46 protein-coding genes and 2 pseudogenes (1 of these 48 running past the window's edge) are annotated in these 57671 nt (G+C 71.4%); 17 read left to right on the top strand and 31 right to left on the bottom strand.

Translation table 11 applies throughout. The features are described from left to right. Positions 1-1096 carry the 5' portion of a 2-octaprenyl-6-methoxyphenyl hydroxylase gene (gene ubiH, locus N799_RS07140; RefSeq protein WP_052101329.1) on the bottom strand. It extends 146 nt beyond the left edge of the window, so 1096 of the gene's 1242 nt are visible here — the first part of the coding sequence; the start codon lies at positions 1094-1096; its stop codon lies off the left edge, out of view. 43 nt (positions 1097-1139) lie between these two features. On the opposite strand from ubiH, the gene N799_RS07135 reads away from it, so the two are divergent. The 9 genes from N799_RS07135 to N799_RS07095 all read left to right on the top strand — a co-directional run bounded on the left by N799_RS07135 (position 1140) and on the right by N799_RS07095 (position 10199). Then, positions 1140-1715, top strand: coding sequence for a DUF6580 family putative transport protein (locus N799_RS07135; RefSeq protein WP_052101328.1), 576 nt, complete (start codon positions 1140-1142; stop codon positions 1713-1715). A gap of 1 nt (position 1716) precedes the next feature. Beyond that, positions 1717-2271: a cob(I)yrinic acid a,c-diamide adenosyltransferase gene (locus N799_RS07130; protein ID WP_036210021.1), complete on the top strand. Its 555-nt coding sequence runs from the start codon at positions 1717-1719 to the stop codon at positions 2269-2271. Positions 2272-2305: 34 nt separating this feature from the next. Then, complete coding sequence (locus tag N799_RS07125) at positions 2306-3253, top strand: histone deacetylase family protein (protein ID WP_036210018.1); 948 nt, start codon at positions 2306-2308, stop codon at positions 3251-3253. 137 nt (positions 3254-3390) lie between these two features. After that, positions 3391-5736: an LPS assembly protein LptD gene (lptD, locus tag N799_RS07120; RefSeq protein ID WP_238978834.1), complete on the top strand. Its 2346-nt coding sequence runs from the start codon at positions 3391-3393 to the stop codon at positions 5734-5736. Beyond that, positions 5733-7079, top strand: a complete 1347-nt coding sequence (locus tag N799_RS07115) for a peptidylprolyl isomerase (protein ID WP_036210015.1) — start codon at positions 5733-5735, stop codon at positions 7077-7079. The genes lptD and N799_RS07115 overlap by 4 nt, the downstream gene beginning before the upstream one ends. Then, positions 7080-8084, top strand: a complete 1005-nt coding sequence (pdxA, locus tag N799_RS07110) for a 4-hydroxythreonine-4-phosphate dehydrogenase PdxA (protein WP_036210013.1) — start codon at positions 7080-7082, stop codon at positions 8082-8084. Next, positions 8081-8881 (top strand): 16S rRNA (adenine(1518)-N(6)/adenine(1519)-N(6))-dimethyltransferase RsmA, encoded by an 801-nt coding sequence (gene rsmA / locus N799_RS07105; RefSeq protein WP_036210010.1) that lies wholly within the window; start codon positions 8081-8083, stop codon positions 8879-8881. The genes pdxA and rsmA overlap by 4 nt, the downstream gene beginning before the upstream one ends. A 63-nt stretch (positions 8882-8944) precedes the next feature. After that, positions 8945-9328, top strand: coding sequence for a Co2+/Mg2+ efflux protein ApaG (apaG, locus tag N799_RS07100; RefSeq protein WP_036210007.1), 384 nt, complete (start codon positions 8945-8947; stop codon positions 9326-9328). Positions 9329-9338: 10 nt separating this feature from the next. Then, on the top strand, positions 9339-10199 hold the full coding sequence (locus tag N799_RS07095) for a symmetrical bis(5'-nucleosyl)-tetraphosphatase (protein WP_081974773.1): 861 nt from the start codon (positions 9339-9341) through the stop codon (positions 10197-10199). A gap of 1 nt (position 10200) precedes the next feature. On the opposite strand, the gene N799_RS07090 is transcribed toward N799_RS07095, so the two are convergent. From N799_RS07090 to nudE, 14 genes and pseudogenes are all read right to left on the bottom strand, one after another. After that, the gene (locus N799_RS07090; RefSeq protein ID WP_036210004.1) at positions 10201-10716 is read right to left on the bottom strand and encodes a dihydrofolate reductase; all 516 of its coding nucleotides are present in this window, start codon (positions 10714-10716) and stop codon (positions 10201-10203) included. After that, positions 10716-11510 (bottom strand): thymidylate synthase, encoded by a 795-nt coding sequence (locus N799_RS07085; protein WP_036210001.1) that lies wholly within the window; start codon positions 11508-11510, stop codon positions 10716-10718. Before N799_RS07085 ends, N799_RS07090 begins: the two co-directional genes overlap by 1 nt. Positions 11511-11515: 5 nt before the next feature. Then, positions 11516-12388 carry a prolipoprotein diacylglyceryl transferase gene (gene lgt / locus N799_RS07080; protein ID WP_036209997.1) on the bottom strand — a complete coding sequence of 291 codons (873 nt, stop codon included), beginning with the start codon at positions 12386-12388 and terminating at the stop codon, positions 11516-11518. Between the two features lie 72 nt (positions 12389-12460). Continuing rightward, positions 12461-12949, bottom strand: coding sequence for a TPM domain-containing protein (locus N799_RS07075; RefSeq protein ID WP_036209994.1), 489 nt, complete (start codon positions 12947-12949; stop codon positions 12461-12463). A 10-nt stretch (positions 12950-12959) separates the two neighbouring features. Beyond that, positions 12960-13886 (bottom strand): TPM domain-containing protein, encoded by a 927-nt coding sequence (locus N799_RS07070; RefSeq protein ID WP_081974793.1) that lies wholly within the window; start codon positions 13884-13886, stop codon positions 12960-12962. A 61-nt stretch (positions 13887-13947) separates the two neighbouring features. Continuing rightward, complete coding sequence (locus N799_RS07065) at positions 13948-14586, bottom strand: LemA family protein (protein WP_036209991.1); 639 nt, start codon at positions 14584-14586, stop codon at positions 13948-13950. Between the two features lie 118 nt (positions 14587-14704). Further along, complete coding sequence (locus tag N799_RS07060; RefSeq protein ID WP_036209988.1) at positions 14705-15436, bottom strand: TerC family protein; 732 nt, start codon at positions 15434-15436, stop codon at positions 14705-14707. Between the two features lie 25 nt (positions 15437-15461). Further along, positions 15462-15842: a diacylglycerol kinase gene (locus N799_RS07055; protein WP_036209986.1), complete on the bottom strand. Its 381-nt coding sequence runs from the start codon at positions 15840-15842 to the stop codon at positions 15462-15464. A gap of 196 nt (positions 15843-16038) precedes the next feature. Beyond that, a complete protein-coding gene (locus N799_RS07050) occupies positions 16039-17028 on the bottom strand; it encodes an isoaspartyl peptidase/L-asparaginase family protein (RefSeq protein ID WP_081974771.1) in 990 nt (329 codons plus the stop codon). Positions 17029-17092: 64 nt separating this feature from the next. Continuing rightward, positions 17093-18382, bottom strand: a complete 1290-nt coding sequence (locus tag N799_RS07045) for a sensor histidine kinase (RefSeq protein ID WP_036209983.1) — start codon at positions 18380-18382, stop codon at positions 17093-17095. A gap of 16 nt (positions 18383-18398) precedes the next feature. After that, entirely contained in the window at positions 18399-19109 is a 711-nt protein-coding gene (locus N799_RS07040; RefSeq protein ID WP_036209980.1) for a response regulator transcription factor, read from the bottom strand. Positions 19110-19191: 82 nt separating this feature from the next. Further along, a pseudogene (gene mazG, locus N799_RS07035) lies at positions 19192-20034 on the bottom strand (nucleoside triphosphate pyrophosphohydrolase); the annotation flags it as partial. Then, positions 20031-20831: a 3'(2'),5'-bisphosphate nucleotidase CysQ gene (gene cysQ / locus N799_RS07030; RefSeq protein WP_036209977.1), complete on the bottom strand. Its 801-nt coding sequence runs from the start codon at positions 20829-20831 to the stop codon at positions 20031-20033. The gene cysQ and the pseudogene mazG, both read right to left, overlap by 4 nt. Beyond that, positions 20828-21373 (bottom strand): ADP compounds hydrolase NudE, encoded by a 546-nt coding sequence (gene nudE / locus N799_RS07025; RefSeq protein ID WP_081974791.1) that lies wholly within the window; start codon positions 21371-21373, stop codon positions 20828-20830. Before nudE ends, cysQ begins: the two co-directional genes overlap by 4 nt. A 92-nt stretch (positions 21374-21465) precedes the next feature. Between nudE and bioA the strand changes: the two genes are divergently transcribed. Together bioA and N799_RS07015 are read left to right on the top strand one after the other, a co-directional pair. Then, positions 21466-22869, top strand: coding sequence for an adenosylmethionine--8-amino-7-oxononanoate transaminase (gene bioA, locus N799_RS07020; RefSeq protein WP_425476978.1), 1404 nt, complete (start codon positions 21466-21468; stop codon positions 22867-22869). Next, complete coding sequence (locus N799_RS07015; protein WP_036209968.1) at positions 22860-23597, top strand: 16S rRNA (uracil(1498)-N(3))-methyltransferase; 738 nt, start codon at positions 22860-22862, stop codon at positions 23595-23597. The genes bioA and N799_RS07015 overlap by 10 nt, the downstream gene beginning before the upstream one ends. Before the next feature lie 53 nt (positions 23598-23650). On the opposite strand, the gene N799_RS07010 is transcribed toward N799_RS07015, so the two are convergent. From N799_RS07010 to pilG, 7 genes and pseudogenes are all read right to left on the bottom strand, one after another. After that, positions 23651-24151, bottom strand: coding sequence for a chemotaxis protein CheW (locus N799_RS07010; protein ID WP_052101327.1), 501 nt, complete (start codon positions 24149-24151; stop codon positions 23651-23653). Positions 24152-24175: 24 nt separating this feature from the next. Beyond that, positions 24176-25798, bottom strand: a complete 1623-nt coding sequence (locus N799_RS14355) for a chemotaxis protein CheB (RefSeq protein WP_052101326.1) — start codon at positions 25796-25798, stop codon at positions 24176-24178. Then, a complete protein-coding gene (locus N799_RS15945) occupies positions 25788-32396 on the bottom strand; it encodes an Hpt domain-containing protein (protein ID WP_238978831.1) in 6609 nt (2202 codons plus the stop codon). Before N799_RS15945 ends, N799_RS14355 begins: the two co-directional genes overlap by 11 nt. Positions 32397-32481: 85 nt before the next feature. Beyond that, a complete protein-coding gene (locus N799_RS06990) occupies positions 32482-34503 on the bottom strand; it encodes a methyl-accepting chemotaxis protein (RefSeq protein WP_036209965.1) in 2022 nt (673 codons plus the stop codon). A gap of 79 nt (positions 34504-34582) precedes the next feature. Then, positions 34583-35122, bottom strand: a pseudogene (locus N799_RS06985) (chemotaxis protein CheW); the annotation flags it as partial. Positions 35123-35154: 32 nt separating this feature from the next. Continuing rightward, positions 35155-35520 (bottom strand): response regulator, encoded by a 366-nt coding sequence (locus tag N799_RS06980; RefSeq protein WP_036209962.1) that lies wholly within the window; start codon positions 35518-35520, stop codon positions 35155-35157. A gap of 18 nt (positions 35521-35538) precedes the next feature. Beyond that, complete coding sequence (pilG, locus tag N799_RS06975) at positions 35539-35937, bottom strand: twitching motility response regulator PilG (RefSeq protein WP_036209959.1); 399 nt, start codon at positions 35935-35937, stop codon at positions 35539-35541. Between the two features lie 192 nt (positions 35938-36129). Between pilG and gshB the strand changes: the two genes are divergently transcribed. Then, a complete protein-coding gene (gshB, locus tag N799_RS06970; RefSeq protein ID WP_036209956.1) occupies positions 36130-37083 on the top strand; it encodes a glutathione synthase in 954 nt (317 codons plus the stop codon). Continuing rightward, on the top strand, positions 37080-37961 hold the full coding sequence (locus N799_RS06965; protein WP_036209953.1) for an energy transducer TonB: 882 nt from the start codon (positions 37080-37082) through the stop codon (positions 37959-37961). The genes gshB and N799_RS06965 overlap by 4 nt, the downstream gene beginning before the upstream one ends. A gap of 12 nt (positions 37962-37973) precedes the next feature. Here N799_RS06965 and lepB read toward each other — a convergent pair whose 3' ends face one another. The 5 genes from lepB to mrcB are packed head-to-tail and all read right to left on the bottom strand — an operon-like array spanning position 37974 to position 44365. After that, positions 37974-38603: a signal peptidase I gene (gene lepB / locus N799_RS06960; protein WP_036209949.1), complete on the bottom strand. Its 630-nt coding sequence runs from the start codon at positions 38601-38603 to the stop codon at positions 37974-37976. Positions 38604-38636: 33 nt separating this feature from the next. After that, entirely contained in the window at positions 38637-39332 is a 696-nt protein-coding gene (tsaB, locus tag N799_RS06955; protein ID WP_036209947.1) for a tRNA (adenosine(37)-N6)-threonylcarbamoyltransferase complex dimerization subunit type 1 TsaB, read from the bottom strand. Further along, entirely contained in the window at positions 39332-41425 is a 2094-nt protein-coding gene (gene yoaA / locus N799_RS06950) for a DNA repair helicase YoaA (protein WP_036209943.1), read from the bottom strand. Before yoaA ends, tsaB begins: the two co-directional genes overlap by 1 nt. A 1-nt stretch (position 41426) precedes the next feature. After that, complete coding sequence (locus tag N799_RS14350) at positions 41427-41972, bottom strand: tetratricopeptide repeat protein (protein WP_052101324.1); 546 nt, start codon at positions 41970-41972, stop codon at positions 41427-41429. Next, entirely contained in the window at positions 41969-44365 is a 2397-nt protein-coding gene (mrcB, locus tag N799_RS06940) for a penicillin-binding protein 1B (RefSeq protein ID WP_036209939.1), read from the bottom strand. Before mrcB ends, N799_RS14350 begins: the two co-directional genes overlap by 4 nt. 137 nt (positions 44366-44502) lie before the next feature. On the opposite strand from mrcB, the gene N799_RS06935 reads away from it, so the two are divergent. Beyond that, positions 44503-46605: a glycosyltransferase gene (locus tag N799_RS06935; RefSeq protein ID WP_036209936.1), complete on the top strand. Its 2103-nt coding sequence runs from the start codon at positions 44503-44505 to the stop codon at positions 46603-46605. 1 nt (position 46606) lies between these two features. Here N799_RS06935 and N799_RS06930 read toward each other — a convergent pair whose 3' ends face one another. Further along, positions 46607-48784: a RelA/SpoT family protein gene (locus N799_RS06930; protein WP_036209933.1), complete on the bottom strand. Its 2178-nt coding sequence runs from the start codon at positions 48782-48784 to the stop codon at positions 46607-46609. Between the two features lie 75 nt (positions 48785-48859). Between N799_RS06930 and N799_RS06925 the strand changes: the two genes are divergently transcribed. After that, positions 48860-49375: a hypothetical protein gene (locus tag N799_RS06925; RefSeq protein WP_036209930.1), complete on the top strand. Its 516-nt coding sequence runs from the start codon at positions 48860-48862 to the stop codon at positions 49373-49375. 36 nt (positions 49376-49411) lie between these two features. On the opposite strand, the gene hrpA is transcribed toward N799_RS06925, so the two are convergent. Continuing rightward, entirely contained in the window at positions 49412-53389 is a 3978-nt protein-coding gene (gene hrpA, locus N799_RS06920; RefSeq protein ID WP_052101323.1) for an ATP-dependent RNA helicase HrpA, read from the bottom strand. A gap of 99 nt (positions 53390-53488) precedes the next feature. On the opposite strand from hrpA, the gene N799_RS06915 reads away from it, so the two are divergent. After that, on the top strand, positions 53489-54070 hold the full coding sequence (locus N799_RS06915) for a Dps family protein (protein WP_036209927.1): 582 nt from the start codon (positions 53489-53491) through the stop codon (positions 54068-54070). Between the two features lie 131 nt (positions 54071-54201). Continuing rightward, positions 54202-56016 (top strand): DNA helicase RecQ, encoded by a 1815-nt coding sequence (gene recQ, locus N799_RS06910; RefSeq protein ID WP_036209923.1) that lies wholly within the window; start codon positions 54202-54204, stop codon positions 56014-56016. Between the two features lie 75 nt (positions 56017-56091). Here recQ and N799_RS06905 read toward each other — a convergent pair whose 3' ends face one another. Beyond that, a complete protein-coding gene (locus N799_RS06905) occupies positions 56092-56751 on the bottom strand; it encodes a L,D-transpeptidase (RefSeq protein WP_036209920.1) in 660 nt (219 codons plus the stop codon). Between the two features lie 151 nt (positions 56752-56902). After that, positions 56903-57160, bottom strand: coding sequence for a hypothetical protein (locus N799_RS06900; RefSeq protein WP_036209918.1), 258 nt, complete (start codon positions 57158-57160; stop codon positions 56903-56905). Positions 57161-57671: the final 511 nt, after the last annotated feature.

Below are 57671 nucleotides of genomic sequence, written 5' to 3'. Positions count from 1 at the left end.
GGTTCGCGGTGAGGCGCGCCAGCCCGTCGGAGAACGCCAGCGTGCGCTCGCGGTCCTCGGCGCGGCACTCGACGTAGCGCGCCAGCAGCGCCGGCTCGCCGCAGTCGGCGGCGTCGGCCACCAGTTCCGCCAGCGTCAGCGCGTCGCGCAGGCCGAGGTTGAACCCCTGCGCGCCGATCGGATGGATGGTCTGCGCGGCGTTGCCGACCAGCACCGCGCGCGGCGCGACCTGCGCGCGCGCCACCAGCCGCGCCGCCGGATAGACGCTGCGCGCGCCGCAGGACACGAAGCGACCGATACGCCAGCCGAATGCCTGCTGCACACGCATCAGGAAGGCCGCATCGTCCAGCGCGGTGACGGCCGCGGCGTCGGCCGTGTCGACCCCGTGGATCAGTCCGTAGTGGCCGTCGGCGCGCGGCAGCAACGCGGTCGGGCCATCGTCGCCGAGGCGCTCGTAGGCGGTGCCGTCGGGCGGGCGCTGCGTGCGCAGGCGGGCGACGAACAGGCTCTGGCGGTAGTCGTGGCGGTCGGCCTCGATCCCCAGCGCCGTGCGCACCGCGCTGCCGGTGCCGTCGGCACCGACCAGCAACCGCGTGCGAAGCAGCCGCTCGCCGGCGTCGTCGGCCACGCGTACCGTGCGCAGGCCATCGGCCACCTCGCCCAGCCCGATGAAGCGCATCGGCCGGTAGCGGTGCAGCCGCGGCAGTTCCGCAAGCCGCGCCTCCAGCGCCTCGCCGAAGTCGCGAGCCACCACCACGCGGCCGAACACCTCGCGTCCGTAATCCTCGGCCCGCAGCAGACTGCGGCCGAAATCGCCGCGCCGGCTGATGTGGATCCGCTCGATCGCACCACCGGGCGAACGCATCCGGCGCATCACGCCGAGCGCGGCCAGCGCGTGCACGGTCGCCTCGGCGAAGCTCAGGTTGCGCTCGTCGAACACCGCCGGCAGCGAACCCGGCACGGTCGCCTCCAGCAGGGCGACATCCAGTCCGCTGTGCTCCAGGGCGAGCGCCAGGCTGGCGCCGACGAGTCCGCCGCCGACAATCAGCACGTCATGGGTCGGCGGGGTGTCCGTTCGGGGGGAAAGGTCGGCCATTGCGCTATGCTAACGGCTCCTGTCGGCCCGCTCCCAGACACTGATGAACCGTCCCGCTGCCTCCTCGGTTTTCGCCCCCGGCCCGCTGCTGCTGGCCGCCCTGATCGTGCTCGCCGCGCTGACCCGCGTGCTGCCGCATCCGCCGAACTTCTCGCCGGTGGCCGCGATCGCGCTGTTCGGCGGTGCGTACTTCGCCAACCGTAGCTGGGCGCTGATCGTTCCGCTGGCCGGGCTGTTCATCTCCGACCTGGTGCTGGCCTCGATGCACGGCGGCCTCTACGCGACCTGGTTCTCCGGCGCCCACATCTGGGTGGTGTACGGCCTCATCGCGCTGACCACGCTGATGGGCTTCGGCCTGCGTGGCCGGGTCGGCGGCGGCCGCGTGCTGGGCTACTCGCTCGCCGGCGCGGTGTTGTTCTTCGTCGTCTCGAACTTCGCCGCGTGGCTCGGCAACCCGATGTACCCGCAGACCCTCGCCGGCCTGATGGCGTCCTATGTCGCCGGCATCCCGTTCTTCCAGTGGTCGGTCGCCGGCACGCTGTTCTATTCGGCGATCCTGTTCGGCGGCTTCAGCCTGCTGCGCGCCCGCCTACCGGCGCTGCGCCTGCAGACCGTCTGACATGGGCAACCGGCTGTCGAAGATCTACACCCGCACCGGTGACGGCGGCACCACCGGGCTGGGCGACGGCAGCCGGGTCGGCAAGGACTCGGTCCGCGTCACCTCCTACGGCACCGTCGACGAGGCCAACTCGACGATCGGCCTGGTCCTCGCCAGCGACGTTCCGGACGACGTGCGCGACCTGCTGACCGCGGTCCAGCACCAGCTGTTCGACCTCGGTGGCGAGCTGTGCATTCCCGGCCACGCCGCCATCACCGACGACGACGTGACCCGGCTGGAGCAGCAGCTGGACCGGTTCAACGCCGACCTGCCAGTGCTGCGCGAATTCATCCTGCCCGGCGGCGGCGAGGCGGCGGCGCGCTGCCACATCGCCCGCACGGTGGTGCGCCGGGCCGAGCGCGAGACGGTCGCGCTGTCGCGGGTGGAGACGGTGCGGCCGGAGGCGGTGCGCTACCTCAACCGCCTGTCCGACCTGCTGTTCGTGCTGGCCCGGGTGCTCGCCCGCGCCAGCGGCCATGGCGAAGTGCTGTGGAACCACGAGCGCCGCAAGGGCTGAACCTGCCGGCGCCCCGATCCGCGGGGCACGCGGCGTGACTGGGCTCGCGCTCTACAGCCATCCCGCCTGCCGCGAACACCTCGCCGGCACAAGCCACGTCGAACATCCCGGCCGCCTCGACGCGGTCATCGACGCGGTGTCCACCGCCTTTCCCGCGCACCCCTGGAATCCCGCGCCGCGCGCCACCCGCGCGCAACTGCTGCGCGTGCATGACGACGCCCTGCTGGCGCGCGTGCTCGACACCACGCCGGATCCGGGCAGCGGGCCGCTGGCACTGGATGCCGACACCTTCCTCGACCACGGTTCGGCCGAGGCCGCGTTGCGCGCGGCCGGCGCCGGCATTGCCGCGGTTGATGCGCTCCTCGCCGGCGAGGCCCGGCGCGCGTTCTGCGCGGTTCGCCCGCCCGGCCACCACGCGACCGGGTCGACCGCAATGGGCTTCTGCCTGTTCAACAACATCGCGATCGCCGCCGCGCACGCCTGCGACCGCCACCGCCTGCAACGGGTCGCGATCGTCGATTTCGACGTGCACCACGGCAACGGCACCGGGGCGATCTTCCACGGAGACCCGCGGGTGATGTACCTGTCCACGCACCAGCAGGGCCTGTATCCGGGCACCGGCGCGAGCGACGAGCGCGGCGTCGGCAACATCGCCAACCGGCCACTGCCCGCCGGGACCGGCAGCGACGGCTTCCGTGCCGCCTGGCGCGAACACCTGCTGCCGGTACTCGATACGTTCCGTCCGCAACTGCTGCTGGTCTCGGCCGGCTTCGACGCCGACGCCCGCGACCCCCTCGCCAACCTTCGCCTCGTGCCGGACGACTTCGGCTGGCTGACCGCAAAGCTGGTCGCCATTGCCGATCGCCACGGCGGAGGTCGGGCGCTGTCCATGCTCGAGGGCGGCTACGACCTCGACGCTTTGCGCGACGGCAGCGTCGCCCATGTCCGTGCGCTTGCGGCCACGGACACCACCGACGCATAGGCACGACCGCCACCGACACGCCGCCTTCATCGCGTGCACGCAAACATGAATGTTCCGGTCAGGGCCTTGGTCCGTGCGTTGCCGCCCCCACGGCGATACGGCAAGCTAGCGACCGTTTCCGCCTTGTGGATGGCCGCGTGCACCCCAGCTTCCGCCTGCTCCCGTTGTCGCTGTGCATCGCGATGGCCCTTCCGGCCTACGCCGCCGAGGACTCCGAGGACTGGGGGCTGTGCCCGATCGAGGACGCCGTACCGGCCTTCGCCGATGTCCCGCTGTCGGAGCCGGTGCCGGAGGAGGACCGCACCACCCTGCCCACCGACATTTCCGGCGACGCGCTCAACGCGATGCAGGAAGACAGCGCGGTGTTCCAGGGCAACGTCGAACTCAGCCGCGGCGACCAGTTCCTCGGCACCGACAAGCTGACCTACCACAGCGAGGAAGGCACCTACGTCGCCGAAGGCAGCGTGCGCTACCAGGACTCGGGCATGCGCATCGTCGCCGAGCGCGCGCACGGCGACCAGGAAGCCGACCGCCACGTCATCGAGGACCTGCGCTACCAGCTGACCCGGCGGCGCGGCAACGGCGGCGCCGAGCGCATCGAGCTGCAAGGCGACCAGGGCGCGCTGGTGGGTTCGACCTACTCGACCTGCCCGCCCTCGCAACGCTCGTGGGAACTGCGCGCGCAGCGCATCGACATCGACACCGCCGAAGGCATGGGCGTTGCCCACAACGCGACGGTGCGCATCGGCAAGGTGCCGGTGCTGTACGTGCCGTGGCTGATGTTCCCGATCGACGACCGGCGCCGCACCGGCCTGCTGTGGCCGTCGATCCGGATGTCCAGCCGCAACGGATTCGACTGGCGCCAGCCGGTCTACCTCAACCTCGCGCCGAACTACGACGCCACGCTGACCCCGCGCATCATGACCCAGCGCGGCGTGCAACTGGGCGGGGAGTTCCGCTGGCTGTACTCCGGCGGCCGCGGCGAGTTCTGGGGCGAATGGATGCCCGAGGACAAGCTGCCCGAGGACGAGCCCGACCGCTACCTGGCCGGCCCCGAGCAGGGCCTGCCGACCGACAACCGCGGGCAGTTCCGCTTCAAGGGCGTGCACAACCTCGGCAGCCACTGGCACGCGATGGCCAACGTGGGCTGGGTCAGCGACACGCACTACCTGGAAGACTTCAGCAACAGCCAGTTCGGCGTGTCGGCGTGGAACCTGCGCAGCGAGGTCGGCCTGTTCGGCCGCGGCATGCATTGGGACGCCGGCCTGATGGCCGACCACAACCAGCTGGCCGACTACACCCTGACCGAACGCAACCTCCAGTACGACCGGATGCCGCGCGCGTTCCTCAACTACGCGCAGCCGTTCGGCGATTGGCTGGAGCTGGGCGTCAACGCCGAGGCGGTGCAGTTCCGCCACGACATCCGCGACGAGGGCAGCCGGCTCGACCTCAAGCCCTACCTGGCGATGCCGCTGGAAGGCAACGGCTGGTTCGCCACGCCGAAGTTCGCCTGGCGCCACACCAGCTACCAGCTCGACGACGCGCTGGCGGCGAGCAACGGCGGCGACGCCTCGCCCAGCCGCAGCCTGCCGATCGCCTCGCTCGACGCCGGCCTGTTCTTCGACCGCGAGTTCGTGTTCCGCGACGAGGCCTGGCTGCAGACGCTGGAACCGCGGATCTACTACCTCAACATCCCGTACGAGGACCAGTCCGGCCTGCCTGTCTTCGACACCCGGCCGATGACCTTCAGCTGGGGCCAGCTGTTCCGCGACAACCGCTACACCGGCCCCGACCGCCAGGTCGACGCCAACCAGCTGACCACCGCGCTGACCACCCGCCTGATCAGCCGCGAGGACGGCCGTGAGCGCCTGACCGCCAGCCTCGGCCAGATCCACTACTTCGAGGACAGCCGGGTGGTGGCGCCGAACGAGACGCCGGTCGAACGCGGCGAGTCCGCGTGGGTGGCCGAGCTGGGCGTGTCGCCGAGCGACCGCTGGAGCATCAACGCCGCCTACCAGTGGGACCCGAAATACCGCCGCCAGGACCTCGCCAGCATCCGCACCCGCTACCTGATCGGCGACACCGGCGTGGTCAACCTCGGCTACCGCTACCGCCGCGGCCTGACCGAGCAGGTCGACCTGTCGTTCCTGTACCCGATCAACCAGAACTGGAGCGCGGTGGGGCGCTACTACTACTCGATCGAGGACCGCAAGCTGATCGAGTCGATCGCCGGCGTGCAGTGGGAAAGCTGCTGCATGGCCGTGCGCCTGATCGCGCGGCGCTACATCCGCGAGCGCAACGGCGACCTCGACGATTCGCTGCGGCTGGAATTCGAGCTGAAGGGGCTCGGCTCGGCCGGCCAGAAATCCGAGGAAATCCTGAGCCGTGCTATTCTCGGATACGATCGCGACGATCTGTATCTCGTGCCGCCCTCCACCGTGGACGCCGGCAATTTCGACAACTCCCTCGATCCGATCCCATGAAGAAATTTTTCGCGTGTGTCCTCGCCGCCACGCTGCTGTCGGCGACCGTGCAGGCGCAGCAGGTGCAGCCGATCGACGGCATCGCGGTGGTGGTCGACGAAGGCGTCATCCTCCAGAGCGAGCTTGACCGCGCGGTCGCCAACATCCGTGCGCAGTACGCCGGTCGCGCCGACCAGTTGCCGCCGCCGGACGTGCTCGAGCGCCAGGTCGCCGAACGGCTGGTGCTGCTGAAGCTGCAGGTCGCCCGCGCCGAGGCCACCGGCGTGCGCGTGAGCGACCAGGAGGTCGACCAGGCCATCGCCGCGATCGCCGCGCAGAACCGCGTCAGCGTCGAACAGCTCCGCGCCCAGCTCGCCGCCGACGGCAGTTCGTTCGAGCAGTTCCGCGACTCGATCCGCGACGAGCTGCTGGTGCAGCGCCTGCGCCAGCGCTTCGCCCAGACCCAGGTGTCGGTCAGCGACGCCGAGGTGGACGCCGCGCTCGAGTCGCAGCAGGCCACCGGCGAGCAGTACCACCTCGCGCACATCCTGGTCGCGCTGCCCGAGGGCGCCACCCCCGAGCAGATCGCCACCGGCGAGCAGAAGATCCTCGGCATCAGGGGCCTGCTCGAGCGCGGCGAGATGGACTTCGCGGCCGCGGCGGTGCGCTATTCCGACAGCCCCAACGCGCTGGAAGGCGGCGACCTCGGCTGGCGCGGCGCGAGCGAGATCCCGGCCGCGTTCGCCGCGCTGGTCCGGCAGATGTCGCCGGGCCAGGTGACCGACCCGATCCGCGGTCCGAGCGGCTTCCAGCTGCTGCAGCTGGTCGATACCCGCGCGGCCGGCCAGGGCGGACCGTCGATGGTGACCCAACTGCGCGCGAGCCACATCCTGGTCCGCGTCGACGACACCATCAGCGCCGAGCAGGCGAAGGCCGAAGCCGACACCCTGCACGCCCGCATCGTTGGCGGCGCCGATTTTGCCGAGCTCGCCCGCGAGCACTCCGACGACCCGAGTTCGCAGGCGTCCGGTGGCGACCTGGGCTGGTTCACCCGCGACCAGTTCGGCCCCGACTTCGGCGCGCAGGTCGCGGCACTGGCCGACGGTGGCGTATCGGCGCCGTTCCGCACCCAGGCCGGCTGGCACATCGTCAAGCGCACCGGCACCCGCGAGGCCGACGTCGGCGACGAGAACGAGCGCGCCCAGGCCCGCGAGACCATCGGTCGGCGAAAGCTGGAAGAAGAGTGGAACCGGTTCCTGCGCGAGATGCGCGGCGAGGCGTTCGTCGACTTCCGCACCGGCGCCGCCGCGGAGGCCCAGGCCGCCGACGCCGCGCCCGCCGAAACCCCGGCTTCCGGCGACTGAGTGCGCCCGCCCCGGCTCGCGCTGGTCCCGGGTGAGCCGGCCGGCGTCGGGCCGGAGCTCTGCATCCGGCTCGCCCATCGCCCGCGCGGGCACTCGCTGACCGCATTCGGCGACCGCGCCACCCTGCAGGCGGCAGCTGCCGCGCTCGGCCTGCCGATCACCCTCACCGCACCCGACGCCCCCGGCGACCGCCCCGGCGAATTGCCGCTGGTCGAGATCCCCAACGTCGCGCCGGCCCGCTTCGGGCACGCCGACCCGCTCAACGCGCGCGCCGTCATCGACGCCCTGCTCGCGGCGGGCACGGCCTGCCTCGACGGACGTTTCGACGGCGTGGTGACCGGCCCGGTCCACAAGGCCTCGATCAACGCCGGCGGCATCCCCTACAGCGGTACCACCGAACTGCTGGCCACCCAGGCCGGCAGCGACGTGGTGATGATGCTGGCCAATCCGACGGTCCGGGTCGCGCTGGCCACCACCCACCTGCCGCTGCGGCAGGTGCCCGACGCGATCACCCGCGGGTCGCTGGAAGCGGTGCTGCGGGTCCTGCACCGGGCGCTGCAGCGCGACTTCGGCATCGACGCACCCGCCATCACCGTGCTCGGACTGAACCCGCATGCCGGCGAGGATGGCGTGCTCGGCGACGAGGAAATCCACGTCATCCGCCCAGTCCTGGCCGCGCTGCGCGACGAGGGCATGCGACTGACGGGCCCGCTGCCGGCCGACACCGCTTTCCTCCCCGGGAAGCTGCGCGACACCGACGCCGTGCTGGCGATGTACCACGACCAGGGCCTGCCGGTGCTCAAGTTCAGCGGTTTCGAGCAGGCGGTCAACCTCACCCTCGGCCTGCCCTACCCGCGGGTCGCGGTCGACCACGGCACCGCGCTCGACCTCGCCGGCACGGGGCGGGCCGACCCGTCCAGCCTGTTCGCCGCGGCCGACACCTGCGCGCGCATGGCCGCGACGCGTTTCGCCGCACGGGCCGCCGCCACCGGAACCGAACCATGAGCACCACCCGTTTCAGCGAACCGCCGAAGAAGCACCTCGGCCAGAACTTCCTGCATGAGCGCACGGTCATCGACCGCATCGTCCAGGCGGTGAACCCGAAGCCGGGCGACCAGCTGGTCGAGATCGGCCCGGGCCAGGGCGCCATCACCTTCCCGCTGCTCGACCGCCACGGCCGGATGACCGTCATCGAGTTCGACCGCGACCTGATCGCGCCGCTGACCGAGGCCGCGCGCGCGCACGGCGAGCTGAGCGTGATCCATCGCGACGTGCTCAAGGTCGACTTCGGCGAACTCGCCCACGACGCTCCGGAAGGCCGCATCCGGCTGGTCGGCAACCTGCCGTACAACCTGTCCTCGCCGATCCTGTTCCATGCGCTCGAGCACGCCCCGGCGATCAGCGACATGACCTTCATGCTGCAGAAGGAAGTGGTCGAACGCATGGCCGCCGGCCCCGGCAGCAAGGTCTACGGACGGCTCAGCGTGATGCTGCAGGCCTACTGCACGGTGACGCCGCTGTTCACCGTGCCGCCGGGCGCGTTCCGGCCGCCGCCTAAAGTCGACTCGGCGGTGGTGCGGCTTGTGCCGCGCGCGGCGGACACGGTCGGCATCGACGACCCGGCGACGTTCGCGCGGGTCGTCCGCGACGCCTTCGGCCAGCGCCGCAAGACCCTGCGCAACGCGCTGTCGCAGGTCTGCGACGCGGCTGCGATCGAGGCCGCCGGCATCCGCCCCGACGCGCGCGCGGAGCAGGTCCCGGTTGCCGACTTCGTGCGGCTGGCAAACTCGCTGCCGCGCTGACGCGACACCGCCGGCGTGCATCCCGCATGCCCGCTTCACCCGGCCTCGACTTACACTGTCCGCATGGAACGCAGCACCGAATACGCCTTCGACATCGACGTCGCCACGCGCTACCTCGACGAGCAGTCCGAGCCCGCGCAGGACCGCTACGTGTTCGCGTACACCATCACCATCCGCAACCGCGGCACCGTCGCGGCACGGCTGATGTCGCGCCACTGGGTGATCACCGACGCCACCGGGCGGGTGCAGGAAGTGCGCGGCGACGGGGTGGTCGGCGAGCAGCCGCGGCTGCGGCCCGGCGAGGGTTTCGAGTACACCTCCGGCGCCGTGCTGGAGACCGACCTGGGCACGATGGAAGGCAGTTACTCGCTCGAGGCCGACGACGGCACCGTGTTCGACGCGCCGATCCCGGCGTTCACCCTGGCCGTGCCGCGCACGCTGCACTGAGGGCGCCGACATGACCGTATGGGCCATCGGCGACCTGCAGGGCTGTTACGACGCGACCCAGCGGCTGCTGGAGAAGATCGCGTTCGACCCCGCGAAGGACCGGTTGTGGTTCTGCGGTGACCTCGTCAACCGCGGCGGCCAGTCGCTGGAGACGCTGCGGCTGGTGCATTCGCTGCGCGACAACGCCACCGTCGTGCTCGGCAACCACGACCTGTCGCTGCTGGCGATCGGCGAGCGGCGCGAGGAGGAGCAGCGCAAGGTCAACCCCGACCTGCAGCGCGTGGTGCTGGCCGAGGACGCCGACACCCTGCTGTCGTGGCTGCGCCGGCAGAAGCTGGTGCACGTCGACCGCGCGCTGGGCTGGATGATGGTGCACGCCGGACTCGCGCCGAAGTGGACGACGCAACTGGCGGAGAAGCACGGCCGCGAGATCGAGGAGCGGCTGCAGGGCGACCAGTACCAGCGCCTGCTGAAGAACATGTACGGCGACGGCCCGGTCTGGAACCCGCGGCTGGGCGGCATCGACCGCCACCGCGCGATCATCAACATCTGCACCCGCCTGCGCTACTGCTCGCCGCGCGGGCGGATCTCCTACGAGGACAAGGGCGTGCCCGGCACCCAGCCGCCCGGCCTGTACCCGTGGTACGCGGTGCCCGGCCGCGCCGAGCGCGACCTGAAGATCGTCTGCGGCCACTGGTCGGCGCTCGGGCTGTTCATCGGCCACGGCGTGCACGCGATCGACACCGGCGCCGTGTGGGGTGGGAAGTTGACCGCGCTGCAGCTCGATTCCGGGGAACTGCGCGTGGTGCAGGTGGCCGGCCGCGACGTGCCGGCAAATCCCCCGAAGCCGCGACCGCGCGGCCGGCGCTGACTCACCTGCGCCGGTAATCGACGAATTCGAACGCGCACGCGTGCCGGCCATCGGCACCGTGCGGCTCGCGCCGTACCACTTCCCACTGCGAAGGATCGAACGCGGGGAAGAACGCATCCGCACCCGCGACCGCGACCTCGACATGGGTCAGGTGCATGCGTACCGCACGCGCAAGACACAGCGCGTACACCTCACCACCGCCGATGACGCACAGCTCCGGCGCGGCATCAGCCGCGGCCAGCGCAACGGCCTCGTCCACCGACGCCACCGCCTGCATGCCGTCGTACGGCACCACCCCGGAACGCGTCAGCACCAGGTTGCGCCGGCCGGGCAGCGCGCGACCCAGCGACTGCGCGGTCCGGCGGCCCATCAGCACCGGCTTGCCGAGCGTCAGCGCCTTGAACCGCTTGAGGTCGTCCGGCAGCCGCCACGGCAGCGCGTTGCCGCGGCCGATGGCGCCGTTGCGGTCCAGCGCGGCGACCAGTGACAGCTCGACGGGTGCAGCGCCCGCCGGCATCAGACCGCCACCGGTGCCTTGATCGCCGGGTGCGGCTCGTACCCGTGGATGGCGATGTCGCCGTAGCCGAACGCGAACAGGTCGGTGACCGCCGGGTCGAGTGCCAGCGTCGGCAGCGGCCGCGGTTCGCGCGACAGTTGTTCGCGCGCCTGCTCGAAATGATTCGAGTACAGGTGCGCGTCGCCCAGCGTGTGCACGAAATCGCCGACACCGAGCCCGCAGGCCTGCGCGACCATGTGGGTCAGCAGCGCGTAGCTGGCGATGTTGAACGGCACGCCGAGGAAGATGTCGCCGCTGCGCTGGTACAGCTGGCAACTGAGCCTGCCGTCGACCACGTAGAACTGGAACAGGGTGTGGCAGGGCATCAGCGCCATCGCTGACAGGTCGGCGACGTTCCAGGCCGACACGATCAGCCGGCGCGAGTCCGGGTTGCGCTTGATCTCCTCGACCACCCACTTGATCTGGTCGATCTCGATGCCGTCGGCACCCGTCCAGCGCCGCCACTGCTTGCCGTAGACCGGGCCGAGCTCGCCTTCGTCGTCGGCCCACTCGTCCCAGATGCGGACTTTGTGGTCCTTCAGGTAGGCCACGTTGGTCTCGCCGCGCAGGAACCACAGCAACTCGTGCACGATCGAGCGCAGGTGCAGCTTCTTGGTGGTGACCAGCGGGAAGCCTTCGTTGAGGTCGAACCGCATCTGCCAGCCGAACACCGAACGCGTGCCGGTGCCGGTGCGGTCGGACTTGTCGGCGCCGTGCTCCAGCACGTGGCGCAGCAGGTCGAGGTACTGCCGCATCGCTGTTATGCCCCCTGCCCGGCCACGGGCTGCACGGTCGGCTGGCGGCGCGACAGCCACAGCCAGAACAGTCCGACCAGCACCAGCGGCAGGCTCAGCAGCTGGCCCATGGTCAGCCAGCCAAAGGCGAGGTAGCCCAGCTGCGCGTCGGGCTCGCGCACGAACTCCACCGCGAACCGGAACACGCCGTACAGCAGCGCGAACATGCCCGACACCGCGTAGCGCGGCCGCGGGCGGCTGGAGAACCACCAGAGGATGCAGAACATCGCCAGCCCCTCGAGCGCGGCCTGGTACAGCTGCGATGGATGACGGGCGAAGCGGTCGAGTGCGCCGGCGGCGAACTGCGCCTGCAGCTGCTCCTGGGTCCAGCCGGCGAATTCCGGCGCGCGCGGGAACACCACGCCCCAGCCGGCGTCGGTCGGCCGGCCCCACAGCTCGCCGCCGATATAGTTGCCCAGCCGCCCGAAGCCCAGCCCGGGCGGCACCAGCGGCGCGACGAAATCGGCCACGTCGAAGAAGTGCAGCCGATGCCGGCGCGCCCACCACCAGGTCGCGGCCAGCACGCCCAGCAGGCCGCCGTGGAAACTCATGCCGCCTTCCCAGATGCGGATGAGCATCAGCGGGTCGCGCACAAGGTCCTGGAAACCGTAGAACAGCACGTAGCCGATCCGGCCGCCCAGCACCACGCCGAGCATGCCGTAGAACAGCAGGTCGCCGAACGCCTGCTCGTTGACACCCGGCAACCGGCCGGCGCGCACGCGGCGGCGCCCGAGCCACCACGCCAGGCCGAAGCCGATCAGGTACATGATCCCGTACCAGTGCACCTGCAGCGGGCCGAGGCCGATGGCGACCGGGTCGATCTGATGGAGGATGGTCATTGAGCGCGGGACTGGCCGGGGCAGCGGTCATTGTGCCCGACCATCACGCCGCTTGCCGACCCGCGCGACCGCTCAGAGCAGGTGCGGGACGTTGGGCAGCTCGTCGTGGTCGACCGCGTCGCCATTGTGCGGAAAGTGCGCGGCGATGATGTCCGACAGCGCGTCGATGCCGGCCAGCACCGCGGCCTCCGGTTCGCCGGCGCGCAGGCGCTCCTCGACCAGAAGGCACGCGCCCTGCCATTGGGCGTCGCCCACCAGCGTGTCGAAGGCGCGGTCGGCGACGATCTCGATGCGATGGTCGGCCAGCAGCAGGTACAGCAGCACGCCGTTGTTGGCCGCGGTGTCCCACACCCGCAGCCGGGCGAAGGCATCGCGGGCACGGTCGCGCGCGTCGGTGCCGGCCAGCACCGCCTGCAGCGGCAATGCGGCCTCCACCGCGAAGCAGATCTCGCCGGTGTGGCGCAGCTCGCTGGCCGCGATCGCCGCGGTGATCCGCTGCAGCGACGCTTCCGGGTACAGCCGCCGGGCCGATGGTGCGAAGAGGTGCCTGAGCCAACGCATCAACCCGTCCTCACCAGCTGCCGGAGGCGCCGCCGCCACCGCTCATGCCACCGCCACCGCCCCAGCCGCCTCCGCCGAAGCCACCGCCGCCACCGAAGCCGCCGCCACCGCCCCAGCCACCACCTCCACCCCAGCCGCCGTAGCCGCCCCAGCCGCGGTCGGCGGCGAAACGCCCGCCGGAGCTGCTGGCCAGCCCGAACAGCAGCCCGCCCACGGCCGCGATGCCACCGAACAGCACCGACGACAGCAGCCACGCGACCCCGCCGGCCGCGAGCGCGGTTCCGACGCCCCGGACGGGGCGCGCGGCCGAGCCGAGGATGCCGCGCGCGAACTGGGCAACGACGAAAGCCGCGAACAATGCGAACAGCCAGCTGCCGCCCCCTCCGCGCGCATCGCGGGCGGGCTCGGCCATCGGCGCGGGCAGCGGCTCGCCGTCGATCAGCCCGACCAGCGCCGCGGTCGCGTCGACGATGCCGCCGGCGTAGTCGCCGGCGCGGAACCGCGGCACCACGTACTCCTGGATCACCCGGATCGCGGTCGCGTCGGGAATCGCGCCTTCCAGCCCGTAGCCGACCTCGATCCGCACCCGCCGGTCATCCCTGGCGACCACCAGCAGCACGCCGTCGTCGACCTTCTCGCGCCCGAGCCGCCACTGGTCGAACACGCGCACCGCGTACTGGGCGATGTCCTCGGGCTGGGTGGTCGGCACCATCAGCACCTGCAGCTGGGCGCCCTTGCGCTGCTGCAGGGCGAGCGCCTGCGCTTCAAGTTGCCGGCGCGTGGCGGCGTCGAGGGTGCCGGTGGTGTCGACGACGGGCGAGTCCAGCGCCGGGATCGGCGCCAGCTGCTGGGCCTGGGCGACCGCACAGGCCAGCCAAAGCAGCATCGCCACGAGCCAGGCGGACGCCCGCACCGGCGCGCGCCCGGTTACGGACATCCACGTCGCTGCCCGCATCAGGCGCATGACCGCAGTCCCGGGCGGCGTGCGATCAACCGGCTCAACCGCCGGCCGGTGCCGGTTGCTGCGGAGCCGGGGCCTGCGGCGCGGGGGCAGTCGCCGGCGCCGGCGCACCGAAGTCGACCTGCGGCGGCTGCTGGATCTGCTGCTCGTTCTCGACGCTGAAGTTCGGCTTGGTGTCGTAGCCGAACACCATCGCGGTCAGGTTGACCGGGAACTTGCGGATGTAGGTGTTGTAGTCCTGCACCGTCTCGATGTAGCGCTGGCGCTCGACGGTGATGCGGTTCTCGGTGCCTTCCAGCTGCGCCTGCAACTGCAGGAAGTTCTGGTCGGCTTTGAGTTGCGGGTAGTTCTCGCTGACCAGCAGCAGCCGCCCGATCGCGCTCTGCAACTGGCCCTGGGCCTGCTGGAACTGCTCGATCGATGCCGGATCGTCGGCGTTGACGTTGATCGAGCCGACCCGCGAGCGCGCCTCGGTGACCTGGGTCAGCACCTGCTGCTCATGCGCCGCGTAACCGCGCACGGTCGCGACCAGGTTCGGCACCAGGTCGGCGCGGCGCTTGTAGACGTTCAGCACCTGCGACCAGGCCGCGCTGACGGCCTCGTCCTTCTGCTGGATGGTGTTGTAGCCGCAGCCGCTCAGCAGGCCGGCGAGCAGTACGACGAGCAGGATCCGCATGGCACGACTCCGTCAGGGCAGGATGCCCCGCATTGCACCACCGGCCATGCCGGCGCGCAATGGCCGCGACGTGAAGCACGCCGCGGGAGTGTCACGGGGGCGCGGTCCCGCCGCCGGGTCAGGCGTCGACGCCGACCCGCTGCATCGCCGCGCGTCGCTTGGCCCAGAGGTTGAGGATCTCGACCAGCGCCGAGAAGCCCATCGCGCCGTACACGTAGCCCTTCGGGATGTGCATCCCGAAGCCGTCCAGCACCAGGTACACGCCGATCAGCACGATGAAGGCCAGCGCCAGCATCTTGACCGTCGGGTTGCGCTCGATGAAGCGGCCCAGCGGGGTCGCCGCCAGCAGCATCACGCCGACCGCCAGCAGGATCGCGCAGACCATGATCCAGGTCTGGTTGGCCATGCCGACCGCGGCGATCACCGAGTCGAGCGAGAACACGATGTCGATCACCGCGATCTGCGCGATCACCGCCCAGAACGAGGTCACCGGCCGGGTGTGGATGTCCTCGGCCTCGGCCTCGCCGATGATCGAGTCCTTGATCTCCATCGAGCCCTTGATGATCAGGAACGCGCCGCCGAGGATCAGCACCAGGTCGCGCACCGAGATGCCCTGGCCGAACAGCTGGAACAGGTCGTTGGTCAGCCCCGCCAGCCATGCCAGCGTCAGCAGCAGGCAGATGCGGGTGATGCAGGCCACCGCGATGCCGAACTTGCGGGCCACCTCGCGCCGGTGCGGCGGCAGCTTGCTGACCGCGATCGAGATGAAGACCAGGTTGTCGATGCCGAGCACGATCTCGATCGCGCTCAGGGTAATCAGGGTGATCCAGACTTCCGGATCCATCAGCATTTCAATCACGGGCGTTTCCCGGCAGTCAGAACAGGCGGGGGAGCAGCAACGCCCCCCAGGTCAGCAACACATTCAACATCAGCACGAACACCGCGGCCGAACCCATGTCCTTGGCCCGGCCGGCCAGCTCGTGGAACTCGGGACCGTAGCGCTCGATCAGCGCCTCGATCGACGAATTGAGCAGTTCGACGCTCAGCACCATCAGCATCGAGCCGATCAGCAGCACCCGCTCCACCGGCGATCCGCCCAGCCACCAGCCCAGCGGCGCGAGCAGGACGAACAGGTAGACCTCGAGCCTGAACGACGACTCGTGCAACCACGCCGCCGCCAGGCCCTGGATCGACCACTTCGCCGCCTTCATCATCCGCGCCGGACCGCGCGGCAGGTGGCCGATCTGGTCGGCCATCAGGCGGGACGCGGCCGCGAACGGCGGCCCGACGGGTGCCGGCCGCGGATGGACTGGAGATCGTCGTGGAACGGCATCGATCCGGATCCGGCGGGCGGGGCGACGAAGGAACGGTGGATTTTGCCATATCCCCGCCGGCACGTCCTTCGCCGATGACGTCGAGACCAGCAGGCGCCGCCCGCGCGGCCCGGTGGCGTCAATCCTCGAAGATCGCGACGCCGCGGCTGCCGTCCGGGCGGATCCAGGCGCGGTACATGGTGCCGGTGTTGAACGGCATCGCGATGTTGCCGTCGGCGTCCAGCGCGATTGCGCCACCATCGCCGCCGGCGGCCGGTACGATCCTGTTGACGACTTCCCCGGCCGCGTCGGCGAGCGAGTCGCCGCGGTAGGCGACGCGCGCGCAGATGTCGTGGGCGACCGCATTGCGGATGTAGAACTCGCCCCAGCCCGTACCCGACACGCCGCAGCGGTCGTCCGCCCAGGTGCCAGCGCCGATCACCGGCGAGTCGCCGATCCGGCCCCACTTCTTGTTGGTCATGCCGCCGGTGCTGGTCGCCGCGGCGATGTGGCCGTGGGCGTCGAGCGCGACCGCGCCGACCGTGCCGAAGTACTGGCCGGGCGCGTCGTCGCCGGCGGCGGCCTGGCGCTGCGCCTTCTCCAGCGCGCGGCGACGCTTGTCGGTGTCGAACCAGTCGTTGGGGACGCGCTCGATCTCCGGCCGCGAATCGGCGAACGCCTCGGCGCCCGCGCCGGCCAGCATCACGTGCGGCGAGTGCTCCATCACCGTGCGCGCCAGCGTGATCGGGCTGCGCACGGTGGTCACGCCGGCCACCGCTCCGGCGCGGCGGGTGTGGCCCTCCATGATCGAGGCATCGAGTTCGTGGCCGCCCTCGGCATTGAACACAGCGCCCTTCCCGGCGTTGAAGCGCGGCGATTCCTCCAGCACCACCACCGCGGCCTGCACCGCGTCGAGCGCGGCGCCGCCGGCAGCGAGGATCGCGTGGCCGGCCTCCAGCGCGCGCTCGAGGTCGGCGCGCGCGGCGGCCTCGTCCTCGGTGGACAGCGACTCGCGCGGCACGTAGCCGGCGCCACCGTGGATCACCAGCGCGGTCTTCGGTTGCGGGGCGGTCTGGGCGTTTGCGGTCATGGCGAGTGCGAGCAGGGGCAGCAGCATGAAACGGCGCATGGCAGGGTTCCGCACGGGTGGAAGCCCGAGCATAACGCGCCGTCGCGGACCGGCGGGCCGGCGCTCAACCGCGGAAGCGGATGGTCGCGACCGTGCCGCGCCCGACCTCGCTCTGCAGCTGCAGCGGCCAGCCCATGCGGTCACCGAGCCGCCGCGCGATCGACAGGCCCATGCCGCTGCCCGGCTCGCGCGCCGGGTCGCCGCGGTAGAACGGTTCGAACGCGCGCGCGAGGGTTTCGACGTCCATGCCGATGCCGCTGTCGCGCACCTCGATCCGGTCGGGCTCCAGCCGCACCTCGATCTCGCCGTGGTCGGTGAAGTGCACCGCGTTGCTCAGCAGGTTGCCGATCATCACCGCGAGCACGTGCGGCGGGCCGAACAGCCTGGGCGCACCGTTGTCGACCACCTCGATCGCGACCGGTTTGGACGCCAGCAGCGGCCGGGTCCGCTCGACCTGGTCGTCGACGATGTCGCGGACCTCGAACTCCGCGCTCTGCGGGGCGATGTCGGCCTCGCGCGCGAGGATCAGGAAGGCGTCGATCACCGCCTCCATGTCGCGCCCGGCACGCTGCACCCGGGCCAGCGACCGCAGCGTGCGCGGCGGCGTGTCGGGGTCGCCCAGCATCATGTCGGTGGCGACGCGGATCACCGTCAGCGGCGTGCGCAGTTCGTGGCTGGCATCGCGGGTGAAATCGCGCTCGCGTTCGACGAAGTCGGCGACCCGCTCGGCCAGCCCGACCAGCGCGTGCGACAGCCGCCGCACCTCGCTGCCGGCATCCGGCGGCAGGCGGCCGGGGCGGATGGCGTCGGCATCGGGATCGCGCGGGTCCCACTTGGCCACCTCGCCGGCCAGCCAGCTGACCGGCACCACCAGCCGCTTGGACGTGCGGTAGGTCAGCCACGAGATCAGGTAGGTCGCCAGCAGCGAGAGCACCAGCGAGACCAGCGCGGTGACCAGCACCGCCCGGTCGATGTGGCTGGCATTGAAGGTCAGGTAGAACGTGCCCTGCGGCTGCCGGTCCACCAGCACGTCGAGGCGGTTGTCGGTCATGCCGAGCAGCCGCTGCGGGTACAGGCCCGGCTCCAGCTCGCGCAACTCGCGCGGGACGTGGCGGTCGCCCGGCGCACCCGGTTCGAGATAGCCGGCCATGGTCGACGTGCGCGGCAGCGGGTAGGTCGGGCTGGCGGCGCGACCGGTCCAGAACAGGTCGGCCTCGCGCTGCATCCGCTCGGCCACGATGCCCTGGCGCACGCCGATGCCCGCCAGCAACACGCCGGCGGTGATCACGATGCTGCCCAGGACGGCCTGCAGGATGAAGGCCAGCTTGATGCGGCGCGGAAGGGCCTGGGTCATGGAACGGGCACTGCGCTCACTCGGGTGGCTGCGAAATGTCCGCCACGCGATAGCCCGCCGATTGCACGGTGTGCAGCAACTGTTTGTCGAACGGCTTGTCGATCGTCTTGCGCAGGTTGTACAGGTGGCTGCGCAGGGTGTCCGAATCGGGCAGGCCGTTGCCCCAGATCTCGCGCTCGATCTCCTGGCGGCTGACGACGCGCGGTGATTCGCGCATCAGGATGGTCAGCAGGCGCAGGCCGATCGGCGACAACTGCAGCTCGCTGCCACCGCGGGTGACGCGCAGGCTGGCCGGGTCGAGCACGAGGTCGGCGACCTTCAGCACCTCGCCACCGACCTGGCGGCGCTCGCGGCGGATCAGCGCGCGCAGGCGGGCTTCGAGTTCCTGGATCGCGAACGGTTTGGTCAGGTAGTCGTCGGCGCCGGCGGACAGGCCGGTCAGTTTTTCGTCGAGCGTGTCGCGCGCGGTCAGCATCAGCACCGGCGTCGACTTGCGTGCCTCCTCGCGCAGGCGCTTGCAGACCTCGACGCCGTCCAGCCGCGGAAGCATCAGGTCGAGGACGATCACGTCGTAGCTGTTTTCCGCCGCCAGCCGGTAGCCGTCGAGGCCATCGGCAGCGAAATCGACCTCGAAGCCGCGGCTCTCGAGGTACTCCCCCACCATCTCCGAAATATTGCGGTTGTCCTCGACGATGAGGACCAGACCGCCGTCACGCGTGCCCTGCATGGGTTGCCTCCACCTTCAGTTTTGTGAAGGCTGCCGTCGAAGGGGTCGACGTGACGTGAAGGTCTGCCGGCAACCCTCAGCCCGCCGGCGTCTGCGCCGGTTTTTCCGCCGCCTTCACCTCGCGCCACAGGGCCTCGTGCCGCTCCAGCGCAAGGTCCGGCAACGGCGTGCCCCGCTCGCGCGCCAACAGTTCCATCGCGCGAAAACGCCGCTCGAACTTGCCATTGGCGCGGCGCAGCGCGTTGCCGACATCGACCCCGGCGTGGCGCGCGAGGTTGGCCGCGACGAACAGCAGGTCGCCGATCTCGTCCTCCAGCCGGTCGCGCACGGCGGCATCGCCGGGCGTCGCGGCGAGCGCGTCAAATTCGACACGCGCCTCCTCGATCTCCTCGTGCAGCTTGGCGATCACCGGCTCCGGGCCGGGCCAGTCGAAGCCGACCCGCGCGGCGCGCTTCTGCAGCTTCACCGCACGCTGCCACTCGGGCATCCCGCGGGCGATGCCGGCCAGCGCCGAGTCGTCGTCCGCGCCGCTGGCCTCGCGCTCGCGGCGCTTGTGCTCCTCCCACGCGACGGTCTGCGCGGCGGCGTCGGCAACCGCCTCGCCGGCGAACACGTGCGGGTGACGACGCACCATCTTGTCGCTGATCGCGGCGACCACCTCGCCGAAGTCGAACGCGCCCTGCTCCTGCGCCATCCGGGCGTGGAAGACGACCTGCAGCAGCAGGTCGCCGAGTTCGTCGCGCAGGTCGCCCAGGTCGTTGCGGTCGATCGCATCGGCGACTTCGTAGGCTTCCTCGATCGTGTACGGCGCGATCGTGGCGAAGGTCTGGGCAACGTCCCAGGGGCAGCCGGCCTGCGGGTCGCGCAGGCGCGCCATGATGTCGAGCAGGCGGGAGATATCGCGGTCGTCGGCCAACGCGCTCACAGCCCGGCCCAGCGGCGCCACGGCAGCGACGGGTCGCCGAGCGCGACGAACTCGCCGTTGAGCAGGCTGTCGCGCTGGTTGTAGCGGAACGGCCGGCCCTGCAGGTCTAGCACGCAGCCGCCGGCGCCTTCGAGCACGGCCTGCGCGGCAGCGGTGTCCCACTCGCTGGTCGGGCCGAAGCGCGGATACACGTCGATGTCGCCCTGGGCGATCGCGCAGAACTTCAGCGACGAGCCGAGCCCGACCGGTTCGGTCTCGCCCATGCGCTCGATGAAGTCGTTGCTGCGCTGGTCGCGATGCGAGCGGCTGGCCGCCACCCGCAGCGGCGTGGTCGGTGGGCGTCGCGTGGCAATCGGGCGGTCGCCGCCATCGCCGTCGCGGCGGAACGCCCCCAGCGTCGCGCCGCCGTGCCACAGCGCGCCGGTCACCGGTGCCTGCACCACGCCGAAGGTCGCCACGCCGTCCTCGACCAGCGCGATGTTGACGGTGAACTCGCCATTGCGCTTGACGAACTCGCGGGTGCCGTCGAGCGGATCGACCAGCCAGAACCGCGACCAGGTGCGGCGCTCCGCGGTGGTGATGCCGGACGACTCCTCCGACAGCACCGGGATGTCCGGCGCCAGCCGTGCCAGCCCGTCGACGATGCAGTGGTGCGCGGCGAGGTCGGCGGCGGTCAGCGGCGAGCTGTCGCCCTTGTGCTGGACCGCGAACTCGCTGTCGTAGACCTTCAGGATTTCCGCCGCGGCGGCGCGCGCGACGGCGATGGCGCCCTCGCGCAGTGCGGGATCGTTCGTCATTGGTTCTTCAGCCACTCCCGTGCAATGAACAGCGCCGCGATGCTGCGGCCTTCGGAAAAATCCTCGCGCAGGATCAGCTGGTCCAGCGCATCGAGCTTCCATGGCACCAGTTCGAGCGGCTCGGGCTCGTCGCCGGGCAGGCGCTCGGGGTAGAGGTCGCGCGCCACCACCAGGTGGGTGACGTGGCTCATGTAGGTCGGCGCAAGGGTCAACTCGCGCAGCGCGACCAGCGAGCGCGCGCCGTGGCCGGCCTCCTCCTTGAGCTCGCGGTCGGCCGCCTGCAGCGGGGTCTCGCCGGCATCGATCCGGCCCTTGACCAGGCCGAGCTCGTAGCGGTGCATGCCGGCGGCGTACTCGCGCACCAGCAGCACGGTGTCGGTATCGAGCATCGGCACCACCACCACCGCGCCGTGGCCGCGGCCGTGCAGGCGCTGGAACTGGCGTCGTTCGCCGTTGCTGAACTCGAGGTCCAGATGGTCGACGCGGTACGGACCGCTCTCCTCGGTCACCACCCGGTGGATCACCGGCAACGGCCGGCTCACGGGCAGCACTCCGTGCCCGCGACCATCCGGCGGCCCATCGGGTTCCAAGGGGCGATAATGGCGGGATGCAGAAGACGACTCACGATGCGGCGATGCTAGCAGAGCATCGTCTCGACCAATCCGCCGCCGACGCCTGGCGTGCGCGCGATCTGGCGGTGCTGTGGCACCCGTGCACGCAGATGCGCGAGCACCCCGACACCCTGCCGCTGCTGCCGATCGAACGCGGCGAGGGGCCGTGGCTGGTCGGTCGCGACGGCCGCCGCTACCTCGACGCGGTCAGCAGCTGGTGGGTCAATCTGTTCGGCCACGCCGAGCCGCGCATCGGCGCCGCGATCGCCCGCCAGGCGACCGAGCTGCAGCACGTGATCCTCGCCGGCTGCTCGCACGCGCCGGCGGTCGAGCTGGCCGAACGCCTGCTGGCGATCGCACCGCGCGAAGCGGGTCGCGCGCCGCTGGCCAAGGTGTTCTATGCCGACAACGGCTCGGCCGGGGTCGAGGTCGCGCTGAAGATGGCGTTCCACTGGTTCCGCAACCGCGGCGAGACACGGCGCACCAAGTTCGTCGCGCTCGAGGGCGGTTACCACGGCGAGACCCTTGGCGCGCTGGCGGTCGGCGACGTGCCGCTGTACCGGAGGGTGTACGCGCCGCTGCTGTGCGAAGCGTTGTTCACGCCGTCGCCGGACGCCTACCTCGCGCGCGAAGGACAGAGCGCCGCCGACCATGCCGAGGACGCCGCCGACGCGCTCGCCCGCTTGCTCGACCACCACGCCGGCGAGGTCTGCGCGATGATCCTCGAGCCTCGCGTGCAGTGCGCCGGCGGCATGCGCATGCACGACCCGGTCTACCTCAAGCGCGTGCGCGAGCTGTGCGACGTGCACGGCATCTTCCTGATCGCCGACGAGATCGCGGTCGGCTTCGGCCGCACCGGCACGATGTTCGCGTGCGAGCAGGCGGGCGTCGCCCCCGACCTGCTGTGCCTGTCGAAGGGCCTGACCGGCGGCAGCCTGCCGTTGGCCGCGGTGCTCGCGACCCAGGAGCTGTACGACGGCTTCCTCGACGACTCGCGCGAGAAGGCGTTCCTGCATTCGCACAGCTACACCGGCAACGCGCTGGCCTGCGCGGCGGCGCTGGCCACGCTGGACATCTTCGAGTCCGACGACGTGATCGCGCGCAACCGCGGCACCGCGGCGCGGATGGCGGCACTGGCGGCGCCCTTGGCCGAGCACCCGCACGTCGCCGACGTTCGCCAGGCCGGGATGATCCTCGCGTTCGAGCTGGCCCGCGGCGGCAACCGCGCCACCCCGTTCGACCCCGCCGCCCGCGTCGGCCTGCGCGCCTATCGCGCAGCGCTCGACCGCGGCGTGCTGCTGCGTCCGCTCGGCGACGTCCTGTACTGGATGCCGCCCTACACCGTCGACGACGACGCGCTGGCACTGCTGGCCGAGACCACCGCCGCCGTCATCGACATCGCCACCGGAGGCGCCGCATGCGCCTGACCCGCGTCTACGTCGACCTGCCGCTGGCCGCCGGCACCGAGCTCGCGCTGCCCGAGGCCGCGGCCGCCCACCTCGCGCGCGTGCTGCGGCTCGGCGCCGGCGATGCCTGCGTGCTGTTCAACGGCGACGGCTGCGACCACGCGGCGACGGTGGTGTCGGTCGGCAAGCGCGAGATGCTGGTGCGCGTCGGCGCGGCGACGCCGGTCGATCGCGAATCGCCGTTGCCGGTCGTGCTGCTGCAGGGCATTGCGCGCGGCGAGAAGATGGACCTGATCCTGCAGAAGGCCACCGAACTGGGCGTGGCCGGCGTGTTGCCGGTGAGTTCGCAGCGCAGCGAGGTCAAGCTCGACGCGGCACGCGCGGGCAAGCGGCTGGCGCACTGGCGCAGCGTGGTCGCGTCGGGTTGCGAGCAGAGCGGGCGCGCACGGCTGCCCGCGGTCGCGGCACCGGTGGCGCTGGCGGCGGCGCTGGATGACCTGCCGCAGGGCGGCGTCCGGTTGCTGCTGGACCCGGCCGGCGACGTGGCGCTGCCGACGCTCCAATTGGACGTGTCCGCGCCGGTGTATCTCGCGGTCGGCCCGGAAGGCGGCTGGTCGCCACTGGACCGCGAACAGCTGGCGGCGGCCGGCTTCCAGGGTCTGCGGCTGGGCCCGCGGATCCTGCGCACCGAGACCGCCGGCCTGGCCGCGATCGCGGCGCTGCAGGCACGTTTCGGCGACCTCTGCTGAGCGACGCCGCGGCGTGACCGGGCGGCGACGCGTCCGGGCCTGGCCGACCGGGATCAGGCGGCGTCGGCCACCGCGTCGGCGATGAGCTTCTCGATCGCCTCCAGGTCCGGCACGTAGGCGTCGTCCTGGTTGAGCATGACCCGCGCGGTGACCGCCGACGGCAGGCTGGCCGTGCCATCGACCACGAGGCTGGCGCGCGACACCGTCACCAGCCGCGGGAAGCCCTGGGTCAGCATCGCGAAGAACGGCGTCGGCGAGCTGCCGCCGAGCGCCTTGAACACCAGCACCTTGCTGCCCAATCCGCCACGCTCGTCGGCGATGCCGGTCAGGCGCGAGAACGACACCAGCGGCACCTGCCAGCCGCGCCAGCGGATGCGCCCCAGCAGCCAGGCCGGGGCGTTGTCGACCGGCTCCGGCTCGGCAAAGGACAGCACCTCGGCGATGGTCGCGTTGGGCAGCAGCAGGCGCGCGCCGGAGAGCTGGATCAGCACGCCGCGGATGTCGGCGTCGGTCGCGCCGGGAGTTGCGGGTGACTGGGAGATGTTGGAGTTCATTCGAAAGTCCTCGGACCGGGCCGGTCAGGCCCAGCGTTCGGCCAGCAGCGCGGCGATCTTCGCCGGCGGGGCGGTGTCGCCACCGCGGGTCGCCAATGCGTTGGGCGCGGCCGCGTCATAGCAGCCGTCGGCGGCCTGCCCGGCCACCAGCGCGCCGGCCCAGCTGTGGTTCATCACCGCGTCGACCTGCCCGGCGTCGCTGCCGCTGAGCAGCAGGATCGCGCTGTCGGCCGACGGCAGCCGCGACAGCACGTCGCCGCTACCGTCGAAACGCAGCCCGGAATCGCCGGCGGCGATGCCAACGTCGGCCGGAAGGATGTAGATGGTGCCGCCCTCGGCGTCGCTGCCGGCCTCGGCCAGCTTGACCGGGATCGACGTCGCGCGCTGCATCTGCGCCACCAACCGGTCGTGGCGGGCGCCGTCGAGGCGCTGCTGGATCAGCACCGGCCGCGGGAACCCGACCGGCAACGCACCCAGCAACTGCCGCACCGCGTCCGGGCCGCCGATGCCGGCGAGCACCACGACCGCGCCACGCGGTTGCTCGGGGCCGCGCACCGGAGTGTCGTCGACCAGCGACAGGTGCGAAATGCGCTCCTGCAGATCGTCGAGGTCGCGGCGGAAGCGGTGGTCGTCGGCGGCGGGCTGCGCGGCCGCCTCGCTGTCACCGTCGTCGAGGCTCAGGTTGCCGAAGCCCGTCGGCGAAGGCGGCGTGGTCGCGACCGGGGCAAGCTCGGCGTCGGGTTGCGGTTCGGCCACAGGTTGCGGCGTCGGCGCATCGAAACCGTCTTCGGAAAGCGTGAGGTCGATCTCCGCAACCGGCGCGCCGAAACCGGGCTCGCCGGCATCGGTGGTGTCCGCGTCGATCGCCAGTTCGAACTCGGTCAGGAAGGCGTCGTCGAGCTCGAGCGAATCGCCGTCGCCGGCTTCGGCCAGCACCGGGTCGAATGGATTGGCCTCGCCCGCCATCGGTGCGAACTCGACGTCCATCGTCGTGGTCGGCGGTTCCGAGGCTTGCGGCAGGTCGACCGGGTCGCCGGCGGCGGCCGACGGGACCTCGAAGGTCGCGTCGAGCGATGCGGCCAGTGGTTCGAACGCCGGTTCGTCGAGCGACAGCGCGTCGGCAGGTTCGATCGCCAGGGTTGGCAACACCTCGGCCGGCGATTCGATGGTCAGCCCGGACATCGCGGCCGGAGGTAGCTCGGCGGCGTCAGGCGCCAGCGCGGCCGGGGCAGTCACCTCGTCCGCAGCGACCGGCGCCTGGCCCGCCTCCGAGCCCGGTTCGTCGTCCGGCTCGCGACCCGGCGGCAGCACGTCGCCGTGGCGCTGCAGCTTGGCCACCAGGTGGCGCTGCCAACGGGCGATGTCCCAGCCCTCGCGCGACGCGGCCAGGTCTGCCTCCTCGTAGATCACGTCGATCGACGGGTCGAACAGGACCTCGTCGAACCGGTCGAGCACGTCCTCGGTCACCGGGTCCAGCGCCACCAGCACCGCGCGCGGCGCCGCCGCCAGCAACGCCAGGAGATCCAGTTCGGTCGGGTCGGCCTCGAGCACGCGCTCGACGCCGGCCTCGTCCATCACGCCGCGCAGGCGATCGCGGGCAACGCCCGGCCGCGCCAGCAGGGCAACGCGCAGTGCATCAGCCGGCATGGCGACGCTCGATCCCGAGCAGCTCGAACACGTTGCGCATCAGCTCCGGCTCCTGGTACGGCTTGCCGAGGTAGCGGTCGACGCCGATGTCCATCGCGCGCTGGCGGTGCTTGTCGCCGGTACGCGAGGTGATCATCACGATCGGCACGTCCTTCAGGCGCGGGTCGGCCTTCATCTGGGTCGCCAGCTCGTAGCCGTCCATCCGCGGCATCTCGATGTCGAGCAGCATCAGGTCCGGCACCACGTCGACCATCCGCTCCAGCGCGTCGACGCCGTCCTTCGCGGTCGCGACCTCGAAGTTGTTGCGCTCCAGCACGCGGCCGGTGACCTTGCGCATCGTGACCGAGTCGTCGACCACCATCACGAGTGGGACCTGGCGGTGCTCGACCGCCGGCGCCGCGGCACCGCGCAGGTCGCGCGGCAGCGCGGCCTGGCGACGCACCAGCGGGGCGACGTCGAGGATCACGACCACGCGGCCGTCACCCATGATCGTCGCGCCGAAGATGCCCGGCACCGAGGCGACCTGCGGACCGACCGGCTTCACCACGATTTCGCGGTTGCCGATGACCTGGTCGACGGTGACCGCCGCATGCAGGTCGCCCGAGCGGATGAGCAGCACCGGCATCTGCAGGTGGCCTTCGGCCTTGGCCTGGCCGTGGCCGACCAGCTCGCCGAGGTCGTGCACGGCGTAGTCGTCGCCGCCGTAGCGGTAGGTCGACTCGCGCGCCTGGCCGTTGGCGTCGACCAGGTCCTCGCGGGCGATGCGGCCGACGCCGCGGACCGAGGCGATCGGCACCGCGAAGGTGGTCTCGCCGATGCGGACGAACACCGCCTGGGTGACCGCCAGCGTCTGCGGCAGGCGCAGGGTGAAGCGCACGCCCTGGCCCGGAGTGGAGCGGATGTCGAGCGAGCCGCCGAGCTGGCGCACTTCGCTGGCGACCACGTCCATGCCGACGCCGCGGCCGGCCAGGCGGCTGACCTCGTTGGCGGTGGAGAAGCCCGGCTCCAGGATCAGCGCGTCGAGGTCGGCATCGCCAAGCACCGCGTCCGGACGCACCAGCCCGCGCTCCTCGCCGCGGCGGCGGATCGCCTCGCGGTTGAGGCCGCGGCCATCGTCGGCCACTTCCAGCACGACTTCCGAGCCTTCGCGGCGGATCGCGATGCGGACGCTGCCTTCCTCGGCCTTGCCGGCTCGCTTGCGCTCGTCGGGCATCTCGATGCCGTGGGCGACCGAGTTGCGCAGCATGTGCTCCAGCGGCGCGGTCATGCGCTCGAGCACGTTGCGGTCGAGTTCGCCCTGCGAGCCGTCGAGCTTGAGCGCGACCTGCTTGCCGAGCTCGCCCGAGGCCTGCCGAATGACCCGGCGCAGGCGCGGCAGCAGCGCGTCGAACGGCACCATGCGCGTGCGCATGAGGCCTTCCTGCAGCTCCGAGCTGACGCGCGACTGCTGCAGCAGCAGGGTCTCGTACTGGCGGGTCAGGTCGTCGAGGGTCAGCTGCAGGCTGTTCTGGTCGGCCGCCGACTCGGTCAGCGCGCGCGACAGCTGCTGCAGGTTGGAGAAGCGGTCGAGCTCGAGCGGATCGAACTGCTGCTCGCCGTCCTCGCCCTCGCGCTGGTAGCGGGCGACGATCTGCGCCTCGGTTTCCATCTCCAGCCGGCGCAACTGGTCGCGCATGCGGGTGTTGGTCGCCGCCATTTCGGCGATGGCGCCGCGGAACGCACCGAGCTGCTGCTCGAGGCGGGCGCGGTAGATCGCCACCTCGCCGGCGTAGTTGACCAGCCGGTCGAGCAGGTCGGCGCGGATGCGCACCTGCTCCTGCGGGGCGCGCACGCCGATGTCGTCGTCGTCGCCGGCCTGGGTGTCGTCGATCGGCGCCGACAGCGGTGCGAGGGTCGATCCCGCGGCTGCGGTTTCGGACGGAACGCGCGGGGTGACCGGGGCGGCCGGACGCGGGGTCGGCTGCGGCTGCGGCTGGACCGCCGGCGACGGCGTGGTTGCGACGTCCACCTCGGCCGCCGGGGCCGGGGCTTCCGGTGCGGCCGCTGTGGCAGCAGCCGGAGCCCGCAGCAGCGACTGGCCGCGCGAACGTGCGTCGAACTCGGCGATCAGCCGCTCGGGCATCGCGATTGCGCGACGGTCGCCAACGCGGGTCACCATCGCGTGCAGGCGGTCGAAGCCGCGCTCGAGCAACGGCACGCCGTCGGCCCCGAGTTCGCAGCGCTGGTCGACCACGGCCTCCAGCAGCGACTCCATGACGTGGCCGAGTTCGCCGACCGCCATGATGCCGGCCATCCGCGCGCCGCCCTTGAGGGTGTGCAGGTCGCGCTGCAGGCCGACCAGCGCTTCACGCTCGTCCGGGGTTTCGCGCAGCTGCGCGAGCAGGCCGTCGGAGTGGTCGAGCAGGTCGCCGCCTTCCTCGACGAAGATGTCGACGAGTTCGGGGTCGAGGTCGCTGGTATCGAGCGCCTCGTCCGGGTCCTCGACGTCGGCGAGGCTGGCGGTGAGCAGCGCCGCGACCGCGGAGTCGATCGCGGGCTCCCGGGTTTCCGCGACGGACTCGGCAGCGGCTTCGGTGTCGGGGATGGTCGCGACGTCCGCGTCGGATGCACCAGACGCGGAAGCTTCTGCGGTCGCGGCCTGGCGCGCCAGGCGGTCCGCCTCGGCGTACTCGGCTTCGAGCCGCGCGTACTCGCGCTCTTCCTCGGCGAGGCGCTCGGCCTCCGCGCGCTCCGCTTCGAGACGCTCGGCGGCGATGCGCTCGGCGTCCAGCAACGCGGCTTCGAGACGCTCGGATTCGAGGCGTGCGGCTTCGGCGCGTTCGGTTTCGGCCCGCTCGGCTTCGAGGCGCTCGGCCTCGGCACGTTCGGCTTCGGCACGTTCGGCGGCCAGGCGCTCGGCTTCAACGCGCTCCGCCTCGATGCGTGCCGTTTCGGCACGTTCGGCTTCCGCGCGCTCCGCTTCGAGACGTTCCGCTTCGAGACGTTCCGCTTCGAGACGTTCCGCTTCGAGACGTTCCGCTTCGAGACGTTCCGCTTCGAGACGTTCCGCTTCGAGACGTTCCGCTTCGAGACGTTCCGCTTCGAGACGTTCCGCTTCGAGACGTTCCGCTTCGAGACGTTCCGCTTCGAGACGTTCCGCTTCGAGACGTTCCGCTTCGAGACGTTCCGCTTCGAGACGTTCCGCTTCGAGACGTTCCGCTTCGAGACGTTCCGCTTCGAGACGTTCCGCTTCGAGACGTTCCGCTTCGAGACGTTCCGCTTCGAGACGTTCCGCTTCGAGACGTTCCGCTTCGAGACGTTCCGCTTCGAGACGCTCGGCCTCGGCGCGTTCCGCGGCAAGACGCTCGGCTTCGATGCGCTCGGCCTCGATACGCTCCGCTTCAGCGCGTTCGGCCTCCACGCGGGCGGCTTCGAGACGCTCCGCTTCGGCACGCTCGGCTTCCACGCGTTCGGCTTCGATCCGCTGCGCTTCCGCCCGCTCCGCGGCAAGACGCTCGGCTTCTACACGCTCGGCCTCTGCACGCTCGGCTTCGACGCGGGCCGCTTCTGCGCGCTCGGCCTCAAGCCGTTCCGCTTCGGCACGCTCGGCCTCGGCATGGGCGGTGTTGTCCGCAGCCGCCTGCGCCTCGTCGCCAAGCCCGGCGAAGGCGGTCAGGTCGACCACCGACACGCCGCTGGTGCGACGGGTCGGCAGCGGGATGGCATCCTCGTCCACCGGCGGCGGCGTGTTGGAGGCCGGCAGGGTGTCGCGGAGCGCCTGCATGCGCTCCGACAGGCCGTGGAACTCGGGGATCCGCGGCGCGTCGGACTGCAGCGCGGCCAAGGTGCCGGCCACGGCGCCGGCGACCGCGGCGATCGCGGCGACGCCGTCTGCGGTCGGGACCTGCGCGGCGCCCAGCAGCCGCTTGACGTAGGTTTCGGCCGGACCGGTGATGTCGGTGATCACCGGCACCTCGGTCATCGCGAAGGCGCCGTTGAGCGTGTGGATCGCGCGCTGCAGGCGGTCATCCGCGGGCTGCGGTTCCGGCTGGCTGGCGGTCAGCCACTGCTCGATAGTCGCCAGGTGCCCGGTGACTTCGGCGCTGAGGATCTCCAGCAGCACCGGGTCGACCGAAGCCGGGACGCCACCTTCGTCGGCGGCGACGGGCGCTACCGGGATTGCCGGCTCATCCAGTGGCGCGTCGAACGGTTCGGGCTCCGGCGCGGCTTCCGCCGTCGGTTCGACTGCGGCAATGTCCTCGACCGGCGCGGCGTCCACCACCGCCACCGGTGCGGGTGCGGGTGCGACGTAGGTCGCTTCCTCGCCCGCGGCCACGCGCTCGGCAACGGCCTCGATACCCTCCAGGTCGCCGTGGACACCGCGGCCCTGCAACGCGGCGTGCAGGCCGGGCAGCGCCTCATGGGCGTGATCGACGACCGCCACCACCGCCGGGCTGGCGGGACGGCTGCCGTCGAGCACGCGGTTGAGCATGTTCTCGATCTTCCAGCTGAACTCGCCCAGCGTGCGGGCACCGACCAGCCGGCCGCTGCCCTTCAGGGTGTGGAACACGCGCCGGATCGAGCGAAGCTGCTCGAGGTTGTCGGGGTTGCGACGCCAGCTGTCCAGCATCGGGCCGAGGTTGGCGATCTCCTCTTCGAGTTCCTCGAGGAAGACCTCGCGGATCTCGTCGTCGATGTCGTCGCTGCGCTCGAAGCCACCAAGCGTCGGCAGCGACGGCGAGCCGACCGGCGCCGGCGCGGGTGCCGGCGTCGGCACGGGAACTGCGGCCTCGACCACCGGCGGCGCGACCACCGGGGCCGGGATGCTCGACGAGGCCATGTCCAGCGCCGCGGCGGCAAGGTTTTCGTCCTCGACCGACAGCGGCGACGCGTCGGCCGGCTGCCCGGCCGGGGCTTCCGGCGGCAACGGCCAGTAGCCCAGCGACTCCAGGCTCTGGCGCGCGATCTCGAGGATCCGGTCGCGGTTGGGGCGCTGCTCGCGCAGGGCCTCCAGGTAGTACTCGACGCTGGCCAGCGCGTCGGCCATGGTGTCCAGCTGCTGGCCGTTGGGCACGCGCTTGCGGCCGATCAGCTCGACCTCGGTGTAGCGCTTGACGCCGACCAGGTAGTCGGCCGGCAGGTGCAGGTCGAGGATGCGCAGGGCGCCGCCGACCTCGTCCAGCAGGCGCGGGATCTCCACCAGCTCGGCGTGGTCCCAGTTGGTCTCGACGAAGGCGACGAACGACTGGCGCGCATCGCCGAAGTTGGCGATCGCCTCGCGGACCACCACCTCCAGCACCTTGCGCGACTCGCTCGCCAGCAGGTCCTCGTCGGCGCGCTCGTCGGACAGGCCCAGGCGCGAAACCTGCTCGTCCAGCGAGGCGTCGACGTACAGCAGGGCGCCGGCGACATCGAGCAGCACCGACTCGTCGGCGGCGCGCTGGCCGGCGACGATCTCGTGCATCGCGTCGCGCTGCTGCAGCACCACGCCGCGCGCGATGCCCAGGCCCATCATGCCGAGGGTGTCACTCACCCGCCCGAGCGCCTCGACCTGCGGACGCAGGTCGGCGACCTCGGTGCTGCCGGTGCGCAGGTGCAGGTCGAGCGCGTCCTTGACCCGCAGCAGGTCTTCCTTGATCGCCGCCGACACGGTGTCCAGCAGTGCGCGATTGCGGCCGCTGAGGCTGCCGCGGGCATGTTCGATCTCCGACTCGCTGGGCAGCTGGGCGTCCAGGTCGAAGGTGCGGCGCAGGTCGTCGAGCGCCGGATGGCTGCCCGGTGCGTGGGCGACGTGGTACAGCAGTTGCCGGGTCGGCTCGGCGTTGGGGCCGTTCGCCGCGGCGTTGAAATCCTGGTCGTCGAGGACGTGGCGCGCCTCGCGCTCGACGCCGCCGAAGGCCTGGCGCAGGGCGCGGGTAGCCGGCAGCGCGCCGTCGCGCATCGCGTTGGCGACCGAGGAGGCCACCCACAGCATGCGTCGCAGCGGCTCGACCGACACCTCCGGCAGCAGCCCTTCCATCGCCGACGCCAGTTGCGCGGGGTCGGCCGGGGCGCCGTCTTCCGGCCACTGGGCCAGTGCGTGGCGCAGCGCCACCAGCCCCGGGCTGGCCGGGCGGGCACCGCTGCGGATCGTCGTCGCCACCGCCACCGGGGCCGGCAGGTGGGTCGGCAGCGGACGGTCGAGGTCGGGCGCGAACAGCACGCTCTCGTTGAGCCCCGCCTCGCCGCGGCTGGCGCGCAGCTCGTTGAGCAGCGGCAGCAGCACGATCGGGATGTCGCGATGGCCGCCCTGCAGGCGTTCAAGGTAGTCGGGCAGCTGCACCGCGCCGCGCATGAGCATCGCGCAGGCGTCGTCGCGGTCGGTGATTTCACCGTGGACGAGAGCAAGCGCCAGGCGCTCCATCTCCTCGGCGACCATCGCCGGGGCGTACAGCTCGACCATCCGCAGCGTGCCGTGCACCTGGTGCAGGTGGCGGGCGCATGCGCGCATCCGGTCGGCGTCGCCGGGAGCCTCGACGTAGGACTCGATCTCCTGGCGCGCCTGGCGCAGGGTCTCGTCCAGTTCGGGCTTGATCCAGCCGAGCGTGGTGGTGTCGATTGCGTCGCGCATCACGGTCATCATCCACCCCGCCGATCAGCGGAGCCGTGCCATGGGCAGCGTCGGCCGGGGGTCAGGCAGTTCATCGATCGATCCAATCCGCGCCTCAGGCCGGCAGCTTGAAGTCGGCGACCGAGCGGCGCAGGTCGGCGGCGAGCTGCGCCAGGTTTCCAATCGACTGTGCGGTCTGGTTGGCGCCCTGGGTGGTCTGCGAGGTGATCTGCTGGATCGTGTGCATCGTCTGGGTGATGTTGGCCGCCGCGCCGGACTGCTGCTGCGCCGCCGACGAGATGCCCTGGATGAGGCCCGACAGGTCCGAAGACACCTTTTCGATCTCGCCCAGCGCGGTACCCGCATCCTCGGCCAGTCGCGCACCGGCGACCACTTCGGAGGTCGTCTGCTCCATCGAGCTGACCGCCTCGTTGGTATCGGCCTGAATGGTCTGCACCAGCGATTCGATTCGCTTGGTCGCGTTGGACGAGCGTTCCGCGAGGCGCTGCACTTCGTCGGCCACGACCGCGAAGCCGCGGCCCGCTTCACCCGCCGACGCCGCCTGGATGGCCGCGTTGAGCGCGAGGATGTTGGTCTGTTCGGAAATGTCGTTGATCAGTTCAACGATCGAGCCGATCTCCTGCGAGCTCTCGCCGAGGCGCTTGATGCGCTTGGAGGTCTCCTGGATCTGGTCACGGATGTTGTCCATGCCCTGGATCGTCTGGCGCACGACGCCGGCACCGGCGGTCGCGATCTGCACCGAGCGCTGCGCCACGTCCGCGGATTCGGCGGAGTTCTTCGACACCTGGTCGATGCTGGCCGCGATTTCACTGATTCGGCTGGAGGCGGAGGTGATCTCCTGCGCCTGGTGCTCGGCGGCCTCGGCCAGGTGCATGGCGGTGGCCTGCGTCTCCTGTGCGCTGGAGGCCACCTGCACCGAGGTGTCGGTAATCGTCTGCACCAGGCTGCGCAGCTGCTCGACGGCGAAGTTGATCGAGTCCGCGATCGCGCCGGTCATGTCCTCGGTCACGGTCGCCTTCACGGTCAGGTCGCCTTCCGCGAGCGAGCCCATTTCGTCCAGCAGGCGCATGATCGCCTCCTGGTTGCGGTCGTTGAGCTCCTTGGTGGTCTGGTAGCGCGCCTGCTGCTGGCGGTTCAGCGACACCAGCAAGCCGACGATCGCCAGCAGTGCCAGCGCACCGGACACGATCGAGATCCACAGGTTGCCGAGGATGCTGGTGTCCTTGAGCGAACCGAACGCGGTGAAGGCGTCGAACAGCGAGCGGCTGTCGGCCAGCAGTTTGTCGGAACCGGCGGTGATCGCGTCGGCCGCGGCCTGCGCGCGGAATAGGTTCTGCGAGGTCGACAGGATCGCGTCGACGTCGGTCTTCATTTCCTTCCACAGGGTCTCGGCCTGGCCGAGCGCGGCCAGTGCGCCGGAGTTGGACAGCGCGTTGACGCCGGTCGCCTCGTCGCCGGCGCGCAGGCCGGTCATGACGTTGTCGAAGATCGCGACGTCGCGGACCAGGCCTTCGCCGGCCGCCGCCGCGCCCGCGCCGCCGGCGCGGATCTCGGTGACGCGTCGGGCCATGGTTCCCGACAGCACGACCTGGCGCAGGGCGTAGTAGACCTGCGAGGACGGCGAGCCGCTGGTCGACATCGCGCGGACCAGTTCGTCGAGGCTGGCCTGCAGCTGCGGCACGCGGCTGGTGAAGCTCTCGGCGTTCTCGGCCAGGCCCAGCACCGCGGCCTCGCTGGCGATCAGCTGCTCGGCGCTCTTGTCCAGCGGCGCCCAGGTCTCGGTCACGGTGCGGATCGGGCCGGCGACGCCGGTGGTGTCGCCGAAGTTGGCGTTGAGGTCGCCTACGTTGTCGTCGATCTGCGCCTGGGTGTTCTTGAACGCGGCGAACGCGGCGGCGTCACCGCCCACCGCGCCCTGGCCCTGCACCGCCAGCTGCTGCGACTGCACCTGCAGCGCCGAGGCCGAGGCGCTCGCGCCGCCGAGTCGGGCGGCTTTCCAGGTCGCGTAGCCGGTGTTCAGGCCGAACACCAGCACCGCCAGTCCCAGCAGGATCAACCAGGTGTTGACCCCGACGTTGCGGGCCTTCCCGGCGACGGAATTCATCTCAGTGCTCATGTTCGACCTCAAGTGTGGTGCTGACGCCGGCGGGACCGGTGTTGGACTCGTTGTTGCGGGGATCCGGCCGCGCCATGTCGGACGCGGCCTGTCGGAATTCGGGGGTGCGGGCCAGCCGCTCGAGGCTGAAGATGCCCCAGACCGCTCCGTCCAGCCGGTAGGCGCGGTCGATGAAGTGGCTGTAGCGGCCCGCGGCCAGGGCGGTCTCGGCCTCGTCGCCGGGGATCACCAGTTGCTGCTCGTTGAAGCTGCGCTGGCCGTGCAGTTCGTCGATCAGGACCGCGACGTCGCCGCCGGGCTGGCGCACCAGCAGGATGCGCTGGCTCTCGTGCAGCACCGTGCGCTCGCCTTCGAGGAACTGCTTGAGGTCGACGATCGGCAGCAGGTTGCCGCGGACGTTGGCCAGGCCGAGCATCCACGGCTGCGCGCCCGGCACGGGCGTGACCTGCGGCAGCGGCAGGATTTCCAGCACCTCGCCGAACTCCGACGCTAGCCGGCGGCCACCGATGCGGTAGCCGACGCCACGCCACAGACCCGGCGCGTCGAGCTGCTCGGGCAGGCCGGCGACGTGCGCCAGGCTGCGGCGCTCGTAGTCGGCCAGCAGATCGAACGGAGCCACATCCACCGGCGCTTCCACTGACGGCGAGGCGTTCACGATCCCAGCAGCGCGTTGATGCGGGCGATCAGCTCGTCTTCGCGCGGCGGCTTGACGATGTAGTCCTTGGCGCCCTGGCGCAGGCCCCAGGCCTTGTCGGTCTCCATGCCCTTGGTGCTGACGATCAGCACCGGGATGGCCTTGGTCTCGTCGTCCCGCGACAGCGCGCGGGTGGCCTGGAAGCCGTTCATGCCCGGCAGGATCACGTCCATCAGGACCAGGTCGGGCTGCTCGCGGCGGCACACGTCGATGCCGTCCTCGGCGCTGCCGGAGGCCATCACGTCGTGGCCGTTGCGCTCGAGCAGCTGGGTCAGGACGGCCGTGTCGGTCGGCGAGTCCTCGATCAGAAGAATACGTGCCATTGGTGCCCTACCCCCCGGTCAGGCGTTGACGTGCGTGCGGATCGCGTCGAGGAGCTCCTCGCGCGTGAATGGTTTGGTCAGGTACTGCTCGGAGCCGACGATGCGGCCACGGGCCTTGTCGAACAGGCCGTCCTTGGACGACAGCATGATGACCGGCGTGCCCTTGAACAACTGGTTGTTCTTGATCAGCGCGCAGGTCTGGTAGCCGTCCAGCCGCGGCATCATGATGTCGACGAAGATGATCTGCGGCTGCTGGTCGGCGATCTTGGCCAGTGCCTCGAACCCGTCCGTGGCGGTCACCACCGAGCATCCTTCGCGTTTGAGCAACGTTTCAGCGGTACGGCGGATGGTCTTGGAGTCATCGATCACCATGACCCGCAACCCATCGAGGCTGCCGTTGCGACCCTCGTCCTGCATGTTCCAGTGTCCCCCAGTGCGAAGCGCCGACGCGGAACCCCCGGCGCGTCGCGTGGCTGCCTTTATTCCAAGCCGCGCCCGTGCTGTCAAGCGCGGCGCGGGGTTGTGACGAACATGAATGCGACCGCGGTCGCGCGGACGCGGCCGGGGCGGCTGCTACCATCGCCACGTCCCCCCCTGCCCTGCGCCGCCATGCCGCTCGACATCGTCGTCGTGATGGACCCGATCGGGTCGATCAGGATCGCCAAGGATTCCACATTCGCGATGCTGCTGGAGGCCCGCCGCCGCGCCCACCGGCTGTGGTACGTGGTCCCCGGCGGGCTGGCGGTGGACGGCGGCCGCGCGGTGGCTACGCTGCAGCCGCTGGAGGTCTTCGACGACCCCGACCGCTGGTTCGACCTCGGCGCGCCGTCGCGGGTCGAGCTCGGCCGCGGCCACGTGGTGCTGATGCGCAAGGACCCGCCGGTCGACAGCGAGTTCATCCATGACACCCAGATCCTGAGCCTGGCGCAGCGCGCCGGTGCGCTGGTGGTCAACGACCCGCAGGGCCTGCGCGACTACAACGAGAAACTGGCCGCGCTGCTGTTCCCGCAGTGCTGCCCGCCGACCCTGGTGACCCGTTCGGCGGCCGACCTCAAGGCGTTCGTCGCCGAACACCGCGACGCGGTGCTCAAGCCGCTGGACGGCATGGGCGGGCGCTCGATCTTCCGCCTCTCGCACGGCGACCCCAACGCCAACGTGATCCTGGAGACGCTGACCGCCGGCGGCCACAGCCTGGCGATGGCGCAGCGCTACCTGCCGGAGATCACCGGCGGCGACAAGCGCATCCTGCTGGTCGACGGCGAGCCGGTGGACTACTGCCTGGCGCGCATCCCGCAGGGCGACGACTTCCGCGGCAACCTCGCCGTCGGCGGCCGCGGCGAAGGCCGTCCGCTGACCGAACGCGACCGCTGGATCGCCGCCCAGGTGGGGCCGGAGATGAAGGCGCGCGGGATGCTGTTCGTCGGCCTCGACGTGATCGGCGACTACCTGACCGAGGTCAACGTCACCAGCCCGACCTGCATCCGCGAACTCGACGCCCAGTTCGGCCTCAACATCTGCGCCGAACTGTTCGACGTGATCGAAGCGCGCGCCACCCACCGATGAGCGCGGTGGCGGCGACACCGGCCCGGCCCGGCATCGACGAGGGCCAGCGGCTGACGGCCACCACGATGCTGTCGCTGCTGGTGCACGGCATCGTCCTGCTCGGCGTCGGCTTCGCGGTGGAAAGCGCCGCCCCGGTCGTGCCGACGCTCGATGTCATCCTCACCCGCACCACCACCGAACTGTCGCCCGAGCAGGCCGACTTCCTCGCCCAGGCCAGCAACCAGGGCGGCGGCGAGCACGACAGCAGCAGCCGGCCGAGCGAGCCGGTCTCCGGACCGCTGCCGGCCGCGACCGCCGGCGTCGCCCCGCGCGAACTGCGCGCGCAGTCGCCCGCGCCGCAACCGCCGCCGCAGGCGCGCGTGGTCAGCAGCACCCGCGGCGACTCCGCCACCCCGGCCGCGCTGGAAACCCCGCCGCCAGACGAGCGTCCGCGGCCGCGCGGCGAGGAACAGATCAGCCACGACATGGCGATGGCCCGGCTCGCCGCCGAGATCCACCTGCGCTCGGAGCGCTACGCCAAGCGGCCCAAGCGCAAGTTCGTCTCGGCCAGCACCACCGAGTACGCCTGGGCGGGCTACCTGCGCGAATGGGTCGACCGGGTCGAGCGGGTCGGCAACCTCAACTACCCCGACGAGGCACGCCGCCGCCGGCTCGGGGGGCAGGTCGTCATCAGCGTGGCGATCCGCCGCGACGGCAGCGTCGAGGACTCGGCGATCGTCGTCTCCAGCGGCATCCCGCTGCTGGACGCATCGGCCCTGCGCATCGCCAGGCTGGCCGAGCCCTACCCGCCCCTGCCGCGGACCGGGGAAGACCCTGACGTCCTGCACGTCACCCGCACCTGGGCGTTCCTGCCGGGCGGGGAGCTGGTCGACCGGTAGCCGGCGCGACGCCTACAACGGCTGCCAGACGAAGGCTTCGCCGCTGCGCCAGTACACGGCGACCGCGCGGCCGTAGAACTCCGATTGCGGCACCAGCCCGAAGTAGCGACCGTCGAAACTGGCGCCGCGGTGGTCGCCCATCACCAGCACCTGGCCCTCGGGCACGACCAGGCCGTGCACGTCGCGGCCGCCGCCGTCGGACAGGTCGAGATGAGCGATACGTTCACCGAAAGCCTCCGTTGGTTCCGCACGACGGTGCAGCTGGCTGCGCTCGCCATCGATCCACAGCCGCCCGTCGATCACGTCGACGCGGTCACCGCCGACCGCCACCACGCGCTTGATCAAGCGGGTACCGTCGACCGGCGAGTCGAACACCACCACTTCGCCCGGGCGCGGCGTGGCGCGTTCGACGACGTCGATGTCGGTGAACGGCAGGCGCAGGCCGTAGGCGGTCATGTCGACCACGACGCGGTCACCCGGCATCAGCGTCGGCTGCATCGAGCCGCTCGGCACGTGGTAGTGGTTGGCGAACGAGGAGCGCGCGGCGGTCAGCAACAGCAGCATCACCAGCAGCGGCAGCGCTTCGGCACGCAGCCAGCGCAGGACGGGACGGGTGTTGCCGCGCTCGGGTCGGGGGTTCATCGGTTGCTCCTCCGGGTCGGCGGAGCGCGCCGGTCAGCGGCGCTCGCGCAGGGCCTGCTGCTGGGCGAGGGTCAGCGCCACGTTGTTGCGCAGGTAAGCCGGTTCGACCCGCTCGGGGGCGACGAGTTCCCCGCGGGTGGCGGCCAGCGCGCCGAGGTGGGCGACATCGCCCGCGCGCGGCAGCGCGTGGCCACCAGCGCTCGCGAGGCGGTCGGCCAGGCGGATACGCAGGGCGCCGTCGCAGGCCTCCAGGCCGGTGCCGACGCCGTGCCAGCCGGTGTCGTCGTCGGGTAGCCGCACCTGGTCCGGCGGCCCGACGGTTTCGGAGTCGAGCAGCCGCAGTTCATCGCCGCTGCGTTCGTACGTGGCGGCGTAGACCTCGCTCATTCGCGCGTCGATCGTCGCCAGCACCCGGCCTTCGCCGGCCTGCCGCGCGAGCGCGGCGAGGGTGGAGATGCCGACCATCGGCCGGTCGAGCGCGAGCGCGACGCCCTGCCCGATCGCGATCGCCAGCCGCACGCCGGTGAACGCTCCGGGACCGCGCCCGACCGCGATGGCGTCGAGCTGCGAGCGCGCGATGCCGGCTTCGGCCAGCAGCGCCGCGGCCCACGGCAACGCAAGTTCGGCGTGGCGGCGCGGGGCGACTTCGAACCGCTCGCGCACCTCGCCATCCAGCCACAGCGACACCGAGCAGGCTTCGGTCGCCAGTTCGAACGCGAGCAGTTTCATCAGGCCTCCGTGGCTGCGGCAGGAGCGGATTCTGGCGCAAAGAAGGCGTCGACGTCCTCGATCCGGCGCGTGCGCGGCAGCGGCGGCAGCGAATCCATGAACACCTTTCCGTACTGCTTGCCGAGCAGGCGTGGGTCGCACAGCACCAGCACGCCGCGGTCGGTCTCGCTGCGGATCAGGCGGCCGGCGCCCTGCTTGAGCGCGATCACCGCCTGCGGCAGTTGCTCGTCGCGGAACGGGTTGCCGCCGCTGCGGCGGATCGCCTCCAGCCGCGCCTCGAACACCGGGTCGTCCGGCGCGGCGAACGGCAACTTGTCGATCACCACCACGCTGAGCGCGTCACCGGCGACGTCGACGCCCTCGCGGAAGCTCGCCGCACCGAGCAGCACGCCGTTGCCGGACGCGCGGAAGCGCTCCAGCAGCACCGGCCGCGGCGCCTCGCCCTGCACGAACAGCGGCCACGGCGCCGGGTCGACCGGGTCGCGCAGCAGCGCCGCCGCCTCGCGCAGCGCGCGGTGCGAGGCGAACAGCACGAACGCGCGGCCGCCGGAGGCGTCGAGCACCGGCCGCACCGCGTCGACGATGGCCTGCGTGTAGTCGCGCGCCGACGGCTCGGGCAGCCCGCGCGGCAGGTAGCACAGCGCCTGCCTCGGCCAGTCGAACGGACTCGGCGCCAGCAGCGTCCGCGGCTCGCGCAGGCCGAGCTTGATCGCGTAGTGCTCGAAGCGGCCGCCGATCGCCAGCGTGGCCGAAGTGAACACCCACGCCGCCTGCGAGCGCGCCCGGTGCCGCGCGAGCGGGCCGGCGACGTCGAGCGGGGTGCGGCTGAGGCGGAAGCCGCGCGCGGTCAGCTCGTACCAGAGCACGCTGGCGTCGTCATCGGAAGCGAGCGGGCCGCGGTCGTCGGCGGCCGCGTCGGGGTCGGGGTCGGTGCTGGACGCATCGGCGGCGTCCACCGGGCGGTCGATATCCGGATCGTCGAAGCCCGCGTCGTCGTCCCCGGCCGGCTCGCGCCAGCGCAGCAGCCGCTGCTCGAACTCCTTCGCCCGTGCGGTACAGCTGTCGAAACCCGGCGCCGCCTCGCGCAGCGGCAGCAGGGCCGCGTGCAGCGTGCGCAGCGACTCCAGCAGCGTGTCCAGCGCGGCCTCGACGGTGCCGTCCTCGGCCGCCCGCGAACGGGTGCCGCGCACCGGCAACTCGTCCATCGCCGCGCGCAGGCCGCGGACGGACTGCTCCAGTGCGCGCGCGGGTTCCTGCAGCACCGCCAGCGCACCCGGCGCCTGTTTGCACTCCGCGAGCGCATCGCGCGCCAGCTCGACCAGTGGCCGCGCGCTCAGCGCCTCGCCGAAGAACTGCGCGGCCAGTTCCGGCAGCTGGTGCGCCTCGTCGATCACGAACGCCTGCGCGCCCGGCAGGATCTCGCCGAAGCCCTCCTGCTTGAGCGCCAGGTCGGCCAGCAGCAGGTGGTGGTTGACCACCACGACGTCGGCCGCCTGTGCGCGCTGGCGCGCCTGCACCACGAAGCAGTCGGCGAAGAACGGGCACTCGCCACCGAGGCAGTTGTCGGCGGTGGAGGTCACCATCGGCAGCAGCGGCGAGTCGTCCGGCAGGGCCTCCAGCTCCGCCAGGTCGCCCATCCGGGTGCGTCCGGCCCACGCCACGATCCGCTGGAACTGCCCCGCCATCTCGCGGCTGTGGAAGCGCCCCTCGCCCTTGGCCTGCTCCAGCCGGTAGTGGCAGAGGTAATTGGCGCGGCCCTTCAGCAGCGCGGTCTTCACGCCGATGCCGAGCGCGTCGCGCACGCGCGGCAGGTCGCGATGGTAGAGCTGGTCCTGCAGCGCGCGGGTGCCGGTGGAGATGATGGTCTTGAGTCCCGACAGGATCGCCGGGACCAGGTAGGCGAAGGTCTTGCCGGTGCCGGTGCCGGCCTCGGCCAGCAGCACGCCACGGCTGTCGAAGGCGTCGGCGATGGCGGCGGCGAGGTCCTGCTGGGCGGTACGCGGGGCGAACGCGGCGATGTTGCGCGCCAGGTCGCCGCCCTCGCTCAACGCCGTGCGGCTGGCGTTGCCGAGCCGGCTGCCTCCCTCGCCCACCTCAGTACCGCGGCGGCGGGGTGACGGTGCAGGCGTCGCGCTGCGCACGCGCGGCACTCACCGCCGGCGCCGCAGTGGCCGCGCCGGTGGCCGGCTCGATGCCTGCCGGTGCCTGCGCCTGCGCCACCTGCGCAACGGTTTCCCAGTGCCGGCGACACAGCGGGCCGACGCCGGCGCCGAGTTCCGCCGCCTGTCGCGCCCGCCGTCCGGCAAGGTCGAGATCGCCCTGCCACAGCGCGGTCTCGGCGCGTTCCTGCAGCAGCGCCGGGTCGTCCGGGCTGATCGCCAGGGCCTGGTCGAGCAGCGCCGCGGCCTCGTCGTGGCGCCCCTGGCGCAGCAGCGCGTCGGCGTCGGCGCGCAGGTCCTGCACCTGCGGGTTGCCGAGCGGACGCACCACCAGTTCGTCGCTGGCCGAGGCGCCGGCCTGCTCGATCGCGGCCAGCGCGGCGGCGGCGTCGAACGCCGGCCGCTCCGGCGCCGCCGGACCGCTGGCGCAACCGGCCGCCAGCGCGGCGGCCAGGCACAGGCACGGGAACCGGAGCTTCATGGCACCTCCACCGGTTGCGGCGCAGGCGTCGGCTCGGGTGCGGGCTCCGGCTCGTCGTCGTCGCGGCCGAAGCCGAACCAGTCGCGCCAGCTGCGGCGCTCTTCGTACACCGGCTCGGGCGGCTGGCACGGCTGGAACGCGGGCGCGAAGCCGGCCACGAAGGCGAACCGGCGCGCGCCGGCACAGCCGGCATCGGTGGCGTGCGAGCCGACCACCCACTGCCAGTCCAGCCCCTTGTCGCTGACTTCCAGCGGCGCGCTCGGCAGTCGCTTGAACATGTTCGACCAGACCCGCATGCCGCCGGTCGAGCCGTACAGGCCGGTCGGTTCGTTCTGGTCGTTGCCGACCCAGGCGACCGCGAGGTGGTCGCCGGTGTAGCCGGCGAACCAGCTGTCGCGGCTGTCGTTGCTGGTGCCGGTCTTGCCGGCCGCGTTGAGCCGGCCGAGGCCGTCGGCGACCAGCTGCCGCGCGGTGCCGCTGGACACGGTGTGCTGCAGCGCCAGCGTGATCAGCCGCGCGGCGATCGCGTCGCCCTCCTGCGCCGGCGCCGGCTCGGTGTCGTAGCGGTTGAGCGCGCGGCCGTTGGCGTCCAGCACGCCGCGCACCGCATGCAGCGGCTGGATCTCGCCGCCGGATGCGAGGAACTGGTACAGCTGCGCCATCGCGTACGGGCTCTGGTCGACCGAACCGAGGATCAGCGCCGGGTTGGGCTCGGCCTCGATCCCCGCCAGCGTGCGGATCAGGTCCGCGATGCGGCGCGCGTCGACCTGCATGCCGACCCGTACCGTCGCCTGGTTGTAGGAGCGCGCCAGCGCGTCGATCAGCCGCACCGTGCCGTGGCTGCGGCCGTCGGAATTGCCCGGGCTCCACTGCTTGCCGTTGCCCAGCGCGACCGTCACCGGCGAGTCGTCGACCCAGCTGGCCAGCGACCAGCGGTCCGGCTGCGCCAGCGCCAGCAGGTACACGAACGGCTTGAGCAGCGAGCCGACCGGGCGCAGCGCGTCGATCGCGCGGTTGAAGCCGGGTCTGGACGGCGAACCGCTGCCGACCACCGCCAGCACGTCGCCGTTGTGCACGTCGGTCAGCACCAGGCCGGCCTGCAGGTCGGGACGGTTCTTGCTGGCCAGGCTTTCCAGCGTGCTGGTCACCGCGCCCTCGGCGTAGGCCTGGGCCGACGGCGACATGCCCGACATCACGCTCAGCCCGGCACCGGCGAGCGCGTCGGCCGGGTAGTCGGTGGCGAGCTGGCGGCGGATCAGGTCGACGTAGGCCGGGAAGCGGTTGGCCGAATGGCCCGGCTGCTCGGTCACGCCAAGCGGCGCCTTGAGCGCGCGCTGGTACTCGGCGTCATCGATCAGGCCGGTCTCGTGCATCTCGCCGAGGACGAAGTTGCGGCGCTCGGTGGCGCGCTCGGGATGCCGGCGCGGGTCGTAGTACGAGGGGCCGCGGACGATGCCGATCAGCAGCGCGATCTGCTCGGTGCTGATGTCGGCCAGGTCGCGCCCGAACCAGAATTCCGACGCCGCCGCCACGCCGTGGATCGCCTGCGCACCGCGCTGACCGAGGTAGACCTGGTTGAAATAGGTTTCGAGGATGGTCTGCTTGTCGTAGCGCGCCTCGATCAGCAGCGCGTAGATCGCCTCGTTGAACTTGCGCGTCCAGGTCTGCTCGGCGCCGATGCCGAGCAGGCCGCTGCGCGCGAGCTGCTGGGTCAGCGTGCTGGCGCCCTGGCGGGCCTCGCCGGCTTTCAGGTTGACCCAGGCCGCGCGCAGGATGCCGCTGAGGTCGAGCCCGTGGTGGTGCGCGAAGTCGCGGTCCTCGACCGCCTGCAGGCCGGTCACCAGCAGTTCGGGCACTTCCTCCAGCTGGACCAGCCGGCGCTCCTCCTGCTTCTGCCCGTACAGCGTCGCGATGCGCGCCGGGTCGAGCCGGGCGACCTTCAGCTTCCTGTCGGCGCCGGCGTCGCGCACGCTGGCGACCTTGCCGCCGGACAGCGTCACGGCGATCCGTCGCGGCGCCACCCGGCCGTCGACGTCGTTGAAGCCGCGGCTGGAGATCAGCCAGCGGCCGCCGTCGTTCGAATAGGTGCCGGGCCGCACGCCGTCGCCCGGGTGGTAGCCGGCGGCGGCGAGTTCGGTGGTGAGGGTCCGCTTGTCCAGCGCGAGGCCGGGTGCGAGCTCCAGCGGCCGGCCGTAGACCCGCGTCGGCAGCTGCCAGCGCAACTGGTCGAAGCGTTCGCCGACCTCGTGGTTGAGGTACAGCGAGTACGGGATCAGGAACCCCAGCCCCAGTCCGATGGCGGCGAGCACCCAGGTGACGAGGCGACGGCGCCAGTGGCCGGCGGTGCCCTCGGAGTTCCGGTTGTCGTCGGTTTCGTAATCGGATCGGGCCACGGCATGGGACAATGGCGGGGCTGTGCCCTCGTCCAGCGAGTCTAGCGCAGCTGTCCTTTGCCACTGACGCGCTGTCCGGGCCGGTTCGGCACGAGTTCAGGCCTGTCCATGCTTCCGACCGGAGAGTTCCACCCGACATGCCGATTTCCGCGGCCGACCTTGGATTCATGATCGACCGCGGTACCGGGCTGGTGCGGCGAGGGCTGGCCAGCCTGCGCACGCGCGGGTTGCGTGCATCGTGGCAGCGAGTGCTGAAGCAGTTGCGTCCGGTCCCTGCGGCGCAGCGCGTTGAATTGTTCCGGCCGGAGCCGGGCCCGTTCGCGCCTTTCACCGTGCCGGGTGCCGCCGAGCCCGTCGCCAGCATCGTCATTCCGGTCTACGACCAGTTGGAACACACGCTGGAATGCCTGCGGGCGCTGGCGGCACACCCGCCAAAGGTGGCAGTCGAGATCATCGTGGTCGACGACGGCTCGACCGACGCGACCGCTGACTGCCTGCCCCGGGTCGGACAGCTGCGCTACCTGCGCCGGTCCGCGAACGGCGGCTTCATCGCCGCCTGCAACGATGGCGCGGCGGCGGCGCGAGGCGAATACCTGGTGTTCCTCAACAACGACACGGTGCCGCAGCCGGGCTGGCTGGACGCGCTGCTGGCGACGTTCGAGGACCACCCCGACACCGGGCTGGCCGGCGCCCAGTTGCTGTACCCGGACGGGCGCCTGCAGGAAGCCGGCGGCATTGTCTTCGCCGATGGAAGCGGCTGGAACTACGGGCGCTTCGAAGCCGCCGACGCCCCGCCGTTCGCCCATCCGCGTGAAGTCGACTACTGCTCCGGCGCGGCGATCGCGTTGCCGACGGAGCTGTTCCGCACGCTCGGCGGTTTCGACACCCGCTACGCGCCCGCCTACTACGAGGACACCGACCTCGCGTTCGCCGTACGCGCGCACGGCCTGAAGGTGCGCTACCAGCCGGCGTCGCGCGTGCTGCACCTGGAAGGCGCGACCTCGGGCACCGACACCGCAAGCGGTGCCAAGGCGCACCAGGTCCGCAACCGGGCCGTGTTCGCGGCCAAGTGGGCGCAGGCGCTGCAGGCGCAGCCGGTGGCCGGCAGTGACCCACGGGCGGCCGCGCTGTCGCACTACCCACGGCAGGTGCTGGTGATCGACTCGCTGACGCCACGGCCGGACCGGGACTCGGGCTCGCTGCGGCTGGTCAACCTATTGAAGCTGCTGCGCGACGAAGGCGCGCACGTGGTGTTCATGCCGGCCGACCGCGGCTTCGACGGCGCCTACACGCGCGCCCTGCAGCAGGCCGGCGTGGAAGCGTGGCATGCGCCGTATGCCGCCGCGTTCCCGGCGTGGCTGCGTGAGCACGGCCACCGCTTCGACACCGTGCTGGTCTGCCGCCACTACGTCATGCGCGGGATGCTGACGCTGCTGCGCCGCCATGCGCCACAGGCGCGGCTGGTGTTCGACACTGTCGACCTGCACTACCTGCGCGAACAGCGCGCCGCGCGGGTCAATGACGATCCGCGGGCCCACCGTACGGCGGCGAGGACGCGGGCACTGGAACTGGATGTCATCGCCCGCAGCGACGCGACGCTGGTCGTCAGCGAGGCCGAGCGCGAACTGCTGGCGGTCGACGCCCCGGGAGCCGATGTCCACGTGCTGTCCAACCTGCACGCTCCCGGCGCGGCCGGGCTGCCGTTCGCGCAGCGCCGCGACGTGATGTTTGTTGGCGGCTTCCGCCACCCGCCCAACGTCGATGCGGTGTGCTGGTTCGTCCGCGAGGTCTGGCCACTGGTGCGGCGTTCGGAGCCGGCGCTGGCGTTCCACTGCATCGGCGGCGACGTGCCGGAAGCGGTGCGGTGCCTGGGCGACCTGCCCGGCGTCCACGTGCACGGCCACGTGCCCGACCTCGCACCCTGGCTGGCCGGCATCCGCGTTTCGGTCGCACCGCTGCGCTACGGCGCGGGAGTGAAGGGCAAGGTCAACCAGAGCATGGCCCACGGCGTGCCCGTGGTCGCCACCGGCTGCGCGGTGGAAGGCATGCACCTGACCGATGGCGTCGACGTGATGGTGGCCGACGCGCCGGACCGCTTCGCCGAGGCGGTGCTCGCACTCCATCGCGACGGGGATCTGTGGCATCGGCTCGCCGACAACGGCCGGCTCAACGTCGAGCGGCATTTCTCCGCCACCGCTGCACGCGACGTGGTGCAACGGGTCCTGCTGCGGCGCGACTGAATCATGCCCGCCGCGCCTGCTCCACCCCCGGCAGCGCCGCGAGCTTGCCCAGCAGCGCCGACAGCTGGCCGTAGTCGGACACCCGCAGCCGCATCCGGAAGCGCACGCGCGCGCCGCCGCGCTCGGCATCGCTGTGGATGCCGGCGACGTGCACGTTGGCCTGGGCGATGGCGTTGGTGATCTCCTTCAGCAGCCACTTGCGGTCGACCGCCAGCACCTCGACATCGACCTCGTGGGCGGTGCCGGCGATGCCCCACTCCACCGGCAGCAGGCGCTGCGGCTGGTCGGCGGCGAGGCGCCGCAGCGACGCGCAGTCGGCACGGTGCACGGTCACGCCGCGCCCGCGGGTGAGGTAACCGGCGATCGGTTCGCCCGGCAGCGGCTGGCAGCAGCGCGCCAGCTGCACCAGCAGGTTGTCGACGCCCTGCACGGTGAAGTCGGTGGCGCGGTGACGGGTGGCGCGGCGCCGAGGCGGAGCGGCGGCGGCCGGCTCGGCATCCGCCGCCGGCGCACGCGCGGCGCGCTCGTGTTCCAGCAGTACCCGCGCGACCTGGTGCGGGCCGACGTCGCCCAGCGCCACCAGCACGTGCAGGTCGCCGTCGGTGTCGAGGTGGAAGCGCTCGCGCGCCGGCGCGAGGTCGGCGCCGAGCAGGCCGAGCCGGCGCAGCTCCTTGTCCAGCAGTTCCTTGCCCTCGGCCTCGTTGCGCGCGCGGTCGAGCTTGTGGAACCAGTTGCGCACCTTCTCGCGCGAGCGGCTGCTGGCGAGGAAGCCGTTGGACTCGATCAGCCAGTCGCGCCGCGGCTCGCCGGTCTTGGCGGTCATGATCTCGACCCGGTCGCCGCTGCGCAGCCGGTGGTCGAGCGGGACGATCCGCCCGTCGACCTTGGCGCCGCGGCAACGGTGGCCGATCTCGGTGTGCACGCGGTAGGCGAAGTCCAGCGGGGTCGCGCCGGCCGGCAGGTCGATCACCTCGCCACGGGGCGTCAGCACGTAGACGCGGTCCTCGACCAGCTCGGTATCAAGCTCGCCGGCGAGGGTCGATTCGTCGGCCTCGGCGCCGTCGGCGGCCGGCTCCAGCAGGCGCCGCATCCACGCGATCTTGCGGTCGAACGCGGCGTCGCCGGCGCCGCCGCCTTCCTTGTACTTCCAGTGCGCGGCGACGCCCAGCTCGGCCTGCCGGTGCATCTCGACGGTGCGGATCTGCACCTCCAGCGTCTTGCCTTCCGGGCCGACCACCGCGGTGTGCAGCGAGCGGTAATCATTCCGCTTGGGCCGCGCGATGTAGTCGTCGAACTCGCTCGGGATCGGCGTCCAGGTCGCGTGCACCACGCCCAGCGCGGCGTAGCAGGCGGCCAGGTCGTCGACCAGCACGCGCACGGCGCGCAGGTCGTAGAGTTCGCCGATGGGCACGTCCTTGCGCTGCATCTTCTTCCAGATGCTGTAGATGTGCTTGGGCCGGCCGGCCACGTCGGCCTCGACGCCCTGCGCCGCCAGCGCGGTGCGCAGGGTCTGCCGGACCTGCTCGATGTAGCGCTCGCGGTCGCCGCGCTTCTCGTCGAGCAGCCGCGCGATCTGCTTGTAGGTGTCCGGCTGCAGGTGGCGGAAGGCGAGGTCCTCCAGCTCCCACTTCAGCTGCCAGATGCCGAGCCGGTTGGCCAGCGGGGCGTGGATGTCGCGGGTCAGCTCGGCCAGGCGGCGGCGCTGCTCCGGGGGCAGGCGGTCGGCGTGGCGCATGCGCGCCAGCTGCCGCGCCAGCAGGATCGGCACCACGCGCAGGTCACGCACGATCGCCAGCAGCAGCCGCCGCAGGCCCTCGCTGCCGCCGCTGCGGTCCGGCTCGGCGTGCAGGGTCCAGACCTGGCCGGCGGCGCGCTGGCCGTCGACCAGGGCGGCGATCGCCGGGTGGTCGCGCTCCAGAGTGGGCGCCAGGCGGTCCTGCAGCGCGGGGAAGGCATGGAGCAGCGCCGCGGCCACGGTGTCGCCGTCGGCGTCGAGCCGCTGCAGCGCGTCCAGCATCGCCACGACGGTATCCACCGGGTCGGCCGGCGCCCCGGACCGGCCCGCGGCATCGGCTTCCAGCAGCGCCTGTCGCAGGCGGGCGGGGATCGCCGCGGCGGCCGGGTGCCGGAGCAGTCCGGGCAGCGGGGAATCGGCGGCGGGCGGTGCGGGCGCGCTCATCGCGGCGGCTTCATTCGTGCGTGGGGGACATGGCTACACTAGCGAGCAACCGCCCGCAGGAACAGATCGATGCACATGCCTTCCGTCACCGCGCGCCGGCTCCGTCCGCTGGCGCTTGCCACCACCCTCCTCGCCACCCTCGCGCTGGCGCCGGCCGCGTTCGCGCAGGACGGCAAGCCGATCGAGCAGCAGATGACGCCCGAGCAGTTCCGCGCCGCCGGCCTCGACCAGCTCAGCGCCGAGCAGCTGGCCAACCTCAACGCGTGGCTCAACCGCACCCTCGACGTGGAAACCACCAAGGCGGCCAAGCTGGCCAAGGAAAAGGTCGAGGACGAGAACCGCGGTTTCTTCGACTTCGGTTCCAGCGAGCCGGTGCGAAGCCGCCTGCAGGGGCCGTTCCACGGCTTCGCCAAGGGCCGCCAGTACACCCTCGAGAACGGCCAGGTCTGGCGCCAGACCGACGGCGCTTCGCTCGCCGGCGTGGAGCTGGACAGCCCCGCGGTCGAGGTCTCGCCGAGCCTGATCGGCAGCGCGTGGTACCTGAAGGTCGAGGGTTACAACACCCGGGCGAAGGTCGAGCGGGTCAAGTAACCGGGCCGGGCGGGTGGCACCGGCCGCCCGTGCCGTTCAGCCGAGCCGTGCCAGCCGCGTCGCCAGCTTCTTCGGCGACACCCCGCGCGCGCCGAGCTCCTGCGCGAACAGCGACACCCGCAGCTCCTCCAGCTCCCAGCGCAGCGCCTGCCAGTCGGGCGCATCGGCGTCGCCGCGGGCGTGCGCGGCGGCAAGGGCGTCGACGAAGGGCTTGAGTTCGAGCATCCGCGCCTGGTCACGGGTCGGGTCGCGCAGCGCGCGCTCGCCACGCAGGGCCAGCGCCTTCAGGTAGCGCGGGTACTCGGCCAGCGCCTGCGCCGGCACGTCGCGCAGGAAGCCCGGAGGGGTCAGGGCGGCGAGGTGCGCGCGCATGTCGTCGAGGTTGCCGCTGGCCCAGCCCATCAACGGTGACTCGAGCTTGCCGCGCGCCTCGGCGACCGCGGCGAGGATCGTCTCGGCCTGACGCAGGCGCTCCATCGATTCGGGGAACAGCTGCTTGGTCACCGCGTCACGGCGCGCGGCGAAGGCATCGGCGTCGCGGATGTCGCCAAGGCCGTCGGCCACCAGCGAGGCGAACGCGCCATCGACGATGTCGGGGCGCAGGCGGTCGCCATCGCGCTCGCCGGTGTCGCGCGGCGCGGCCGATTCGATCGCGGCGTACAGCAGGCCGGTCCTGGGCGACACCGGCAACTGCTTGCGCGCCTGCTTGCGCTTGTCGGCCAGCGCCAGCCACAGCAGCCGACGCACGCCGCGTGGATGGTGGCGCAGCGCGGTGTCGCGCTCGGCGTGGACCTGCAGCGAGACGCTGTCGCCGTCGTCGTGCAACGCCGGGTAGGCGGGGACGCCGGCGGCGCCGGGCACGCTGGCCGGGATCGGGGTGTCGGGGAAGACCACCAGCCCGCGCCGCATCATGCCGTCGGCCGCATGCGCCGCGAACGCCCGCGCCGCACGCTCGCCGAAGCGTGCGCGCAGATCGTCGAGGTCGCGCGACTCGGCAAGCACGGTGCGGCCGTCGCGGTCGTGCAGGCGCAGGTTGGCGCGCAGGTGCGGTTCCAGCGCTGTTTCGTCGAAATCGACGCCAGCCACCTCGGCGCCGGTGACCTTTTGCAGGAACCGCGCCAGCATCCCGGCGAAGGCGTCCGCCTCCGGCCCCGGATGCGCCTCGGCGAACGCGCGGGCGAAGTCCGGCGCGGGCACGAAGTTGCGCCGCTGCGCCTTCGGCAGCGACCGGATCAGCGCCGCCGCCTTGTCGGCGACGAAGCCCGGCGCCAGCCAGCCCAGCCGCACCGGGTCGAGCGCGTTGAGCAGGTGCAGCGGCACCGCGACGGTCATGCCGTCATCCGGCGCGCCCGGGTCGAAGCGGTACTTCACCGCCAGCCGCGCATCGCCCAGCTCGATCACCGGCGGGAAGCGCGCGGCATCGGTCCCGTCGCCGATCAGGAGGTCGTCGAGCGACCATTCCAGCGCGGCCTTCTGCGGCGGCGGCAGCTTGTTGAACCACGCGTCCAGCGCCTGCGCGTTGTGCACCTGCGGCGGCAACCGGTCGAGGTACCAGCGCGCCATCCAGTCCTCGTCGACGACGATGCCGGCGCGGCGCTGCTTGGCTTCCTCCTCGCGCGCCTTTTCCAGCGTCGCGAGATTGCGCTTGAGGAACACCGCGCGGGTGTTGACCTCGCCCGGCACCAGGCCGTCGCGGGCGAAGATCGCGCGGCTTTCCCCGGGATACAGGCCGCCGTAGTGGATCGGCCGCTTGGGCGCGAGCACCAGCCCGAACAGGCTGACCTGCTCGCTGCCGAGCACCCGCCCCTGCGCGCGCGACCAGCGCGGGTCGAAGTGGCGCCGCGCCAGCAGGTGCGGCAGCTCGTCGATCGCCCATTGCGGCTCGATCGAGGCGTTGGTCATCGCCCAGACCTTCTCGGTGTCCAGCAGGGTCGCCGACAGCACCCACGGCGGCGGCTTGCGGATCAGCCAGGAGCCGGGGAACAGCCCGAATTTGCGCCCGCGGGGGCCGTCGTAGACCGCCGCCGGCCGGCGCTCACCCGGTTTCTTCTCGCCCGGCTTCTTCTCCGGCCCGGGCTGGCGGTGGCCGATCTGGGTCGGCAGGCCGGTGATCAGCGCGCGGTGCAGGTTGGCGTAGGCGCCGGCGTCGAGTTCGGCTTCGGCGGGACCCACCTGCCAACCCAGGTCCTCGGCCATCAGCTTGAGCTGGCGATGCAGCTCGCGCCATTCGCGCATGCGCAGGAAGCCGAGGAAGTTCTTCTCGCACCACTTGCGCAACTGCGACTGGGTCAGGTCCTCGTGCGCGTCCTGGTAGGCCGCCCACAGCCTCAGCGTGCCGACGAACTCGGAGCTGTAGTCGACGAACTGCGCGTGCGCGTTGTCGGCCGCGGCGCGCTGGTCGGCCGGACGCTCGCGCGGGTCCTGGATGCCGAGGAACGACGCGATCACCAGCATCTCGCGCAGGCAGCCCTTCGCGTTGGCGGCGACCAGCATCCGCGCCAGCTTCACGTCGACCGGCATGCGTGCCATCAGCTTGCCGGTCGCGGTCATCGCGCGCGCGTCGTCGACCGCGCCCAGCTCGGCCAGTTGCTGCCAGCCATCGGCAATCGCGCGCGGATCGGGCGGCTCGAGGAACGGGAAGCGCTCGATATCGCCCAGGCCCAGCGACAGCATCCGCAGGATCACCCCGGCCAGCGCCGCGCGGCGGATCTCCGGATCGGTGTACTCGGGTCGCGATTCGAAGTCGGCCTCGCTGTACAGCCGGTAGCAGGTGCCTTCCGACACGCGTCCGCAGCGGCCCTTGCGCTGGTTGGCGCTGGCCTGGCTGATGGACTCGATGTGCAGCCGGTCGAGCTTGCCGCGCGGGCTGTAGCGCTTGACCCGCGCCAGCCCGGGGTCGACCACGTAGCGGATACGCGGCACCGTCAGCGAGGTCTCGGCGACGTTGGTCGCCAGCACGATGCGGCGCTGCGGACCCGGGTTGAACACGCGGTCCTGGTCGCGCACCGACAGCCGCGCGTACAGCGGCAGCACCTCGGTGTGGCGGTATTTGCGGCGCTCCAGCGCCTGGTGGGCGTCGCGGATCTCGCGCTCGCCGGGCAGGAAGACCAGCACGTCGCCGCGCGGGTCCTCGCGGGTGATCTCGTCGCAGGCAGCCACGATCGCATCGTTGACCGTGCGCTCGCCGTCGCGGTCGGCCTCGCCTTCCAGCGGCCGGTACCGCACCTCGACCGGATAGCTGCGGCCTTCGACCTCCACCACCGGCGCGTCGTCGAAATGGGCGGCGAAACGCGCTGTGTCGATCGTCGCCGAAGTCACGATGACCTTCAGGTCGCGGCGCTTGAGCAACAGCTGCTTGAGGTAGCCGAGCAGGAAGTCGATGTTGAGGCTGCGCTCGTGCGCCTCGTCGATCAGGATCGTGTCGTAGCGCGACAGCCAGCGGTCGGACTGGATCTCGGCCAGCAGGATGCCGTCGGTCATGAACTTGACCGCGGTCTGCTCGCCTACATTCTCGTTGAACCGGACCTGGTAGCCGACCGCGCCGCCGAGAGGCGTCTGCAACTCCTCGGCGACCCGCTTGGCGACCGCGCGCGCGGCAATCCGGCGCGGCTGGGTGCAGCCGATCATGCCGGCGGCGCCGCGACCGGCTGCCAGGCACAGCTTGGGAATCTGGGTGGTCTTGCCCGAACCGGTCTCGCCGGCGATCACCACCACCGGGTGCGCGCGGATCAGTTCGACGATGAGGTCGGCCTCGGCCGCGATCGGCAGCGACGGATCGACCGGTGCGACAGGCAGGTTCGCCGCACGCGACTCGCGCCGTGCCACCGACTCCGCCAGCGCCCGCTCGAACGCCCCTTGCGCGTCCGCATCGTCCGGCCGGCCGCGCCAGCGCGACCACAGCCCGTGCAGCCGCCCGCGGTCACGGCTCAGCCCGTGGTCGATCGCCTCGCGCGCCTGCCGCAGCCCGGGCGACAGGGGCGGGCGTCGTGACGCGGTCTTGGCGGTCGGGCCCATAGGATCCATTGATCGGTCGTGTTTGGACAAACGATTTCACACCACTCCCCGGGCACCGTATTGTCGCCGCAGGGACTATCTCAAAGGGAGAAACACTCGATGGCCAAGACCAAGACTGCGAGCAAGCCCGCGAAGGCGGGCAAGTCCACCAAGACCACGACGGTCGCCAGGCCGGCCGCGTCGCCGGCCTCGGGGTCGAGCGCCCCGGCGATCGATATCGGGATCGGCGACCGCGATCGCAAGGACATCGCGACCGGCCTGGCGGGCTTCCTCGCCGACGCCTACACCCTGTACCTGAAGACCCACAACTTCCACTGGAACGTCACCGGGCCGATGTTCAACGCCCTGCACGTGATGTTCGAGACCCAGTACACCGAGCAGTGGACGGCGCTGGATGAGATCGCCGAGCGCATCCGCGCGCTGGGCTTCAACGCGCCGGGTTCGTATGCCGAGTTCACCCGCCTGACCACGATTCCGGAGGAACCGGGGCTGGAGGACGCGGCGGACTGGCGCGAGATGGTGCGCCAGCTGGTGGTCGGCAACGAGGCGGTCTGCCGCACCGCGCGCAAGGTGCTGAAGACCGCCGACGACGCCGGCGACGACCCGACCGTCGACCTGCTGACCCAGCGCCTGCAGACCCACGAGAAGTACGCCTGGATGCTGCGCTCGCTGCTGCAGTAAGCCTGCGCCGGGCCCGAGTCCAACGAACCCCCGGGGCTGTCGCGGCCCCGGGGGGTTTGCGTATTGCAGCGCCGGTGTCCCGGAGCGCCACGGGCGGGGCCGCGAGACGCCGCCTTGCTACCCTGTCGCCCATGCAAACCGCCGCACTGGACCTGCTCCGCACCACCTTCGGCCACCCCGGATTCCGCGGCGAACAGGCGGACATCGTCGAGTGCGTGGCCAGCGGCAACGACGCCCTCGTGCTCATGCCCACTGGCGGCGGCAAATCGCTGTGCTACCAGCTCCCGGCCCTGCTGCGCGACGGCTGCGGCATCGTCGTCTCGCCGCTGATCGCGCTGATGCAGGACCAGGTCGAGGCCCTGCGCCAGCTCGGCGTGCGCGCCGCCTGCCTCAACTCGACCCTCGACGCCGCCGCGGCGGCCGGGGTCGAGCGCGACCTCCTCGCCGGCAACCTCGACCTGCTCTACGTTGCCCCCGAACGCCTGCTCACCGGCCGCTTCCTCAACCTGCTCGACCGCGCCCAAGGCGGCCCCGGCATCGCCCTGTTCGCCATCGACGAAGCCCATTGCGTCTCCCAGTGGGGCCACGACTTCCGGCCCGAATACCGCCAGTTGACGATCCTCCACGAGCGCTGGCCCGGCGTGCCGCGCATCGCCCTGACCGCGACCGCCGACGCGCCGACCCGGCGCGAGATCGCCGAGCGGCTCGCGCTCGACGAGGCCCGCCAGTTCGTCAGCTCGTTCGACCGCCCCAACATCCGCTACCGCGTGGTGCAGAAGGACGGCAACGGCAGCCGCGCCCTGCTCGACTTCCTCGCCGGCCACCGCGGCGAGAGCGGCATCGTCTACGCGTTCTCGCGCAAGCGGGTCGAGAAGGTTGCCGAACAGCTGCAGGCCGCCGGCGTCGACGCCCTGCCCTACCACGCCGGCATGCCGGCCGAGCAGCGCGCCGCCAACCAGCGCCGCTTCCTGCAGGCCGACGGCGTGGTGATGGTGGCGACGATCGCCTTCGGCATGGGCATCGACAAGCCCGACGTGCGCTTCGTCGCCCACGTCGACCTGCCCAAGTCGATCGAGGGCTACTACCAGGAGACCGGCCGCGCCGGGCGTGACGGCCAACCGGCCGAGGCCTGGCTCAGCTACGGCCTGGGCGACGTGGTCAACCTGCGCCAGCTGATCAACCAGGGCGAGGCCGGCGAGGAACGCAAGCAGCTGGAGGTGCGCAAGCTCGACGCGCTGCTGGGCTACTGCGAGTCCACCGACTGCCGGCGGCAGGCGCTGCTGGGCTGGTTCGGCGAGGCCCACCGCGGCGCGTGCGGCAACTGCGACAACTGCATCGACCCGCCGGAAAGCTGGGACGGCACCGAGGCCGCGCGCAAGGCGCTGTCGTGCGTCTACCGCAGCGAACAGCGCTTCGGCGCCGGTCACCTGATCGACATTCTGCGTGGCGTGTCGACCGAAAAGGTCCAACGCTTCGGCCACGAGCGGCTGAGCACGTGGGGCATCGGCGCCGACCTCGATGCGCGCCAGTGGAGCGGCGTGTTCCGGCAACTGGTCGCAGGCGGGTTGCTGGAGGCCGATGTCGAGCGCCACAACGCGCTGCGCCTGACCGCGCTGGCCACGCCGGTGCTGCGCGGCGAACGCTCGCTGCGCTTCCGCAAAGAGGCGCCCAAGGCCGCGCGCCGGCGCGGCGGTAGTACCACCCCGATGATCGAACTGGCGCCGGAGGCGATGCTGCGCTTCGACGCCCTGCGCGAGTGGCGCGCCGCCACCGCACGCGAGCAGAACGTGCCGGCCTACGTGATCTTCCACGACGCCACCCTGCGCGCGATCGCCGAGGCCGACCCGGGCGACCTGGACGACCTCGCCGGGATCGCCGGCATCGGCGGCACCAAGCTCGAGCGCTACGGCGAAGCGGTGCTGCAGCAGCTGTTCGACGTCGCCTGAGCGCGGCCCTGGAAACCGAAAACCCCGCCGTGGCGGGGTCTTCGGGATGCGACTCACAGAAGGCGGTACGCGGCTTCAGTCGTCCCGCCGCGCAGTTTCGCGACTTTGCACGAACTCCGGGAAGGTCTCGGCCATCGTCGCTTCGTCCGGCAGGATGTAGAACACCCCGCCGCGCTCGAACGTCGGACTGACGATCCGCTCGTAGAACGCGGGCGCGACGTTGATGCAGCCATGCGTGACGCGGTTGTCGTCCGGCGATGGCGATGCGAGGCGCTCGGGGCGTTTCTCGGCCGGGACACCGGTGGCGGTGGGGTGGATGGAAACCGCGGAATCGTAGTCCACCCACAGCACGCGCCCGGCGTCGAGCGACGGGCCGAAGCCGCCCACGAAGCGCCCCGCAGGCGTGGTGCGGTCCCGGCCCGGGATCTCGCCAAGCGCAAGGCCGGCGATGCCGGGGGCCGTATGGTCGCCGGTCGCCGAGCCGAACAGCCCGGGTGCCGCGCCGCGAAGACGGCCGTCGCCATCGAACACCAGGACCTGCGCCGCGGCCTTGTCGATGACCGCGAACGGATAGCCCTGGCTGTCGTTGGATGCGACCACCCAGCCGGCGAGTTCGATCACCGTATCGGAGACGTCCTGGCCGGACGGAAGCTGGTCGGCGACGGGAACCGGCTGCGCGTCGGCGTCACCGGCCCTGGCCACGCCGGACGTGGCGAACGCCAGCGCAAGTGCCAACGCGCAATGAGCGGCCCGGATCGAAGGGTATGTGCGGGTGTGGATGGGACGCCTCCTCGGAACGGATACAACAGTGCAGACGGAAAACCGGTGGCCGGCAAAGGCCACCGGGTTCCGGTTCAAACCGGATCACCGCGAATCGTGCAAGCGGTTAACCGCGCGGCACGCGACGCGGCGAGGACTCGAGCGCCTGGACGCGGCTTTCCATCTGGTCGAGCCGCTGGTTGGCCTGCTGCGCCGACTGGTTGGCGGCTTCGGCGCTCTGGGCGGCGCTCTGCACGCGCGTGTCGAGCTGGTCGAGGCGCGAGTTGATGCTGGCGAACTCGTCATCGTAGGTGGCGCACGACGCGAGGCCCAAGGTGGCGACGACCGCCAGTGCCATCGCCAGTCGCTGTTTGGTCATGAACATGTAACTCTCCTTCGTCTGGGGTCTTCGGAATATAGCCGTGTTTCTCCAGTAGCCGTTCCGGACCTTCAGCCGACGTTGAACCACGTCGATGAAGCGTGAAGACGTGGGCCGATCGTCCGCGACGCGCGACACAGAAAAGCCCCGACGATGCGGGGCTCTTCTTCGGGATACCGGTGAGGCTTTGCCTGGCAGACAGTGGTGGGTCGTGATGGATTCGAACCATCGACCAGCGGATTAAAAGTTGCCTTGTAAATCAATAAGATATTGATTTAGTCGCGCAGTCTTGCGCAGCTTAGCGCAGGGAAAAGTAGTTCAACATCAGTAGCTTAGCGTAGTTTTGTGCAGTGCGAAAAAACTGCGCGGTGTACCTCTGCTGTACCTAGATCGCGCTGTCGGAAGCGTCGAGCGCTGTGTCAGGAGTCACCACCGCCCTTTCCGTTCTTCCGCAGGTGCTCACGGAACGCTGCGTCGTCTCCTGGTGTGGGGTTCACCCCCGTTTTCACGGACACTT

Source organism: Lysobacter arseniciresistens ZS79 (assembly GCF_000768335.1).
GTDB lineage: Bacteria > Pseudomonadota > Gammaproteobacteria > Xanthomonadales > Xanthomonadaceae > Novilysobacter > Novilysobacter arseniciresistens.
This window is presented reverse-complemented; position numbering and strand designations above follow the sequence as displayed.

Coding starts and splice junctions, on each gene's coding strand:
- N799_RS07135 (WP_052101328.1), top strand. CDS start 1,140: ATGAACCGTCCCGCTGCCTCCTCGGTTTTCGCCCCCGGCCCGCTGCTG.
- N799_RS07130 (WP_036210021.1), top strand. CDS start 1,717: ATGGGCAACCGGCTGTCGAAGATCTACACCCGCACCGGTGACGGCGGC.
- N799_RS07115 (WP_036210015.1), top strand. CDS start 5,733: ATGAAGAAATTTTTCGCGTGTGTCCTCGCCGCCACGCTGCTGTCGGCG.
- rsmA (WP_036210010.1), top strand. CDS start 8,081: ATGAGCACCACCCGTTTCAGCGAACCGCCGAAGAAGCACCTCGGCCAG.
- apaG (WP_036210007.1), top strand. CDS start 8,945: ATGGAACGCAGCACCGAATACGCCTTCGACATCGACGTCGCCACGCGC.
- N799_RS07095 (WP_081974773.1), top strand. CDS start 9,339: ATGACCGTATGGGCCATCGGCGACCTGCAGGGCTGTTACGACGCGACC.
- N799_RS07090 (WP_036210004.1), bottom strand. CDS start 10,716: ATGCCGGCGGGCGCTGCACCCGTCGAGCTGTCACTGGTCGCCGCGCTG.
- N799_RS07085 (WP_036210001.1), bottom strand. CDS start 11,510: ATGCGGCAGTACCTCGACCTGCTGCGCCACGTGCTGGAGCACGGCGCC.
- lgt (WP_036209997.1), bottom strand. CDS start 12,388: ATGACCATCCTCCATCAGATCGACCCGGTCGCCATCGGCCTCGGCCCG.
- N799_RS07075 (WP_036209994.1), bottom strand. CDS start 12,949: ATGCGTTGGCTCAGGCACCTCTTCGCACCATCGGCCCGGCGGCTGTAC.
- N799_RS07070 (WP_081974793.1), bottom strand. CDS start 13,886: ATGTCCGTAACCGGGCGCGCGCCGGTGCGGGCGTCCGCCTGGCTCGTG.
- N799_RS07065 (WP_036209991.1), bottom strand. CDS start 14,586: ATGCGGATCCTGCTCGTCGTACTGCTCGCCGGCCTGCTGAGCGGCTGC.
- N799_RS07060 (WP_036209988.1), bottom strand. CDS start 15,436: ATGCTGATGGATCCGGAAGTCTGGATCACCCTGATTACCCTGAGCGCG.
- N799_RS07055 (WP_036209986.1), bottom strand. CDS start 15,842: ATGGCCGACCAGATCGGCCACCTGCCGCGCGGTCCGGCGCGGATGATG.
- N799_RS07050 (WP_081974771.1), bottom strand. CDS start 17,028: ATGCGCCGTTTCATGCTGCTGCCCCTGCTCGCACTCGCCATGACCGCA.
- N799_RS07045 (WP_036209983.1), bottom strand. CDS start 18,382: ATGACCCAGGCCCTTCCGCGCCGCATCAAGCTGGCCTTCATCCTGCAG.
- N799_RS07040 (WP_036209980.1), bottom strand. CDS start 19,109: ATGCAGGGCACGCGTGACGGCGGTCTGGTCCTCATCGTCGAGGACAAC.
- cysQ (WP_036209977.1), bottom strand. CDS start 20,831: ATGACGAACGATCCCGCACTGCGCGAGGGCGCCATCGCCGTCGCGCGC.
- bioA (WP_425476978.1), top strand. CDS start 21,466: ATGCTAGCAGAGCATCGTCTCGACCAATCCGCCGCCGACGCCTGGCGT.
- N799_RS07015 (WP_036209968.1), top strand. CDS start 22,860: ATGCGCCTGACCCGCGTCTACGTCGACCTGCCGCTGGCCGCCGGCACC.
- N799_RS07010 (WP_052101327.1), bottom strand. CDS start 24,151: ATGAACTCCAACATCTCCCAGTCACCCGCAACTCCCGGCGCGACCGAC.
- N799_RS14355 (WP_052101326.1), bottom strand. CDS start 25,798: ATGCCGGCTGATGCACTGCGCGTTGCCCTGCTGGCGCGGCCGGGCGTT.
- N799_RS15945 (WP_238978831.1), bottom strand. CDS start 32,396: ATGACCGTGATGCGCGACGCAATCGACACCACCACGCTCGGCTGGATC.
- N799_RS06990 (WP_036209965.1), bottom strand. CDS start 34,503: ATGAGCACTGAGATGAATTCCGTCGCCGGGAAGGCCCGCAACGTCGGG.
- N799_RS06980 (WP_036209962.1), bottom strand. CDS start 35,520: ATGGCACGTATTCTTCTGATCGAGGACTCGCCGACCGACACGGCCGTC.
- pilG (WP_036209959.1), bottom strand. CDS start 35,937: ATGCAGGACGAGGGTCGCAACGGCAGCCTCGATGGGTTGCGGGTCATG.
- gshB (WP_036209956.1), top strand. CDS start 36,130: ATGCCGCTCGACATCGTCGTCGTGATGGACCCGATCGGGTCGATCAGG.
- N799_RS06965 (WP_036209953.1), top strand. CDS start 37,080: ATGAGCGCGGTGGCGGCGACACCGGCCCGGCCCGGCATCGACGAGGGC.
- lepB (WP_036209949.1), bottom strand. CDS start 38,603: ATGAACCCCCGACCCGAGCGCGGCAACACCCGTCCCGTCCTGCGCTGG.
- tsaB (WP_036209947.1), bottom strand. CDS start 39,332: ATGAAACTGCTCGCGTTCGAACTGGCGACCGAAGCCTGCTCGGTGTCG.
- N799_RS14350 (WP_052101324.1), bottom strand. CDS start 41,972: ATGAAGCTCCGGTTCCCGTGCCTGTGCCTGGCCGCCGCGCTGGCGGCC.
- N799_RS06935 (WP_036209936.1), top strand. CDS start 44,503: ATGCCGATTTCCGCGGCCGACCTTGGATTCATGATCGACCGCGGTACC.
- N799_RS06930 (WP_036209933.1), bottom strand. CDS start 48,784: ATGAGCGCGCCCGCACCGCCCGCCGCCGATTCCCCGCTGCCCGGACTG.
- N799_RS06925 (WP_036209930.1), top strand. CDS start 48,860: ATGCCTTCCGTCACCGCGCGCCGGCTCCGTCCGCTGGCGCTTGCCACC.
- hrpA (WP_052101323.1), bottom strand. CDS start 53,389: ATGGGCCCGACCGCCAAGACCGCGTCACGACGCCCGCCCCTGTCGCCC.
- N799_RS06915 (WP_036209927.1), top strand. CDS start 53,489: ATGGCCAAGACCAAGACTGCGAGCAAGCCCGCGAAGGCGGGCAAGTCC.
- recQ (WP_036209923.1), top strand. CDS start 54,202: ATGCAAACCGCCGCACTGGACCTGCTCCGCACCACCTTCGGCCACCCC.
- N799_RS06900 (WP_036209918.1), bottom strand. CDS start 57,160: ATGTTCATGACCAAACAGCGACTGGCGATGGCACTGGCGGTCGTCGCC.